Below are 42602 nucleotides of genomic sequence, written 5' to 3'. Positions count from 1 at the left end.
GCGGGATCGTTCGGGCTCTCGTTCGGGCTGGCGTTCGCCGGCGCCATCATGCTGGCAACGCTGTCCCTCACCTTCACCTCGATGGYGGAGTCGAGCACCGTGCTCCCGCCGGCAGAGCAGCAACAGGTCGCGCAGGTGCTCGAGGACGACGCCGAAGTCATGAGCAACACCCAGCTCGAACAACTGCTCGTCGACCAGCCCCCGGAGATTCAGGACGAGATCGTCCGCATCAACACCGACGCACGACCCCTCGCCCTTCAAATCGCTCTACTCATCCCCATCCTCGCCGGCCTCATCGGGGTGTTCAACTCGTTCCGCATGAGGCGGATCCCGGACCCGACACCACAGAACTCCGGCGAAGGGACAAGCCTGGGCTGAAACCCCAACACCTCGACACCGCACGGGTCGTGGGCACGACTGTCGTTCACAGGTTTTGCGGGTTTACCGCTGCGGGCGCTTCCCAGGCGGCCGGTGTGCGTCCGGCGTACTGTCGTGCCTCGTCCATGAGCGCCCGCGCGGGTGGTGTGAGGTGGGTTCGCCGGCAGACGGCGGCGACGTGCAGGTAGGACTCGGGGACGATGCGGTGCACGGTGGCGCCTGCCTGACGGGCCGACGGTGCCCACGACGACGGCATGACGGCCTGCCCGAATCCGCTGAGCACCATCGGCAGGATCGACGTTCGGTGGGCGACCTCGGCGACGATGGTGGCGGCGACGCCACTGGCGAGGACCTCGTCGACGAGTGTTCGCATCAACGACCCCCGCTGCGAGACGATCAGGCGGAAGCCCGACAGTTCCGATCTCCGAATCTCCGGGCGGGCCGGTGTTTCGGCGCCCGGGCCGGAGAGGAGGATCAGCGGCTGGCTTTCGAGCGCGACGACGTCGAGTTCGGGAGCACGCACCGCGGCGGGTGAACCCAGGATCCCGATCTCGCAGACGCCGGTGCGCACGGCGTGCAGCACCTCTTCGGGAGTGAACGCCGCCTCGGCATTGACGGTGACCGAAGGATAGGTACGGCTGAAGCTGGTGAGGATCGTGGTGAGGGGCTCGATCCCGGGTGACGGCATCGTGATCAGGTCCACGCGCCCGGCGCGCAACCCTTTCAGTGCATCGACGGACGCCTTCGCATCCTCGAGATCGCGCAACACCACGCGGGCCGGGCCGACGAGCGTTTCGCCGGCGTCACTGAGCACCAGCCGGCGTCCGACGCGGTGAAAGAGCGGTACCCCGAGTTCACGCTCCAGCGCGGATATCGACTGGGACAGCGAGGGCTGCGCGATCAGCAGTGTTTCCGCCGCACGGTTGATGCCTCCCTGATCGACCACAGCCAGGAAGTACCTCAACTGACGCGCGTCCATCCGAACCCCTCATTCCCGTCGAGCCGCGCCGAACCCTGGAGTGCGACCGCGGCGTGGACACTCACTCTACCTGCGAAAACACGGCTCGATTAGGTCAAACCTATAAGCCGGATCGACTCTTGGTCATGGACGCTGCGCGATTGTGACGGGTTAATGAATGCATCACACACTGTGACGAGCACAACACGATGGAGGCAACGACATGGCACCGCAGACGTTCAAGATTGCATCGATCCCCGCCGACGGCGTCGGCAAGGAGGTCGTCGCTGCCGGACGGCGCGTGCTCGACGTCCTCGCAGAACAGTCCGGTGGGCGTTTCGCCTTCGAGTGGGAAGAATTTCCCTGGGGATGCGGGTATTACGAGCAGACCGGGAAGATGATGGCCGACGACGGCCTCGACACCCTGAAGGCATTCGACGCCATCTACTTCGGCGCGGTCGGATGGGAGAACGTCCCCGACCACATCAGCCTCTGGGGGCTGCGGCTCAACATCACCCAGAACTTCGACCAGTGGGCCAACGTGCGACCCGTGAAGTTCCTCCCCGGCGTGCAGTCCCCGCTGCGCAAGGCCGACGACACCGAACTCGACTGGGTCGTCGTCCGGGAGAACAGCGAGGGCGAGTACGCGGGCCTCGGCGGACGTAACCTCAGCGGCCGCGGACCGGGCAACGAGGTCGCACTGCAGACCGCGCTGTTCACCGAGAAGGGCTGCGAGCGCATCATGCGGTTCGCGTTCGACCTGGCTCGCACCCGCACCGTGAAGAAGGTGTCCAGCGTCACCAAGTCCAACGCCCAGCAGTACGGCATGGTCCTGTGGGACGAGGTCTTCGACCGCGTCGCCCTCGACTACCCCGACGTCGCGACCGAAAGCGTTCTCGTCGACGCCATGAGCGCCAAGTTCATCCTGCACCCGGAGGACCTGTCGGTGGTGGTGGCGTCGAATCTCAACGCCGACATCCTCTCCGACCTCGGCTCCGCGCTGGCGGGAAGCCTCGGTGTCGCGGCGAGCGCGAACCTCAACCCGGAACGCCGCTTCCCGAGCATGTTCGAACCCGTGCACGGTTCCGCACCCGACATCGCGGGCCAGGGCATCAGCAACCCGATCGGCGCGATCGCCAGCGCCGCCCTGATGCTCGACCACTTCGGACTGCACGACGAGGCACGCCGCGTCGAAGCCGCCATCGAGGCCGCCACCGCGAGCGGAGCACTGACCCGCGACATCGGCGGCTCGTCGGACACCGACGCCGTCACCGAGGCGATCGTGCACGCGCTGCAGACTGCGCTGACCCCGGCCTGACCGCCTTCCATCTGCACAGCCGGCCCGGCTCGGCAGGATCTGCCGAGCCGGGCCCTCACCCCTCGAACGGTCGGTAACTCTCGGCCACCCCGTCTTCACACCCGAACACTCTCACCCGAGGTGAACGTCATGGAAATACCCAGCAGCGCAGCGACTTACCAACCGGCGACTGTGAAGAAACCGTGGTACAGGCAACTGTACTTCTGGGTTCTCATCGCGATCGTGCTCGGCATCCTGGTCGGGTGGCTCTGGCCGGACACCGGCGAGGCGATGGAGCCGATCGGCACCACCTTCATCACCGCGATGAAGATGCTGATCTGTCCGATCGTGTTCCTGACGATCGTCGGCGGCATCGCGAGTGTCGCGGACCTGAAGAAGGTCGGGCTGACCGGAATCAAGGCGCTGACCTACTTCCAGGTCGGAACGATCCTTGCGCTACTCACCGGCCTCGTCGCGATCAACCTCTTCCGCCTCGGGGACGGGGTGAACGCCGACGCCGCCTCGCTGGAAACGACCGACTCGGCCAACAAGCTGATTCAGACCGGTGAAGAGAAACAGTGGTGGGAGTTCATCACCCACCTGGTCCCGGACAGTGTGTTCGGCCCGTTCGTCGAGGGCGACATCCTGCAGGTCATCTTCCTCGCCGTCATCTTCGGTGTCGCCATCAACGCGGTAGGACAGATCGCCGCACCGATCCGGGACGCCGTCGAACGCCTGACCGCGGTGGTGTTCAAGGTCCTGAGCTTCATCATGAAACTCGCACCCCTCGGTGCGTTCGGTGCCATGGCCTTCGCCATCGGCAAGTACGGTGTCTCCACCCTCACCAGCCTCGGCAGCCTAATCCTGCTGTTCTACGTCACGTCCGCGTTCTTCGTCTTCGTGGTCCTCGGATCGGTCATGGCGTACTTGCGGCTCAACATCTTCCGGATGCTCGGCTTCTTCAAGGAAGAACTCCTGCTCATTCTCGGAACCTCCACCGCCGAGCCCGCGCTGCCCGGCCTGATGCGGAAGCTGGAGTACGCCGGCGTCAAGAAGCCCACGGTGGGACTCGTGGTGCCCACCGGCTACAGTTTCAACCTCGACGGGGCAGCCATCTACCTCTCTCTCGCGGCGCTGTACATCGCGCAGGCCACCAACACCGACCTGTCGATTCCGCAGCAGCTCGGCCTCCTCGGCGTCATGTTGTTGACGTCCAAGGGCGCCGCAGGTGTCGCCGGAGGCGGATTCATCGCGCTGACAGCAACATTGAGCACACTCGGCACCATCCCCGCAGCCGGCATCATGCTCATCTTCGGTATCGACAAGTTCATGTCCGAATGCCGCGCCCTGGTGAACTTCATCGGCAACGCCGTCGCCACCCTGTTCGTCGCCAAATGGAACCACGAACTCGACGTCGACCGCGCCCGCCGCGTCTTCTCCGGCGAAGTACTTCCCCCGCCCGACGGTGACGTCGAGAACGACTTCGACATGGAGATCCTGGAACAGGAACCACAGGACAAGCACCACCACATGATCAAGGAACCGGACGCGGTCCGCGTCGACCACGAAAGGCTCGACCCCGCGACGGCGCCCGCGCACTCCGCACAGCGATGACCGCACTCCGCACTGCACGCGAGAAAGGAAGGCCGATGAGGGTTCTGGTTGCCCCGGACAAGTTCAAGGGCTCGCTCTCCGCAGCCGATGTCGCCGAACACCTCTCTGCCGGACTCGCCTCGGCGGGAATCGAGAGCACACAGCTTCCCCTCGCCGACGGCGGCGACGGCAGCGTCGACGCGGCGGTGGCCGTCGGGTTCACTCCACACCCGGTCACCGTCGCAGGCGCCACCGGAACACCCCAGCGCGGTCGTATCGCAGTCAACGGCACCACAGCGGTGATCGAAGTCGCCAACACCTGCGGTCTGGCCACCCTCCCAGGCGGCCGCCGCGCTCCGCTCGACGCCTCCAGCCTCGGTATGGGACAAGCGATCTCGAAGGCGTTGCGGTTTCGACCCCGCCGGTTGGTCCTCGCCCTGGGCGGGTCCGCCGGCACCGACGGCGGAATGGGCATGCTCGCCGCGTTGGGATTCACGTTCGCCGACGCCGACGGCCGGCAACTGCGGGCCTGCGGCCGGACCCTGCACCAGGTCCACACGGTCGATTCCTCCCGCGCAGTGAATCTCTCCGGAATCGAGATCGTGATCGCCGGCGACGTCACCAACCCACTGACCGGACCGAACGGCGCCGCCGCCGTGTACGGCCCCCAGAAGGGCGCCGACCCCGCAACCRTGCGCGAACTCGACGCCGGCCTCGACAACCTCGTCGACGCGTTCACCCGCAGCGGCCACCCGCAGGCGCGTACGGTCGCGAACTCCCCCGGCGCCGGCAGCGCCGGCGGCATCGGATTCGCCGCCATGATGCTCGGAGCACGCATGGTCTCGGGTGCCGAGTACTTCCTCGACCTGCTCGATTTCGACGGCTACCTCGCAGGAATGGACCTGGTGATCACCGGCGAGGGCAGCATCGACGAGCAGACCGAACACGGCAAACTCCTCGCCGTCCTCGCCCGCCGCGCCCACCCGGTCCCGGTGATCGCCGTCGCCGGCCGCAACACGCTCTCCCGGAACCGTTGGGCACCCACCGGTTTCGAATACATCCATGCCCTCGGCGACTACACCGACCGGAACACGGCCACCGACCCGGAGCTGACCGGCGAACTCCTCACCCGTATCGGGTGCGACATCGGCCGCAGCTCACTTCTCCACAACGAAGGACCACGATGACTCTCACTGACATCCCCTCGCCACTCGCCGCCGATGTCGGCGCGGCGTCGCTGCTGTCGCCGCGGAGGGCGAAGATCGTCTGCACGCTCGGGCCGGCCACCGCCACGGACGAGCGCACCCGCAGTCTCGTCGAAACCGGGATGGACATCGCCCGACTGAATTTCAGTCACGGCGACCACACCGACCACGAAGCCAACTACCGGCGCGTCCGCGCCGCAGCCGACAACACCGGCCGAGCCGTCGGAATCCTCGCGGACCTACAGGGACCGAAGATCCGCCTCGGCCGCTTCGCCGACGGCGGGGCGGTATGGGCGACCGGCGAACAGGTCCGGATCACCGTCGAGGACTGCGCGGGCACCCACCACCGGGTCTCGACCACCTACACCCACCTCACCCAGGACGCGCGGCCCGGTGACCGACTGCTGGTCGACGACGGCAAGATCGCGCTGACCGTCCTCGACGTCGACGGCAACGACGTCGTGTGCCGGGTGACCGAGGGCGGCCCGATCAGCAACAACAAGGGAGTATCCCTCCCCGGAATGGACGTGTCCGTCCCGGCGCTGTCGGACAAGGACATCGACGACCTCGAATTCGCCCTGCGGCTCGGAGTCGACCTGATCGCCCTGTCGTTCGTCCGCGCCCCCACCGACATCGACCGGGTCCACGACGTGATGGACCGGATCGGCCGTCGGGTGCCGGTCATCGCGAAGATCGAGAAACCCGAGGCCGTCGACGACATCGAGGCGATCGTGCGCGCCTTCGACGCCGTCATGGTCGCGCGCGGTGACCTCGGGGTGGAGGTTCCCCTCGAGCAGGTGCCGTTGGTGCAGAAACGGATCGTGCAGATCGCCCGGGAGAACGCCCGACCGGTGATCGTCGCCACCCAGATGCTCGAGTCGATGATCGACAACTCCCGCCCCACCCGGGCCGAGGCGTCGGATGTCGCCAACGCGGTCCTCGACGGCGCCGACGCGGTGATGCTGTCCGGTGAAACCTCCGTCGGCGCCTACCCGACCGAGACGGTCGCGACGATGGCGCGGATCCTCTCCGCCGTCGAACACCAGTCCACCACCGTCCCCGCCCTCACCCACACTCCCCGCACCCACGGCGGGGTGATCTCGTTCGCCGCCCGCGACATCGGCGAACGCCTGGACGCCGCAGCGCTGGTGGCGTTCACCCAGTCCGGGGACACCGTGCGACGACTCGCCCGGCTCCACACCCCGCTGCCGCTGCTGGCATTCACCCCGGTACCCCAGGTGCGCAACGAACTCGCCCTCACCTGGGGCACCGAAACCTTCCTCGTCGACCCGGTCGAATYGACCGACGAGATGATCCGCCAGGTCGACACCGCCCTCCTCCGACTGGGCCGCTACCGGCGCGGCGACCTCGTCGTCATCGTCGCCGGCTCACCCCCACACACCGTCGGATCCACCAACCTCATCCACGTCCACCGGGTCGGCGAGGACGACTTCACGAAGTAGACGCTGCCGCCCTCTGGAGAAGGTGCGGACGCGTGGCCCCGACGGGGTTGAGCTGCTCGTAGGCCCGTGCCACGTCGAGCAGGAACAGGTCGTTGCCCGGGGCGGCGACGATCTGCACGCCGACGGGCAGACCGTCGGCGCTGAAGCCGGCGGGAACCGAGATCGCGGGGCAACCCAGCACCGTCACGGTCAACGCGGACGTCATCCAGTCGAGGTAGTCGTCGCAGCGACGGCCGTCGACCGCCGCCGGGTACTCGAGCTCGGCGTCGAACGGGAGCACCTGCGACACGGGCATCACCAGGATGTCGTGGTGGGTGAAGAACTCGACGGCGCGCTGCTGGATCTCCGCCTGCGCCACCATGGCTTTCGCGACATCGTCGGCGGAGAGCCGGTCTGCCTGCCGGATGTTGTCGAGCAGCGACGGCTTCAGCAGTTCGGGGGTGGCGTCGGCGCGGTCACCGAGGTCGATCTTGAACCGCCATGCCCGCAGTGTGCGGAACACCCACTCGGCGTCGGGAATCGACGGCGCGTCCTCGGCCACCACGGCACCCGCGGCGGCGAAGATCGACGACTGCCGGTCGTGAATCTCGCGGACCGGCGCGTCCACGGGGAAGATGCCGTTCAGATCCGCGGACACCGCGACGCGCAGACCCTGCAGGCCGGCGACACCGAGACGCGGCGCGACGGCGTCGGCGCTGAGAGAACTGCGGATCCGCGCGTCGGGTCCGGAGATCACCGACAGCAACAGTTCCAGGTCGTCGACGTTCCGGGCCATCGGCCCCTGCGTCACGAGTGAGTCCCAGGGCGCGCTGTTGGGCCAGCACGGAACACGGCCGGGGGTGGGGCGCAATCCGACGACGTTGCAGAACGACGCCGGGTTTCGCAGCGAACCGCCCATGTCGCTGCCGTCGGCCAGCGGGACGAGTCCCGCACCGAGCGCCGCCGCGGCGCCGCCGCTCGAGCCACCCGCGCTCTTGGTGGGGTCGTACGGGTTGGTGGTGGTCCCGAAGACGGGGTTGAACGTGTGCGAGCCTGCGGCGAATTCGGGGACGTTGGTCTTGCCGATCGTGACGGCCCCGGCCGCGATGACGCGTTCGGCGATCAGCTCACTGGTCTCTGGCACGTTGTCGACGAGGAGCGATGAGCCCGCCACCGTCGGGAATCCGGCGACGTCGTGAGTGTCCTTGAACGCGAACGGCAGTCCGTGCAGCGGCCCCACCGGGGTCCCGGCCGCAGTCTGCGCGTCCGCGGCGGCGGCGGTGGCGTGCGCGCGGTCGAGGTCGAGACTGACGAGCGCGTTGACCGTCGGATTCACCTGCGTGATCCGGTCCGTGTGCAGGTGGAGCAGCTCGCGGGCCGAGATGTCCTTGCTACGCAGTGCGGCGAGCATCTCTCGCGCGGTCGAGTAGTGATCGATGGTCATTACGTGGTCTCCAGGATCGGGGTGGCGGCCGGAAGGTCTTCCGACGACGCGGAGGTCGGGGTGCGGGGACGGGTGGCGCGGACGACGGCCTCCACGACGGCGATTACCGCGAGGTTGAGGACCAGGCCGCAGATGCCGGCGTCGATGTTGGCGAGGTTCAGTTCGAAGACGGTCATCACGATGACGGTGAGCATGCCCACGACGAGTCCGGCGAACACGGATTGCTTGGCGAGCAATGGCTTCTCGGGCAGAGCCAGCGCCAGACCGGGAGCGAGCTGGCTGAGACCGCCGAACGTGAGCAGCAACAGGTTGGCCAGCAGATCGGGGCGCGTCAGGCCGAGTACGAGAGCCGTGGTGGCAGCCGCGATCACGACCAGGTGGTTGAACCGGAGCTTCGTGCGCTCGCTTTCGATCTTCACCAGGTTGTGCGACGCCAGCGTCGAGATGCCGATGCAGATGGCGCCGGCAGGCAGCATCGCGGCGGAGGCCGCGGCGATCGCGATCAGTCCGAGCGCCCAGTTCGGCAGGGCTCCCCCGGCCAGCGTGAGCAGGACGGCGTTGCTGCTGGTGTTGGGATTCAGCGCGAGGATCCCGACGAAGCCCAGCATGATCGGGAGAATCATGACCACCTGGTACATCGGCAGAAAAGTGTTGTTGGAGCGGATCACTCGACCGTTCTTCGCGGCCAGCAGTGGCGGCCAGAGGTGCGGGGTGGTGAGGAACCCGCAGCCGATCGCGGAGATCAGCAGGCTCGTGGTCCACCAGACCTTGTCGTAGTCGCCGGGGTTCACGGTCAGCATCTCGCTGTGGGTCTGGGCGATCTGGCCGAACACGTCGCCGATGCCACCGGCGAAGTGCAACGGGATCACGATGGACAGCACCACGACGGCGAGCAGGATCAGGACGTCCTTGACGTAGGCGGTGCGCGCGAGGCCGTGAATGCCGGCCCACAGCACGAATCCGACGACGAGGACGGTCGCGACGATCATGCTCAGCGTGCCCGAACTCGCGCTGCCCGTGACGAGACGGACGATCAGACCGAGGCCGGTGATCTGCAGCTGCAGGTACGGCAGCAGGAAGATGATGCCGCACAGGGCGACGAGCCGGCCGAGGAGCGGGCTGCGGTACCGGTCCGCGAAGAAGTCGGCCTGGGTGATGTATCCGCGGTCCTTGCTGAGTTTCCAGATTCGCGGTCCGATGAAATACAGGGCCACGTAGCCGAGTGGGATGTACGGGATGGCGTAGGTGGCGCCGATGCCCGCGGTGAACGCGATACCGGCGACACCGAGGAACGTGAACGTGGTGAACGATTCACCGGCCTGCAGGAAGAAACTGGTGACCACACCGAAGTTCCGTTTGCCGACCGTCCACTCGCTCAGGTTCTGAGCGCGTTTCCGGCGTCCACCGACCGCGATCACGGCCAATCCGATCATGCCGGCCAGGGTGATCCACAGAGCTGAGTTCGTCATAGCGTCGCCTCCTCGAGCTGGCGGTCGTCGCGCCGCTCCTCGTGCGGCCGGACGAGGCCGAACTCCACCGCTGCCAGGGCGGGCAGCAGCAGGAGCACCCAGGCCGAGCACCAGACGAGCAGCCGGGGCATCCCCAGCCACAGGTCGGCGGTGTTCACAAACGGCAGCCACACGGCGGTGACGAGTGCGAGCACCGGGGCGACCGGGACGAGCAGCAGCCAGCGGCGCTGCGGCGAATCCTCGATCGCCCCGAGAATGGCGTCTCGTTGCATGCTGTTCCTTCTTCCATCCGGGGAGTAGAGGAAGCATGCGTGGTGCGGATCACAGCACTCAACAGCTGGACGAGGTTCGGCGAAATCGGCCACCAGCCTGTCGGAGATCGCAATCAGGTGTGCCGGAGGGGCCGCCAGATGTCGAAATCCGTCACATTGCCCGCCCGCTGCGTTTGACCGCCTGCACCACCATGTTGGTTTCCAGGGCCGCCGCGTCCGCCACCCACGGCGCGGTGGTGATGTAGTCGTAAAGCACCGACTCGTCGGGCGCGGCGATGTTGGCGACCACCTGGTACTCGCCCGCCGTGCCGGCGGCGTACCGCACGTACGGCATCTCGAGCATCCCCCGCACAAGCGGTTCGATCCGGTTGCGCTGGGTCTTGATGAACAGCATCGCCTCGGCACGCAGCCCGAACAGGGCCGGATCCACCACCACCCGGAGGCTGATCGCACCCTCGGCGAGCAGCGACTGGACGCGTCGCCGGGCCGTCGCCTCGGACACGCCCGCGGTCCGGGCGAGCGCCGTGGTGCCCACCCGCCCGTTCTGCATCAACTCGCGGATGATCGTCCGGTCGACGGGATCCCGGGTGCCGCGTTCCAGGTCCGTGAGGAAGGTCGCCGGAGGCGACACCCCGCCGATCGCTTCCTTCTCGGCGGGGGTCAGCACCCCGGCCTCCCACTCGCGGACCGTGCGGAAGTATCGCAGCACGGGGTCGGTCCAGCTTCGGACCACGCCCATCGTCGCGGGCAGTTCGTCCATGACGAGCTTCGGGAGGCGGTCCCGGGACACGTGGATCTCGGCCACACAGTCGGCGGTGCCGGTGAGGATGTACACGAAGATGCAGTCGCTGCGCTGGGCGAGGGCGCTCGCCGCCACCCGAACCGTTCCCGGGGAGCACTGGAGGCGGACGATCGCGGTGCCGCCGCTGTTCGCGACGGCGGTGACGGCCACCCGGCCGGACTCGAGGAGCGCGATGCCGTGCCGGGTGACGTTCCGTTCGGGTTCGCCGAGCGCCTGGGCGATGCGGCTCCAGGAGCACCGCCCGTCGACCTGGAGGGCGGCGACGATCCGCTGATCGAGCGAGAACCTGCGTTCGGTCATTGCAGCCGCCTGCCCTCCATGCAACGTGTGCATGCGATGTTAGGCCAGTCGGGGGTGGCGAGAATCCAGATGCTGTTTGCGGCTGATATCGCGCCCCACGTCGTGACTCGAAATCGCTGGTCTGCAACGGAATACGTGTCGAAACGGGACCGCAGACGGACAAGCTGAACCACCAAAGGTTAGGCTAACCGTATATGGTCGTGACGTGACGGTGCGCATCGCCACGCGCACCGCAGTTGTCCGCTACGAAAGGTGATCGCATATGCAGTCGACGGCCGTTGCCGAGTCCGCAGAGACTTCGGCGGACCTCCCGCCGGGCGCGCCGTTCATTCTCTCCCGACCGCACGGCACCGTGATCGCCGACGGCATCCGCACCGGTTACGACTCCGCCCACGACGCCGCGGCGGCCCTGCGGAGCGGCACCGCGACGTCGGTGGTCGGCGCGCTCGCCTTCGACCCGTCACATCCCGCCGCGCTGATCGCACCACAGACGCTGCGTCATCACCCGGGAAGCTGGTCCCCTCGACTGCAGGCCCTTCCGCGCGTGCGCGCCGGTGCGTCGATTCCCGCGGAGGACGAGCACATTTCCCGGGTCGCCGCCGCCATTCACGTGCTGCGGGAACCCGAGGCCGCACTGCACAAGGTGGTGCTCGCCCGATCGGTCGTCCTGCACGCCGACGAACCGCTGCATCCGCACGCACTGCTCGCGCAACTTGTGGCGAACGACCTCGGCGGCAACGGCTTCAGCGTCGATCTGAGCGCCGCAGGCACAGGCTGGTCGGGACGGCACCTCGTCGGCTCGAGTCCCGAGGTGCTCATCCGTCGCCACGGCGACACCGTGACCTGCCATCCTCTCGCCGGATCCGCTCCCCGGCACACCGATCCCGAGATCGACCGGCTGACCGCGGAAAACCTCGCGTCGTCGGAGAAGAATCTGCGCGAACACGCCCTCGTCGTCGAGGCGCTGCGTGCGAGCCTCGAACCGTTCTGCACCGAGCTCGACATCCCCGACCGGCCCACCCTCACCAGCACACCGCAACTGTGGCATCTCGGCACGCCCGTGTCGGGACGGCTGCGGGACCGCTCGGTGACCGCACTGGACCTCGCCGTCGCCGTGCACCCGACCCCGGCCGTGTGCGGAACCCCCACCGACGCCGCGCGTGCGCTGATCGGCGAACTCGAGGGCGACCGCGGCTTCTACGCCGGCGCCGTGGGCTGGGCCGACGCCGACGGTGACGGCGAATGGATGGTCACCATCCGGTGCGCGCAGATCGACGCCGACCGCACCACCGTCACGGCGTACGCCGGCGGCGGCATCGTCGCCGCCTCCGAACCGGACGACGAACTCGCCGAGACCACAACCAAACTGGGCACAGTCCTCGCCGCACTGGGACTTCCCCGATGAGCGGCACGACACTGGTCGTCGGGGCGGCACAGGGCATCGGGCGGGCCACGGCCGTCACACTGTCGCGGTCCGGCCACCGCCTGGTACTGCTCGATCGTGATGCCGACGGCCTCGCCGCCACCGCGGCACTGCTCGACACCCCGCCGCTCGGCACCGCCGTCACCGACATCCGCGACACCGCCGCCGTCACCGACACCGTCCGCCGGATCGAGGACGAGCACGGACCCATCACCGCACTCGCGCACGTGGCGGGTGTGCTCGAGACCGGATCGGTGCTCGATACCGACCCCGAGAGCTGGCAGCGGGTGTTCGACGTCAACGTCACCGGCCTCGTCAACGTGCTGCGGGCGGTCGGCACCGGAATGCGCGAGCGTGCAGCCGGTTCCATCGTCGTGGTCGGCTCCAACGCCGCGGGCGTCCCCCGCACCGGCATGGGCGCGTACGGCGCGTCCAAGGCCGCCGTCTCGATGATCGTCCGGGTACTCGGTCTCGAGCTGGCCGAATACGGGATCCGCGCCAACATCGTCGCCCCCGGCTCGACGGACACCGCGATGCAGCGATCGCTGTGGTCGGACCCCGCCGACGACACCGGAGCGCGCGGGGCGATCGACGGCGACCTGGGCACGTTCAAGGTCGGTATCCCGCTGGGCCGCATCGCCGACGCCGCCGACATCGCGGACTCCGTCGAGTTCCTGCTGTCGGAGCGGGCACGTCACATCACCATGCAGGCGCTCTACGTCGACGGCGGCGCTACCCTCCGAGCCTGACGACCCCGAACAGCCATGCCCGTGAAAGGACTTTCGATGACCACGAGCGTTCGCGCTCCCCTGGAGACCACCGTCGGCTACCCCGCCGACCTCGCCGCGCGCTACCGTGACGCCGGGTACTGGACGGACGAGACGTTCCAGCAGTTCCTGGGCGCCCGCGCCGAGCAATTCGGGGACGCGATCGCCGTGACCGGGCCGGACGCGTCCGGGGTCGACCGTTCCCTCACCTACCGGCAACTGTCCGACCGCGCCGACCGGCTCGCCGCCGGGCTGCAGTCGTCGGGGGTGCAGCCCGGCGACCGGGTGGTGGTGCAGTTGCCGAATGTCGTCGAGTACGTCGAGGTGATCTTCGCGGTCTTCCGGCTCGGCGCACTGCCGGTGTTCGCGCTTCCCGCGCACCGCGCCCAGGAGATCTCCTACTTCTGCAGCTTCACCGACGCCGCGGCCTACGTCGTCACCGATACGCACGCCGGATTCGACTACCGCACCCTCGCCCGCGACGTGGTGGCCTCGGCCGAGAATCCGCCCCGAATCATCGTGGCCGGGGACGCGGAGGAGTTCACGTCACTCGACGAACTGCGGGCGGCGGAACCGATCTCGGACGGGCCGGCGGTGGGTCCGGAATCCGTGGCATTCCTGCAGCTCTCGGGCGGAACCACCGGGGTGTCGAAGCTGATCCCGCGCACCCACACCGACTACCTGTATTCGGTGCGCGAGTCGGACCGCATCTGCGGTGTCGACGAGAGCACCCGCATGCTCGTCGTTCTGCCTGCGGCGCACAATTTTCCGATGAGCTCACCGGGCATCCTCGGTGTGCTGCACGCCGGTGGTCGCGTGGTGCTCGCGCCGGATCCGAGTCCCGACACCGCGTTCGCGCTCATCGAGAAGGAGGGCGTCACGATCGCGTCGCTGGTGCCGCCGCTCGCGTTGGCGTGGCTCGCCGCCAGTGGTCGCACGGAACGCGACCTCTCGAGCCTCGAGGTGCTGCAGGTGGGCGGTGCCAAATTCAGCGCCGAGGCCGCGAAGCGGGTCCGTCCCGAACTCGGGTGCACGCTGCAGCAGGTCTTCGGGATGGCGGAGGGCCTGGTCAACTACACCCGGCTCGACGACCCGGAAGACACGATCGTCACCACCCAGGGCAGACCGATCAGCCCCGACGACGAGGTCCGGGTCGTCGACGACCGGGGCGAGCCCGTCCCGAACGGCACGTCCGGTCATCTGCTCACCCGCGGCCCGTACACCATCCGCGGGTATTACCGGGCTCCCGAACACAATTCGACGGCGTTCACCGAGGACGGCTTCTACCGCACCGGCGACATCGTCCGGCTCACGGACGACGGCTACCTCGTCGTCGAGGGCCGCGCGAAGGACCAGATCAACCGCGGCGGCGAGAAGGTGGCCGCGGAAGAGGTCGAGAACCATCTCCTCGCACACCCCGCCGTCGCCGACGTCGCGGTGGTGTCGATGCCCGACCCGTATCTCGGTGAACGGAGTTGCGCGTTCGTCGTGGTCCAGGGCGAGCAGCCGAAGGCCGTCGAACTCAAGAAGTTCGTCCGCGGCCGCGGACTCGCCGAATACAAGGTGCCGGACAAGGTCGTGTTCGTCGACGAGTTCCCGGTCACCGGCGTCGGCAAGATCAGCAAGTCCGACCTGCGCCGGGCACTGGAGAAGACGTTCGTGACTTCGTGACCCCACCCGGCTATCGGGACAGTCGCCCCAGCAGCGCGGACGCGACGGCGATCCCGAGCACCGCGGCCGCCACGAGCACCCCGAAGTCCAGCCAGTAGTTCGTCGGCTGGCCGATCAGCAGCCCCCTGAGTGCGGACACCTCGTAACTCAGGGGGTTGGCGCGGCTGATCGCCTGGACCCACCCCGGCATCAATTCCACCGGGTACAGCGCGTTCGACGCGAAGAACAGCGGCATCGTGATCGCCTGCCCGATCCCCATCAGCCGGTCGCGTTTGAGCACCACCCCGGCGATGGCCACCGACAGGCACGAGAAGAACGCCGCTCCCAGCACCACGACCGCGACGACACCCAGAAGTCGCACCGGATACCACGTCATTCCGACGCCGAGCAGCGCCGCCACGACCACGACGACCACGGCCTGGGCCACCGCGCGAACACCGGCCGCGAACGCCTTACCCGTGACGAGAGCCGCACGCGGAGTGGGTGTCACGAGCAGTTTGGTCAGGACCCCGGCGTCGCGTTCCCAGATGATCTGGATGCCGTAGAAGATCGCCACGAAGAGCGCCGACTGGGCGATGATGCCCGGCGCCAGATAGTCCAGGTAGGGGACGCCGCCGGTCGGGATCGCGCGGATGCGGCTGAACGTCTCCCCGAAGATGACGAGCCACAGGATCGGCTGGATCGCGCGGGTCACCAACTCCGTGCGGTCGTGGCGGAGCTTCTGCAATTCGACCAGACAGAACGTGACGATCCGCGACAACAACCGGAGCGCATCCCGGGTCGGCGGTTCAGCCCAGACGGCGGGCAGTGCGGCGGGCGCTACGGACATCCCGGAGCCCTCCCTTCTCGTCGGCGGTGAGGCTGTCACCGGTGAAGTGGCGGAAGACGTCGTCGAGCGTCGCGTCCGGCCCCAGTTCGGCGACGAGTCCCGATGGGGAACCGACCGCCCGCAGTTCGCCGCGGTGCATCAACGCGACCCGATCACACAGCGCCTCGGCCTCTTCCATGTAGTGGGTGGTGAGCAGGACCGTCATCCCGTACTGCTTCTGCATCTCGGTGACGCGGGTCCACACCGAATCCCGCGCCACCGGATCGAGCCCGACCGTCGGTTCGTCGAGCACCAGCACCGACGGCCGGTTGACCAACGCCTGCGCGAGTTCGAGGCGCCGGACCATGCCGCCCGAGAAACTCGACGCGACCCGGTCGGCGACGTCGGCGAGATCCACCGTCTCCAGCACCTCGTCCACCCGGCGCCTGCGTTCGGACCGGGGTACGTCGTACAGGCGGGCGAACCAGGACACGTTCTCACGGGCGGTGAGCGCGCCTTCGATCGACAACTGTTGCGGCACATACCCGAGCAGCCGTCGAACGGCCATCGCCTGGGTGCGCACGTCGAACCCGAAGATGCTCACGTCGCCGCCCTGCAGTGGGAGAAGGGTGTTGAGCAGTCGGATCGTGGTGGTCTTCCCCGCCCCGTTGGGGCCGAGAAGGCCGAAGCACTCCCCCGCCTCGATCACGAGGCTCAGGTCCTTCACCGCGGTGTAGTCCCCAAACGAGTAGGTCACGTGCGACAGTTCCAGCGCGTCGCCTGCCGACCGCTGTCGTGCGGCGGTCTGCGCCCTGCGAAACATCATCTGACGACCTCCCGATCGGTCGGCCCGGCCTGATCCGGGTGGAGCGCTCCGGCGAGGCGGGTGATGGCGGGGATGGCGGATTCGATGGCCTTCCTGTCCTCGGCACTCAGACCGTCGAATGCGGCGGCGACCTCGATGTTGCGGCGGTCGCGCCAACGCTCGACCTGTGCCCGAGCGTCGTCGGTGAGCGCCAGGCGGGCGACGCGGCGGTCGGACTCGTCCCGCACCCGTTCGACCAGCCCGGCGTCGGTCAGTTGCCGCACGAGGGTGGAAACGGTGTTCGCCGCGAGGCCCAGGGCCGCCGCGGCCTCCGCTACGGACGTGCCGGGCCTGCGACGGAGCAGACGCACCAACTCCACCTGTGACCCCGTCAACGGGGTCTCCGGCCACGGCCGCCCGACTCGACGGCGCGTGTGCCGGCGCAGCAATCCGATTGCGGCGAAGAGCTGTTCGGCAGGCGACTCGTTCTGTGCCATGAAATCAATATAGCTCTGTTTCAGAGGTATTACGAGGGCGGCTACGCTCGGGCATGCACACCGAGTTCGGATGATCGAGGGTGACAAGGAGACGTCTGCATGTGCCTGGTCCTGTTCGCCTGGCATACCCGCCCCGATCTCCCCCTCGTCGTCGCGGCCAACCGCGACGAGTTCTACGCCCGCCCCACCGAACCGCTGAGCAGGTGGGACGACGGGTTCCTCGCGGGCCGCGATCTGCTCGCCGGCGGCACCTGGATGGGAATTGCCGACTCCCGGCGATTCGCGGCCGTCACCAACGTCCGCAACGGCGCCCCCTCGACCGGGGCGCGGTCCCGCGGCGCCCTGCCCGTCGACTATCTCTGCGGCGGGCTGTCACCCGCCGACTACGCCGAACAGGTGGCCGCGACCGGCGCCGAGTACGGCAGTTTCAACCTGCTCGTCGGCGACCCCACGGAACTGTGGTGGGCCACCAACCGGCCCCACGGCAGGCGGCAGCGGGTGGAACCCGGCGTCCACGGCCTGTCCAACGCCGAACTCGACACGCCGTGGCCGAAGGTGACCGGCGGCAAGCAGACATTCGCGGCCGCCCTCGCAGCCGACGACGGCAGCCCCGAGGCCGACCCGGGGGCATACTTCGACGTGCTCGCCGGCAGCGACCCCGCACCGTGGGACTCACTGCCCGACACGGGCATCGAACCCGAACTCGAGCGCGCCCTGTCGTCCCGGTTCATTCACTACGGCGACTACGGGACGCGGGCGTCGACACTGCTGCGGGTCCGGCCGGACGGCACCTTCGACATCACCGAACGACGGTTCGACGAGAACGGCCCCACCGGCGAGGTCCGCTTCCCCGCACGTGAGTGACAAAGTGTGCTCCCGCACGCTTTGCCACTCACGTCAGGTGAGGGAGGAACGGATGACGCCCGCCGTCTGATCGAGCGCGACCCGGCTCGGCGACTTCGGCATTCCGCGCAGCCCGAACCCGTCACCGGCCGTCCGGGGAACGACGTGCAGGTGGACGTGGAAGACCTCCTGGCCGGCGGCGATCCCGTCGGCCAGGAACAAGTTGACGCCCTGGGCCCGCATCGGCCCGTGGCGCAGCGCGGTCGCGATGCGCTGTCCCACCGCGAACACCGCCGCGCCGTCGCCCGGGTCGAGGTCGGCGAGCCCGCTCGCGTGCCGCTTCGGGACCACCAGCAGGTGTCCGGAGGTCCACGGCCGGATGTCCATGAACGCCATCACGTCGTCGTCCTCGTGCACGACGCTGGCGTCGGATCGGCCCGACACGATCTCGCAGAAAATGCAGTTCACGGGTAGGCACCTCCGGTGCTTGTGCGCCTTTTCGGTAGTCCCCGCTACCAAAAAGGCGCACGGGCGCTACGCGCCTACAGGATCGGGGACGGCTGGTAGGCGGCTGCCTCAGGGTTGGCGTCGACGAGCTTCTGCACCTGCGCGACGACCGTGGCGACCTGCGACTCGGCGGCACCGATGAACGCCTTCTTGTCGGCGAGGGCCTCGTCGAGGGCGGCCCGGTCGAGGGGCAGGCGGTCGTCGGCGGCCAGACGGTCGAGGAGGTCGGGTTCCCTGCCCTCCTCGCGCATCGCCAGCGCGACGGCGACGGCGTGTTCCTTGATGACCTCGTGCGCCGTCTCCCGACCCACTCCGGCCCGCACCAGGGCCATCAGGACCTTGGTGGTGGCGAGGAACGGCAGGTACCGGGTGAGTTCCTTCTCGATGACGGCGGGGTAGGCGCCGAATTCGGCGAGCACGGTCAGGAACGTCTCGATCAGTCCGTCGATCGCGAAGAACGCGTCCGGCAGCGCGACGCGGCGCACCACCGAGCAGAACACGTCGCCCTCGTTCCACTGCGCGCCCGCGAGCTCGGCGGCCATGGACGCGTACCCGCGCAGCACGACCTGCAGTCCGTTGACGCGCTCGCAGGAGCGGGTGTTCATCTTGTGCGGCATCGCGGACGACCCGACCTGGCCGGGCTGGAAGCCCTCGGTGACCAGTTCGTGGCCGGCCATCAGGCGGATGGTGTGCGCGAACGACGACGGCCCGGCCGCCACCTGCACCAGCGCCGACAGCACGTCGTGGTCCAGCGACCGCGGGTACACCTGGCCGACGCTCGTGAACACGTGGGAGAAGCCGAGGTGCTCGGCGACCTTCTGCTCCAGCGCCTCCAGCTTGGACGCGTCGCCGTCGAGGAGGTCGAGCATGTCCTGCGCGGTGCCCATGGGCCCCTTGATGCCGCGCAGCGGGTAGCGGTCGATCAACTCGCGCAGTCGGGTGAGCGCGACGAGCAGTTCGTCGGCGGCGGACGCGAACCGCTTGCCCAGTGTGGTGGCCTGCGCCGCGACGTTGTGCGACCGGCCTGCCATGACGAGGCTGCCGTACTGGGCGGCCCGCTCGGCCAGCCGGGCGGCGACCGCGACACCGTGCGCGTGGACGTGCTCGAGCGACCGCAGGATCTGCAGCTGCTCGACGTTCTCGGTGAGGTCGCGGCTGGTCAGCCCCTTGTGAACCTGCTCGTGCCCGGCGAGTGCGTTGAATTCCTCGATGCGGGCCTTCACGTCGTGGCGCGTGACGCGCTCGCGGTCGGCGATGGAGTCGAGGTCCACCTGTTCGAGCACCCGCTCGTAGTCGGCGAGCGCCTCGGCCGGCACGTCGATCCCGAGTTCCGCCTGGGCACGCAGCACGGCGAGCCACAGCTGACGCTCGAGGACGATCTTGTGCTCGGGCGACCATAACTCGACGAGTTCGGGGCTGGCGTAACGGTTGGCAAGGACGTTCGGGATGCGGCTCACGAGTCCTCAGTTTACGGCGGTGCTACAGCTCGACGTGGTCCGGCCGGTCGAGGGCCGGCGCGACGACGTCGACGACGTCGAGCAGCATGGCCCGGGCGAGGGCACGCAGGTCGGGGTCGTGTTCGCCGAGCGCGGTCACCAGGGCTCCGTCGACGACGGCGACGAGCCGCCGGAGCTGCTCCTGCCGGACGTCGCGGTCGGAGCGTCGCAGGGCCTCGGTGAGTATGTCGTCGAGTTGCGCGCGCAACCGCAACTGCACCTCGCGCAGTTCGGGGCGACGCGCGCAGGCCGTGAACCGCTCGTACCGGGAGATCAGCCTCTCGCGGCAGTCCTCACTGATCAGTGCCGGTCCGACGAGTAGCTCGAGGAGGAGGTCGACGGTGGATTCGCGGCCGCGGCGCCGGTGCGTGACGTCGTCGACGCGGCTGCGCATGACCGCGAGATCGCGGTTGCCGTTGCATTCGACGGCCTTCGCGATCAGGTCGTCCAGCGACTCGAAATAGTAGGTGGTCGACGCGAGCGGAAGGTCGGCCCGGGTGGCCACCGAGCGGTGCCGGACAGCGTCGAATCCGCCCTCGAGCAGCAGATCGGCGGCAGCCTCGACCAGCGCCTGTCGGCGCCGTTCGCCCTTCGGAGTTGCCGCAGATGACACCAATTCATCCTGCCAGCCGCGGGTGCCGCACCAGGGCAAATTGGACGACAGACCGCGAAGTATGTGGGCGGTGGAGCCCGCCCGCGTAGCGTCGGGACCATGCGGGTGTCGGTGCGGATCGCAGGCGCGGACCGCGGCCGAAACCCTGCCTCGGTCCGAGGTCCTCGAGTTCCCCGGTCTGGGCCACGACGTGCTGCAGTCCTCGGATTGCGCCCCGGCCGTCACGGTCGGCTTTCTCGAGAAACCGGTCGGCAGCTACGACACGAGTTGCCTCGCGCGAGCACAGATGCCGGCCTTCACGACCGGATGAGATCCAGGGGCCGGCAGTTGAGGCGACGGAGCCGCAGGGCGATCGTCACCAGCGCCGGGAATGTCACGGCGAGAAGCGTGAACCGCTGGAGAAGTCCGGCGACGTCGTGCAGCGGGGCACCCTCCGGCATCGCGAACCGGCCCAGCATCACGAAGCATCCCAGTCCGAGGACCCCGGCGACCGCGGTGTACCACGCCAGGCCGCGCCACCGCGGATCGGCGGCGAACCGGCGCGACAGCACCAGCAGCGACAGCGCGCTGCAGGAGAAGAATGTGATCCCCGCGATCACATGGTGGCCGGGGTCGTAGGCGTTCCCGGTCGCGTCCTCACGCAACGGGAACACGGCGGCAAGAACCAGCCCCACCGCCGCAGCGCCGAGCAGGGCCGGTCCCGCCCAGCCGAAGCGTGTCGCCGCGATGCCGCGGTGCAGTCCGGCCGCGAAGATCAGCAGTAGCACGGCGAACGCCAGGAAGTTCAGCTGCTGGATCCACCCACTCGGGTCCGCCTCGAGAGCGCTGATCGGGTCGGCGATCGGGCTGTAGTCGTCCCGGAGGAATACCTCCTGGGCGACGAACCCCGCGGTGAACAGCAGCGGTCCCGCTGCGCCCGCGCGGGCGGCCCACCGCTGGAAGTCGGAGCGCGACACGAGAACTGACGTGTTGACCATGCCTTCGACGCTAGAGCGACGTCACCACCCGGGCATCGGGAAATTCACCCATCCCGCCCCGGCGGAACATGGGTCGTTCTACCCACTGCGGTCAGTTGTCGGGAAGGACGGCTCCGGTCGCCGCGTCGACGTTCACGTCGTAATCCCAGCCCTTGGCGTCGCGGATGTGAATGTGCCACACCGCCGTACCATCCCGCTGCTGCTGCTCGGCGTTCGCGACCGTGCCACCCGGGACCGTCGCGACCGCGATCTGCTCCGCCTGCTGCTGGGTGACCACCCCGCCGGCGGGGGGCGCGGGTGCGGGCGTCGCGGTGGTCTCCCTGTTCTGACTGTCGGGCACCACCGCGCCGGTCGCCGCATCGACATTCACGTCGTAGTCGTAGCCCCGCGTGTCGCGGATGTGGACGTGCCACACCGTCTTACCGTCCCGCTGTTGTTCCTCGGAGTTAACGACCGTGCCACCCGGGACCGTCGCGACGGCGATCTGCTCCGCCTGCTGCTTGGTGACCGCGGATGCCACCGCCGTGCCCGTCGTTGTGGGCGCCGTCGTCGTGGCCGTGGCCGACGCCGTGGCACTGGCAGAGGTCGACGAGGTGTCACTGCTGTCGGAACCGCACCCACCCAGCAGCAGCGCGGAGGCCGCAACAACCGGGATCAGGCTCGCACATCGCACAATTCTGGTGGTCATCGTGGCTCCTCGATCGCTCGACGGCGTGGACCTGCCTGTCAGAGTACGGGAGCGACAACCGACCTCGCGGTAGTTTTCCGCAGTTCTCGCCGGTCCGGGTCAGCCCGTCACCACGCCCGGCACGACCGCCTGCCGAAGCCGCGCCGGGCCAGCACGAGCCAGACGATGGGCAGGAAGACGAGCGGGGGGACGCGGACCAGGGCGACCCACAGGATCGCGGCGAGCACGGCCACCACGAACACGAGTGTCCGCAGCGCCGCGGCCTCCCGTCCCGGATCACGGCGCACGCGATCGGGTTCGGGCACGAAGCGCTGTTTGTCCGGGAGGTCCGCGAAGAGCGGCGTGAGGTCGGCGGCGGTCTTGGCGAGGTACGCCTGACGGACCCTCGCGTCGAACTCGTCGGTCTCGAGCCGTCCGGCTGCGAAATGTTCGGCGAGTGCCGCCGCGGCTTGCTCCCGTTCCACGGTCCCGATGCGGACTCCGCCGGGAACGGGTGGCTGTGGATGACTGATGTCGCTCATGTCGTCGCCTCAGGGCCGGTGTGTAACACTGTAATCCTAGCCACAGTGTAGGCCTTCTAGTCCTGGTCGCGCCCGTGGAAACCTTCCCGGCGCTGCTCCTCCGCCCGTTCCCGGCACCGCCGCACGAACTCGGCTTCCTCCGGGTCGGTGGGCAGCTGACCTCCCTGGTCCTTCTGCGGCCGTCCGACGAGGAGCCACAACACCGAGCCGACGAGCGGAAGCAGCAGCACGATCACCAGCCAGCCCTCCTTCGAGAGGTTCCGGAACTGGTCGTCGTCGGTGGTGATGGCGTCGGCGAAGCACAGGACCCACAACACGAATGCGAACAACGCGATGTACAGCATCGCCGTTCTCCTTGCCTGGCACGCCCGAACACGCAGTGCGCCCAAGTCCATCGAACAACTGCAGCGGCGGCGCCGCAAGAGGCGTGGCCGGGAAACTCCGGCTACAGCCAGCGACCCAGTCGCACCAGCGATTCCCGGACCTCGGCTGTGGATCCGGCGAACGACAGCCGGACCGTCCGGTCGCCGTGGACGGTGTCGAAATCGATGCCCGGGGCCAGCGCCAGACCGGTGTCCTGCAGCAGTCGCGAGCACCATTCCGTCGACGTCGCGCCGTGGGATCCGCCGAGCAGGTGCCCGATGTCGGCGTACACGTAGAACGCGCCGTCGGCGGGCGCCAGGTCGGTGATACCCAGTTCCGGGAGTCCGGTGAGCAGCAGCTCCCGGTTGACGGCGTAGCGCTGGACGTGGCCGTCGAGCTCGGCCCTCGATTCCTCGGTGAACGCGGCGATCGCCGCGTACTGGGAGATGGCGGGCGGGCATACCGTCATGTTCGACGCGAGCCGCTGCAACGGGCGACGCAGCCCCTCGGGCACCAGCATCCAGCCCAGCCGCCAGCCCGTCATCGAGAAGTACTTGGACACCGATCCGACGACGACGGATTCGCGCGACGTCTCCCACGAGCTGGTCATCGCCTGCTCGCCGTATCCGATGCCGTGATAGATCTCGTCGGAGATCAGCAGCGTCCCGTGCTCGTCGCACCAGCGGGCGAGGGCGGCCAATTCGCCGGGGTCGATGACGGTGCCCGTGGGGTTGGCGGGGCTGGCGACGATCAGTCCGGCAGGCGGCTCGGGCAGGGCGTCGAGCATCGCGACCGTCGGCTGGAACCGGGTGTCTGCTCCGCAGTCGATCTCGATGACGGTGCAGCCGAGCGCGGCGAGCGTGTTCCGGTAGGCCGGGTAGCCGGGGCGGGCCACCACGACGGTGTCGCCGACGTCGAACGCGGCGAGGAACAGCAGCGTGAACGCACCCGAGGATCCGGTGGTCACGACGACGTCCTCGGCGTCGACGTCGATACCGGACTTGGCGGAGTGGTATCCGGCGATCGCCTCCCGCAACGGCAGAATGCCGAATGTCTCCGTGTAGCCGAGCAGGTGTCCGTCGAGCACTTCCCGCGTCGCGCGGAGCACCGGCTGCGGCGCGGGAGTGGACGGCTGTCCCGCCGCGAGCGTCAGCACGTCACCGTGGGTGCGCTGACGTTCGGTGGCGGCCTTCCACACGTCCATCACGTGGAAGGTCTGGATGTTGGACCGCTGGGATTCTGGACGCACCCCTTGACGCTAGCGTGACGCGCTCACTGCCCCGCCAACGCGTCCCGCTGCGACTCCACCGTCTCCCGGATCGCCCCCACCACCGCCGCGACCTCCGGTCGGCGCAACGACTCGGGTCGCGCCACGAGCCAGTACGCCAGCGTGGCCTCGACCTGCCCGGGCAGCACCCGCACGAGGTCGGCGTGGCGGTCGGCCATGAAGCACGGCAGCAATCCGATGCCCGCCGACGCCCGGGTGGCCTCGACGTGCACGAACACGTTGGTCGACGTCACCGATTCGCGCATCGAGACGGTGAGGCGGCGCGCGAGGTCGAGTTCGTCGACCTGCAGCATCGAGTCGATGAAGTAGACGAGTGAGTGATCGGCCAGATCTCCCACCTGCCTCGGGGTGCCGTGTTCGGACAGGTACGCCTTCGCGCCGTACAGGCCGAGGGTGTAGTCGGCCAGCCACAGCGCCTCCGCCCGGTGCACCTGCGGCTTGCCCACGACTATCTCGATGTCGAGCCCCGAGCGATGCTGTGAGGCCCGGCGGGTGATCGCGACGATCTCCACGGACACCTCGGGGTGCCTGCTGCGGATCAGTGCGCCGGCGGGTGCCGCGATGTAGGCGCTGAACCCGTCGGTCGCCGATACCCGGACCACGCCCTTCAGGTGGTCGGCGCGGCCGGGTTCGGCGACGAGTCCGTGGACGGCGGCCTCCACGCGTTCGGCCGCGGTCAGCGCCTGCCGCCCGAGGTCGGTGAGTTCCCACCCGCCCGCGGCCTTCACGAGTACCCGGCCGCCGAGGCTTTTCTCCAGACTCGCGATCCGCCGCGAGATGGTCGTGTGGTTGACGCCCAGGTCGTCGRCGGCGGTGTTGAAGCGGCCGGTCCGCCCCACTGCCAGCAGTACGAGCAGGTCATCGGCGCTGGGCAGGGCTGTTCCAGAGGTCACTTGTGCATATTTGCACATGCCGACTGCAGGTTGCGTCATTGTGTGCGCACAAATATGCATCAATACTCGGCAGGACCAATGAACTGTGTCCCCAGTCACAACGGGGTGCGGAGTGTAACGAGGAGCGACAGATGAGCGTCGACGAAACAGCGCACGCGAAGGAAGCCCCGCCGTCCGGGCTGAAGAAGGTGGTCGGCGCGTCCATGGCCGGCACCGTCGTCGAGTGGTACGAGTTCTTCCTCTACGGGACCGCGGCGACGCTCGTGTTCAGCAAGGTCTTCTTCGCGGCCGGCGGCAACGAACTCGACGCGATCATCGCGGCGTTCGTCACGTACGCCGTCGGCTTCGTCGCCCGGCCTCTCGGCGGCATCGTCTTCGGTCACTTCGGCGACAAGTTCGGCCGCAAGCAACTGCTCCAGTTCAGCCTCCTCCTCGTCGGCGCGGCCACGTTCCTGATGGGCTGCCTGCCCACGTACGGCCAGATCGGGTACTGGGCCCCGGCCCTGCTCGTCACTCTCCGCTTCATCCAGGGATTCGCCGTCGGCGGCGAGTGGGGTGGCGCGGTGCTGCTGGTGGCCGAGCACAGCCCGAACAAGTCCCGCGGCTTCTGGTCGTCGTGGCCGCAGGCCGGCGTGCCTGCGGGCAACCTCGTCGCGACCGTCGTCCTGCTGATCCTGACGACGACGCTGTCCGATGCGGCGTTCCTCAGCTGGGGCTGGCGCGTGGCGTTCTGGCTGTCGGCCGTGATCGTCCTCGTCGGCTACTACATCCGCACGAAGGTCACGGACGCCCCGATCTTCATCCAGGCGCAGAAGGAAGCGGAGCACATCAAGGAGACGTCGTTCAGCGTCTTCGAGGTGCTCAGGCGCTACCCCCGCGGCGTGCTGACGGCGATGGGCCTGCGTTTCGGTGAGAACGTCATGTACTACCTGGTGGTCACGTTCTCGATCACCTACCTCAAGGTGGTCGTCCACACGGACACCGCGCAGATCCTCTGGTGGATGCTGATCGCGCATGCGGTGCACTTCGCGGTGATCCCGCTCGTCGGGCGGCTCTCCGACACCATCGGCCGGCGCCCCGTCTACATGATCGGCGCGGTGACCGCGGGCACGTGGGGCTTCTTCGCCTTCCCGATGATGAACAGTGGGCACAACGCCGTCATCCTCGGAGCGATCATCATCGGCCTGGTGTTCCACGCCTTCATGTACGCCGGTCAGCCGGCGATCATGGCCGAGATGTTCCCGACGCGCATGCGGTATTCGGGTGTCTCCCTCGGCTACCAGGTGACGTCGATCGTGGCCGGTTCGCTGGCGCCGATCATCGCGGCCAGCCTGCTCAGCAAATACGACTCGTCCGTTCCGATTGCGATCTACCTGGCGATCGCGTGCCTCGTCACCGTCGTCGCCGTGATCGTCGCCCGGGAGACCAAGGGCATCTCGCTCGAATCGATCGACGAGGCGGACGCCCAGATCCTGGCGGACGAGAAGGCTGCCGGCGCGAAGAACGGGGTCCCCGCATGACCGAGCAGAACCTGACCGGACGCACCGCCCTCGTCACCGGCGGCGCCAGCGGAATCGGCGCAGCCTGCGCCCGGACGCTCGCCGCACGCGGAGCCCACGTCACGGTCGCCGACCTCGACGACGTGGCCGCCAAGAGCCTCGCCGACGAGATCGACGGAACCGCGTGGCACGTCGACCTCCTCGACGCCGATCCGCTCACCGAGCTGCGACTCGAGACCGACATCCTCGTCAACAACGCCGGGATCCAAACCATCAGCCCCATCGAGGAATTCCGCCCCGAGGACTTCCGGCGCATCCAGACGCTGATGGTCGAGGCGCCGTTCCTGCTGATCCGTGCCGCCCTGCCGCACATGTATTCCACGGGATTCGGGCGCATTATCAACGTGTCGTCCGTGCACGGGCTCCGCGCATCGGCGTTCAAGGCCGCATACGTCACCGCCAAGCACGGACTCGAGGGACTGTCGAAGGTGACGGCGCTCGAGGGCGGCCCGCACGGCGTCACCAGCAACTGCGTCAACCCCGGTTACGTGCTGACACCGTTGGTGCAGAAGCAGATCGCGGATCAGGCACAGGTGCATGGCATCAGCGAGTCCGACGTGATCGAGAAGGTGATGCTCACCGAGAGCGCGATCAAGCGACTGGTCGAACCGGCGGAGGTGGCGTCCCTCGTCGCGTGGCTCGCGTCCGCCGACGCAGGCATGGTCACCGGCGCCTCCTACACGATCGACGGAGGATGGACCGCCCGGTGACGTGACGAAAAAGGCGTGCACCCCCGGTTGTTCCGGGGGTGCACGCCTCTCAGCCGTGGGAGGCCTCGACCTCAGGGAATGGCGATGCGTCCCTCGACAGCGGCCAGTCCGATGTCCTTGCGGAAGTGGCTTCCCGGCAGCTTGATCGCGGAGATCTTGGAGTACGCATCCGCGCGCGCCGCGTCGAGGTCCGCTCCGACTCCGACCACGCTGAGCACGCGTCCGCCGGCGGAGATCACCTGATCGTCGACGAGCTTCGTGCCTGCGTGCAGGACGCCGTCACCGTCGGCGCCGGTGATCACGTCGCCGGTGCGCGGGGTGGCCGGGTAGTGCTCGGCCGCGACCACCACGGTCACCGCCGACCCGTCCTGCCATTCGAGTGGCGCGACCTGATCGAGCGTTCCGGTGGCCGCCGCGTTCAGCAGTTCGCCGAGCGGACTCTTCAGCAGCGCGAGGACCGCCTGCGTCTCGGGGTCGCCGAAGCGGCAGTTGAACTCGACCACGGCGGGGCCGTCCTTGCCGATCGCCAGCCCGGCATACAGTAGGCCGCTGAAGGCGCTGCCCCGGGCGACGAGCTCGGCCGCGACCGGCTTCACGACGTCGTCGACGATCTGCGTCACGGTCTGCTCGGGCAGCCACGGCAGCGGCGTGTAGGCGCCCATGCCGCCGGTGTTGGGTCCGGTGTCGCCGTCGCCGACGCGCTTGTGGTCCTGGGCAGGCAGCAGCGGCACGACGGTCTCGCCGTCGACGACGCAGAACAGTGACACCTCGGGACCGTCGAGGAAGGATTCGAGGAGAACGGGGTGACCGTTCTCGAGCAGTTCGGCCGCGTGATCGCGGGCGGCGTCCCGATCGGTGGTGACCACGACACCCTTGCCTGCCGCGAGGCCGTCGTCCTTGACCACCCAGTTGGGCCCGAAGCGGTCGAGTGCCTCGTCCAGCTTGGCGGGCGAGTCGACGATCTCGCTGTGCGCGGTCTTCACACCGGCGGCGGACATGACGTCCTTGGCGAACGCCTTGGAACCCTCGATGCGCGCGGCGTCGGCCGACGGGCCGAAGCAGGCGATGCCTGCCGCGCGGACGGTATCCGCGACACCCAGCACCAGCGGGACCTCGGGACCCACCACGACGAGGTCGGCGTCGAGCTTCTTCGCGAGGGCGGCCACCGCCTCCCCGGACGCGATGTCGACGGGGTGCTGCTCGGCGATCTTGCCGATCCCGGCGTTGCCGGGCGCGCACATCAGGGCAGTGACACCCGGATCGCGAGCGAGGGCGAGAAGGAGGGCATGTTCACGGGCTCCGGAGCCGATAACGAGTACGCGCACGGGTGTCAGCCTACGGGCCGCACCGAACGGGATGTTCGGAGCGTGCGGTCTCGACAGTCCTACCGGTTCGCGTTACCGTACTTCTAGAATTCCGTAATTCCGAATTATCGAATTTCCACAGGTGAAGGGATCTTCTCGATGACGAGGAAGCTGGGCACGCTCACAGCAGCTGTCGTCGGCTCCCACCCCGACGACGTCGCCTTCGTCGTCGACGACGGTCGCGGCCGAACGGTCGAGCACCGCGCCGGCGACACCGTTCCGCTGGCGTCCGCGATCAAGGTGGTGGTGCCACCTGGCCGCCTACGCCCGGGCCGTCGCGTCGGGTGAACTCGACCCGGCCGAGCCGGTACCGCTGTCCGAGTGGAAAACGCTGGTACCTCCCGAACACCGACGGCGGCGCCCACCCGAAGGCTCTGCAGCGGCTCGGTGTCACCGAACCCGACGACACCGTCACGCTCGAGCAGATGGTGACCGCGATGATCCAGGAGAGCGACAACGCCGTCCCCGACTATCTACGCGACCGACTCGGCGACGCCGCCGCGCAGGCCGGCTGGGACGACCTCGAGGTCCCCACCCTGAATGGCAGCCCGCCCCGCCCGGGCTGGACGGGCTGGGTTTCAAGGGCGGCAACCTTCCCGGTGTGGTCACCGAGGCGATGACCGATCCCGACATGATGTCGCAGCTAAGTTGTGCCGTGTGAACGACGAGTACGACGCCCGGCTCGCCGACGTCGAGGCGCGCGTCCACGCCCTCGAATCGGCCCGGCCCGCCGAATCCCCGACACCCGACGTCGGCGAGAGCATCGGGCAGATCGGATATCAGGGCACCGTCGACCTGGGCGGCGAGATCCAGTGGACGATCCGCTACGACGCCGGCGCCACCCTCGACCTGTCCCCCACCGCCGTGTCGAACGTGCTCGCCGCCCTGGGACATCCGACCCGCCTCGAGATCGTCCGCACCCTGCTGCGCGGTCCCGCCGGCGCGGCCGAGTTGCAGACCGCGGTCGGGCTGTCCTCGCCCGGTCAGCTCTACCACCACCTGCGCGTCCTCGGCGGGGCACGCATCGTCGAGCAGGAGTCGAGGAACCACTACCGCATCGCGGCGGCGAAGGTGGTGCCGTTGCTGGTCATCACCCTCGCCGCCGCGGATGTCGGGGAACACCCCCTGTGAGTACTTGTTAACCGCCCGCGGTTAATAAGTACTCACGGGCGACAGCACGGGCTTCGGAAATGGCGTGCGCGACTTTGCGCGGTACGAGCGCGTCGCCGATGATGTGCACGCGTGCGCTTTCCGGTGCGAGTTGCGACCAGTCGCGCGGGCGCCGCTCACCGGCCACGACCACCCGGTCGACGTCGAGGCGCGTCCTCTCCCCCGACAGCGTGTTCTCGAACTCGACCGAGCCGTCGGAGACCGCGACGAGCGACGACAGCACGCGCACGTCGACCGGTTCCCCCGACAGCCGACGCAGGTACTGCACCCGGCCCTCCGCGGGAAGACCCGACGCGAAGGCCGCGGCGGGCGTCAGGACCGTGACGTGGTCGGCACCCGCGGCGAGCGCCGCTTCGACCGTGCTCGCTGCGGGCCAGAGCCCGAATCCGTCGTCGACCACCACGACGTGGCCGGCGCCGCGAAGAGCTCCTCCCCCATCGAGCAACGCCTGAGAGGTGAGCATGGACGACGTTCCCGCCAATTCCTGGGGAAGTTCTTCCACGGCACCGACGGCCAGGACTACGTCATCGAAGTCCGCCAGGTCGTCGGCATTGACGTGGTGCGCCAGACGGATTGCCACCTTCGGCATGTTGTCGGAGTAGTAGTCGAGGAGGCGACGCCAGCCGCTGCGATGCGGCGCGTCTGCCGCTGTCGCAAGCTGGCCTCCGATTCGCTCTCGTTGTTCGAAGAGTGTGACGTCGTGGTCGGGTCCGAGCCGCATCGCGCACTCGAGCCCGGCGGGGCCTGCACCGACGACGGCGATCCGTCTCCGCACTCTCGACCCGCGCGTGGGCCCCAGCGTCAGCGGGTACGCGGGACGTGCGGAATGACCCGGCGGCGCGAGGTCGGGATTGACCGAGCACAGTAGGACGGGGTCGAACGCTCGGCAGTCCTCGTTGCAGGACACGCACGGGCGGATCGACGCCTCGCGGCCGGTCAGTATCTTCCGCGGGAAGTTCGGGTCGGCGATCAGCGGTCGTGCCACACCGACGAGGTCGGCTCCCGATTGCAATGCAGTGTCGATGGACGCACCGATCCGGAACGACTGCGACACGAGCAGCGGGGTCACTGCGGCGGCGCGTAATTGTCCGACCGAATCGAGCAGCGGCGGGTCGGTTACGGCCATGTCCCGGACGTAGGTGGTGCGTACGCCGACCGTGACGTTGACGTAGTCGAAATCGGAGAGGTGCGGTAGTAGGTCGCAGAGACCGTCCATGCTCAGACCTGCCTCGTCGCCGCCGTCGGAAGAGACGCGGACTCCGAGTACGACACCGGGGCAGGCGTCGCGGACCGCGGAGGCGATGCGGTCGAGGATCCGCACACGCTGAGCACCCGTCGCAGCGTCTCGGCCGAGGTTAGTGTTCGGCGAGAGGAATTGCGCAAGTAGATATCCGTGGGCTGCATGCAGTTCGACGACCGGGAAGCCGGCCGACCACGCGTGGACCGCGGATGTGCGGAATGCGTCGACGACCGCGTCGACGTCGGCGCCCGAGAGGGCGCGCGGTCGCGTCGGTTCGCGGGGCGAGCGGACAGCGGACGGCCCGACGGGGTGACTCCACATCTCGGCGCCAAGAGTTTCGCGTCCGAGGTGCACCAGCTGGCAGGCCGCTATGGACCCTTCCTCGGTGATCGCCCGCGCCCGAGCCTCCAGGCCCGCGAGGACTTCGGGACGCCACGCCTCGGTGATGTTGCCGTTGCGATTGGTCGAACCGGGCGACACCACCGTGCCGCCGACGATGAGCATCGCGGCACCGCCGGCCGCGCAGCGTCGCCAGTAGTCGTCGTCGCCGCGTGACGGGAGGCCGCCGGCGACGGCACCCGACGCGTGTGGCGTACCGACGAGCCGGTTTGCCAACCGAAGTGAACCGAGCTGCAGCGGCCTCGCTGCACGTGGAGTCGTCACACGGACCTCCTAAGTGAACTGGATTCACTTCACATTATCAGGTGATTGACATCACACGGCGATTTCCTTAGATTCAAACTGATATCAGTTCAATTTAGCGAGGAGCAACATGTCGTTCGTTCTCGTCCATGGCGCAGGAATGGGTGCCTCCTGCTGGGCGCCTCTCCTCCCCTTGCTCGAAGGTGACACTCTCGCAGTCGATCTCCCAGGACGGGGACGACGGCGCTCCGTCGACCCGCGGTCCGTCACCCTCGACGACTGCGCCGCCGCCGTCATCGGCGACGTGGAGGCGGCGAACCTCGAGGACGTCGTCCTCGTCGCACACTCTTTCGCGGGAGTGACGGCCCCTCGGGTCATGCAGGCACTCGCACACCGACTACGGCACGTCATCTTCCTGTCCGCCGTCGTCCCGCCCGACGGGACGCGAGTGATCGACCAGATCGACCCGGACGTCCGCGCCGCGGTGGAAGCCTCGATAGAAGATGGTGTGTACCGCCAGGATCCGATGGGCGCCGCCGCGATGCTCTGCAACGACATGGACGCGGAACAGACCGACTGGATGATCGCCCAGTTGGTCGACGATTGCGGCGCGCTACTCACGGAGTCCGTCGACCTGTCCGGTCTCCGCGCCGATATACCCCGTACATACGTACGTTTGACCAAGGACACCTGCTATCCACCCGAACTCCAGGAAAGATCTGCTGCCCTCGTCGGCGGCGACACCGCATTCCTCGAATCCGGCCACATGGCCATGGTCACGATTCCCGATCGCGTTGCCGCGCTGCTCAACGGTCTCGCGCCGTAGGCCTCATCCGACTCCTCCATCCGTCACCGAATACACGGGTTCGCATTCGGCGAACCGATACCGGAAGGGCTTTCATGCCATGAGAAGTATGCCGATAAAGCTGATGGCCGTCGCAGTGGTCGCCGCTTTCGCCTCCGCCGCTTGTGGATCCGGCGGTTCCGGTTCCACCGGTCCCGTGTCCGGCACGTGGGACGACGTCGTCGCCGCAGCCAAGGGCGAAGGCAGTGTCCTGCTGTACTCGAGCCAGAACCCCGCCAATCTCGAAGCTCTCAAAGTGGCGTTCGAGCAGGAGTATCCCGAGATCTCCCTCGAATACGTCCGGGGCACCGACGCCGACATCAACCCGAAGGTCGAGGTCGAGAATCAGACGAAACGGGGAACGGCTGATGTGCACATGATGACCGACGCCGCCTGGATCGAGACTGCCGCCGAGTCGGGCACCTACTCGACCGATCTCGTCGGCCCGGCATTCGATGCGCCGGAGTACGAACCGCAGAAGAGCATCATTTCCGACAAGTTCTTCCTGACCAGCGCGGCGGTGTTCGCTCTCGGCTGGAACACGACAGCACTTCCGGGAGGTCTGCAGAAGCCGGCAGACCTCCTCGACCCGGCGTTGAAGGGCAAGATCGGAATCGTCAACCCGTCCGGTATCGCCTCGTACGTCGACTTCTACCGATTCTTCGAGAAGAACTTCGGCGCCGACTATCTCCAGAAGCTCGCGGAGCTGAAGCCGCGGATCTACCCGAGTTCACTGGGGGTCGCGCAGGCCTTGACCTCGGGCGAGATCGTCGCAACCCCGGTAGTGCAACCGCTTGTGCGAGAGAAGGAATCGGGAGCACCGGTGGACTGGGCACTGCCCTCGCCCCCGTGGGGAACCCCGTGGTTCACGCACGCACTGTCCGCGGCGCCGCACCCGAATGCCGCACAGGTGCTGGCGAACTTCATGGTCACCCCCGCCGGCCAGAAGGCGTTGTCACTCGGTTACGCGAGCGCACTCCCCGGCATCGAAGGAAGCGTCGCACAGGCGCAGGACATCGCGCTGCCCAACCCGTCCGACCTGACACCCGAATCGCTCACCGAGTACCAGTCCGATTGGGAAAAGAGATTCATCCAGTGACGACCGACGACGCGCGACTGCGCGACACCTGCGCTCTCGTCACCGGTGCTGCACGAGGGATAGGTGCCGCGACCGCAGAACTCTTCCACGCCCACGGCGCCACGGTCTACCTGGGCGACGTCGACGACGAGGTGGGTGAACGTGTCGCGGCGAAAATCGGTGCGCGAGCGCACTACCGGCACCTCGACGTCACCGACGAATCTCAGTGGACGCGCGTCACCACCGAGATGGCGGATCGCGGGCATCCGATGCGTGTTCTCGTCAACTCCGCGGGCGCCGCATCCAAAGCGTCCATCATGCAGACGTCGCTCGCCGACCTACGACGCATGATCGACCTCAACCTTGTGGGGACTTTCCTCGGCCTGCAGGCCGCAGGCGCCGCCATGACCACGGGCGGATCCGTCGTCAACCTGTCCTCGCTGCGTGGCGTCCTCGCGACGGCCGAGCTCGGTGCATACGGCGCGTCGAAGTTCGGCGTTCGCGCCCTGACCCGAGTCGCGGCGTTGGAGTTCGCGGAATCGAATATCCGGGTCAACGCCGTGTGCCCGGGCAGCATTGAAACGGCAATTACCGCCGGCGCCGACTTCGCCGACGACGACATGGACGCGTATGTGAAAAGCATTCCGCTGCAACGCCGAGGTCTACCGCTCGAGGTGGCGAAGGCCACCCTGTTCCTCGCGTGCGAGGACAGCAGTTACATCACGGGCTCCGATCTCATGATCGACGGCGGAACCTCCGCGGGCGCCAGGACTCCGAAGCGCCCGACGCAGTCATGAGATGAACTGACTTCACTTTATTTTTCCTCGACAAACCACTCGCAACCAAGCAGGTGCCAAGGTGACATCACAATTCAGGGTTTCCAACCTGACCAAGACCTTCGGGTCCAACACCATCGTCGATCAACTCGACCTCGACATTCAGGACGGTGAATTTCTCGTCCTACTCGGCCCCAGCGGTTGCGGGAAGACGACGACCCTACGATGCATCGCCGGTCTCGAGACACCCGAGGGCGGGTCGATCACGTTCAAGGACCACACCGTCTTCGATGCGCCGACCCGCATCAACGTTCCGGCCTACAAGCGCAACATCGGCATGGTCTTCCAGTCCTACGCGCTGTGGCCCAACATGACAGTGCGAGAAAACATCCGGTACCCCTTGAAGGTTCGACGGATGAAGAGCGCCATCGCCGCCGGACAGGTCGAGACCGCCGCAGACATGGTCGATTGCGGAGCCCTGCTCGACCGGTATCCGTCCCAGCTCAGCGGTGGACAGCAACAGCGAGTCGCCGTGGCCCGCGGCCTGGTCGCCCAACCCGACCTGGTGCTGTTCGACGAGCCCCTGAGCAATCTCGACGCACGGCTGCGCGATCAGGTGCGGTCCCAGATTCATCAACTACACCAACGACTGGGCTTCACTGCCGTATTCKTCACCCACGATCAGGCCGAGGCATTTGCGCTCGGTGACCGACTCGCCATCATGAAGGCGGGCAAGATCGAACAGTACGACACCCCGGAGCGGGTCTACCAGACCCCGTCCTCCGACTATGTCGCCGCGTTCATCGGGATGGCGAACCGGCTCGAACTCGTCCGCCGGCACGAGGGGTGGACCACGCGAGCGGGGGCTCCCGTCGATCTCGACGCGGCGGGCGTCCAGGGCGACTACATCAGCGGCGATACGGCTGTGGGACGACTCCGGCCCGAAGACCTCGCACTTCATCATTCACTCGACGAGGTCCGTGCGGGTGACGTCGGCTTCGTCGGCGAACTCGTCACCTCCGAGTACGGAGGCCGCTATTTCGACGTGACGGTCGATGCCGGAGGCGAGCAGTTGTTCGTCCGCGCGGACGCGGAACGACACGGACGCTGGTTGCGTGCTGCCACCATCGGATCTCCTCTGGTGGTGAGCTTCTCGCCCACCAAGCTGCGAGTGTTTCCGCACCCGGACGGTCACGTGGATCTCCAGGTTCCCGTGCTCGCCCAGGCCGCCCGATCGGAGGCGTGATGGCTACGGTTGCGGTGAGTCGCGGCGCACGTCCGTTCGTCGTCAGTACGGTGTGGCGTACCCGACTCGGGTACGGCGCACTGCTGGCGGTTCTGGCGTATCTCGTCGTGCTCCCGCTCTTCCGCTTGCAGTCGCTGGCGTTCGAGGACGGCGGTCGCGGATATCAAGCCCAGTACGGCCGATACGACATCGGTCAGACCATCCGGACCACGATCGCCCTCGCTGTCTCGTCGCTCGCCATCGCCATGGTCCTCGGAACGATCCTTGCGTTCGCGGCGACCAGGCTGCCACGCCGGCTGAGCTTCCTCAGGATCGTCCCCATCCTCCCCATCGTGATGCCCGCGGTGGCCAACGTGGTCGGGTGGGCGTTCCTCCTCTCCCCCGGCCCCGGGTACCTGAACGCGCTCCTGCGGAAACTCCCCTGGTGGAACCACGTCGACTCCGGACCCATCGATGTCTACAGCACACCGTGGATCATCATTCTCACGGGCTTCGGACTCACGTCCTTCGTCTACCTCTTCGTCAGCGCGGGAATGCAGAACATCAGTTCCGAGCACCTCGAGGCAGCACAGATCAGCGGTTCGTCGACGCTCGGCGTGTTCTTTCGTGTAGTGCTCCCGCTGCTTCGCCCCTCCCTGGTTTACGGCGGTGGCATCGCGCTGCTTCTCGGATTGGGCCAGTTCACCGGACCACTCCTGTTGGGACAGAACACCGGCGTGAAGGTTCTCACCACCGAAATGTATCGGCGGGTGTCCGAGTCACCGGCGGACTTCGCCGCTGCAGCCGCGGCGGGCTCGCCGCTCGTCATCTTCGGCGTCGTCGTCGTGCTGGCGCAGAAGATGCTTCTCGGCAATCAGTCACGCTTCGTCACGCACGGCGGAAAGGCATTCGCACCGAACACCGGACGCTCGGCGTGGGCCGCCGTGTGCATCTCCGCGTATGCGATGCTCGCACTCGTCGTTCCGCTGATCGGACTCGCCATCGTGGCCGTGTCTCCCTATTGGTCGGAGACACTGTCCTGGAATCTCTTCACACTCGACAACTTCCGGGCGCTGTTCCGGACGGCGAGCATCGTCGACTCGGTGTACACGAGTCTCCTCACCTCCGTGGTGGCGGTCGCCGTCTGCGTGCCGATCGGTTACCTCACCGCCACGCTGCTCGTACGAGGCCGCACACACAGAGTCCTGGGAACCATCGGTGACATCATCACCGCTCTCCCCCTGGGTATTCCAGCGGTGATCTTCGGCGTCGGGTTCCTGCTCACGTACACCCAGCCTCCGCTGATCCTCTACGGGACCAAAGCGGTCATCATCCTCGTCTACATCGTGCTGATGGTGCCCTTCTCCACCCGGATGCAAATGACGGCGATGCTGTCGCTCGGAGAGACCTACGCCGAGGCGTCGGCAACGAGCGGCGCGAGCCCGTTCGTCACCAATGTGCGGGTGATTCTGCCGCTGATGAGACCGACCGTGCTCAGTTCCGTCGCCTTGATGTTCATCCTGCTAACCCACGAGTTCGCCGCCTCACTGCTCGTCCGTGCCGCCACGACACAGGTGATGGGGACGCTGCTGTTCGACCTGTGGGAGAACGGCTCCTACCCGCTGGTGGCCGCGATGGCTCTTCTCATGACCGCGGTAACCAGCATCGGTGTCGTGGTCGCGATGCTCGTCGGTGGCCGAAACGTGTTGAGCAACCTCTGATATCGACCTTCCCTGCCCGAGCCGAACAAGTGACAAGGAGTCCAGATGACTGTCGGCCCTGACCGACTTCGCGACAAGGTCGTCCTACTGACGGGTGCGACCGGTGGTATCGGCGCGGAGATCGTCCGAAGGCTCGCCGAAGAGGGCGCTCACGTCGTCCTGACCGATCTCGGGAAATCGGTCTGCCAGGACTTGCTCGATACCCTCACCCAGCCCGAGCGACATGCGGCGCTCGCCCTCGACGTCTCCTCCGAGGAACAGTGGGAAGACGTCGTGGCAGCAACCGAGAGCACGTTCGGCGCGCTGCACGCCTTGGTCAACAACGCTGCCATCGGCAGCGTCGCCACAGTCGACGAGGAAACCCGATCACAATGGGACCGGGTGATCGGGGTCGGCCAGACCGGCACGTGGCTGGGTATGAAACACGCCGGGCCGCTGATCGAGCGGAGCGGCGGCGGTTCCATCGTGAACATGTGCTCGATACTGGGAACGGTGGGCGGCCTGGGCAACAGCGTTGCCTACGCAGCCGCCAAAGGCGCAGTCCGCACGATGACCAAGAACGCTGCCCTGCACTGGGCGAAAGCGGGGGTGCGCGTCAACTCTCTGCACCCGGGATTCATCGGTACGCCCCCACTACTCGAGCGCTGGGAGGGCAGCGAGCGTCACCGCGAGATGCTGGCCGGCACCCCGATGGGTCGTCTCGGGCGGGGTGAGGAGATTGCGGCCGTCGTCGCCTTCCTGGCCGGTGACGACTCCACCTTCGTCACCGGCTCGGAGATCTACGCCGACGGTGGGTGGACGGCGGCCTGAGCTGCGCAGACGAACATGGCCTCCGCGTGATGCGGAGGCCATGTTCGTCGGTGTAGCCGTCGGAGCATCAGCGTAGGCGGCACAGCGTCTTTCCCACGGTGCGGCCGTGCAGCATCGCGACGATGGCGTCCGGCGCCGACCCGAGGCCGTCGAACACGGTCTCCTCGACTACGAGGCGACCGTCGCGGAGGTAGCTCCCGACCTCGGCCCGCATGTCGCCGAGCAGATGGTCGTACGCTCCAGCCCGGAAACCCTGCACCGTCAGGTTCTTCGCGACGATCTGAAAGAGATTGCCCGGACTCGGTGCCGCCGTGTCCGCGTCATAGGAGGCGACGGCGCCCGCCATGGCCACCCGGCCGCCTGGCCGGAGGTGATACAGGGCGGCCTCGAGGTGCGCTCCTCCCACGTTGTCGAAATACAGGTCGATGCCGTCGGGTGCCGCGCTTGCGAGCGCTCCGGCCAGGTCCGGGCTGTGGTAGTCGAATGCGGCATCGAGTTTCAGTTCGTCCAGCAGGAACCTGACCTTCTCGCCGGAACCGGTACTGCCGACCACGTAGTGACCTCTGAGTTTTGCAATCTGCGCGGCGAGGCTGCCGACCGCACCCGCGGCCGACGAAATCCACACGGCGTCTCCGCTCGTGAGTCCACCGATGCACTGCAATCCCACGTACGCCGTGAGCCCGGAACTGCCCAGCGCTCCGAGATAGGATTGCGGCGGGTGCACGCTCGTGTCGAGGCGTGTCACGCCGCCTGCCCCGGCCAAGGTTTCGCTGCCCTGCCGGACCACCGCGAACTCGCGAAAACCCTTGATGTGCAGAACCGTGTCGCCCTTCTCGAAGCCGGGGTCACGGGACTCGAGTACCTCGCCGACAGCCAACCCGGTCAGTGTCTCCCCGATGCGGAACGGTGGGAGGTAGCCCGCGGGGCCGGTGGGGCCGAGACGCATCCTGACAGACGGGTCGATCGACGACCACGAGTTGCGCACGAGAATGTCACCGGGCGCCAGTTCTTCCGGAACCGTCACCACGTCGAGGTGGAAATCCGACGGCCGGACCTTCCCCCGGGGATGGTGCGCCAGTTTCAGCTCATGACTCTGCATGGGAATCCTTCCGCACTCAGACGACGGAGAAGACGTCGCGGTCGTCTCGTCTTCGGACTGTGAGCCGGCCGCGATCGACCAACGTGTCGAGGTGGGCGAGGGTCTCACAGGTCGCGATCATTTGATTGAACGGGTCGAGGGTGGAGAACGGCCTCTCGCGACGGGTCCACGTGACCGCGCCTGCGACGGCAATCGCGGTCGCGGGCCCGAGCGAGACCAGCGCATCGCGCATGGCTATGAAGCGCCGGTCGTGATGCGCGAGAAGTTCCTCGACGCGCAGGTGCACGCTCGGTGTCGGATCTCCGTGCGCCGGGAGCAGTTGCGAGTCGGGGCGTTCGAGCATACGGGTCAGCGACTCGAGGTAGCGCCCCAACGGCAGATCCCAGTCGCCGAGTTCGAAGCCGATCGACGGTGTGATCGTGGGCAGGACGTGGTCGCCACTGAAGAGCGCCCCTTGCTCTTCGTCGTGAAAGACCATGTGCCCCTTTGTGTGGCCGGGCGTGTGCACCACGTCGAGTGTGCGCCGTCCGATCCGGACCGGACCTGCGGTGAGCCAGTGGTCGGGCTGTTCCCAGTCCGAGGGGTGGAACGGCTCCGCGGCGGTCAGAACCTCGACCGTGTCCGCAAGGAGGGTGGCACCGGCGCGGCGGAGTTCGTGCAGCGAATCCGTCGGCACGTTACTGCCGAGTGCACTGACGGCTGCCAATCCGTCAGCCTCGGCGATCCCGAGGTGGACGCGGGAGCCGTGACGGCGGCGGAGTTCGATCGCGAACGTGTAGTGATCGCGGTGCACGTGGGTGACATAGATGTCGTGAATCTGCTCGGTGCTGTGCCCGATCCGAAGCAGTGCGCGCTCCATCTCGTCGAAGGTCGTGTCGACTCGCCAGCCACCGTCGATGAGGGCCAGTCCCTCCTCGGTCTCGAGGGCGTAGACGTTCACTGCTCCGAGGCCGTCGCCAGGCATCTGGAGGGGCACTCGGTGCACACCGGGCGCCACCTCGAAGCAGCCCGGTTCCATCCAGTGCGCCCTCATGATTCACCGCTGCCCACTTCGACCATCGTTTTCTCCTCCCCCATGACGAGGATGCGCTTTCCACGCATCTGGCCGACGTTGTCCACTGCGGCTTGCCATTCCGGGCTGGCGAGTGCGGCATCGAGGTCCTCGCGGGAGTCGAAGCTCAGAATCGAGACGCCGTCCCATTCCCGGGACCGGTCGTCCATGGCGTCGAGCACCTCGGTGTGCTGCCAGCGCCGCAGGCCCGGCAGCGGGTAGGTCACGTCGGCATGTTCACCGCGCCACCACTCGATGAACTGCTCATGGCTCCAGTCGTGCGGACGAGCGGCCAAGACGATCAAGTTGTACATCATCACTCCATAACTGACCTGAATTTAGTTCAAATATCGAGAGTAAGAAAAACCACCCCTCCGCACACGCCCGCGTCACGCGCGGACGATGCGCAGGGTGGCGTCGCGAACGTGCTGGTTGAGCTGGTCGAGGGTCATGTCCCCGCCCGGTCGATACCACCGCCACACACTGACGACGAGACCGAGAATCAGCCGGGCCATCAATCGTGGATCACTGTCGGCGAATACGCCCGCACCCATCCCCCGCGCAATGAGAAGAGACCACTCTTCTTCGATCGAGTTCACCAGCGCGCGCGAGGTCTGACGCTCGGCCTCTTCCTTCTCCGATTGGCGGGGAGTGGCGAGCAGATCCATGTGGCTTTGGAGGATGCGCCGCTGAAGGGCGTCCCGCGGGGTCGCTTCCAGAGCGCTGGTGACGGCGGCACTCAACGCCTCGACCGGGTCGTCGATGCCCTCGATCGCGGCGGTGAATCGCTCGAGCGACTGCGCCAGTTCGAGACGCATGATGGTCAGCAGGCAGTGACCCTTCGACTCGAAATAGTGATAGAGCGCCGTCTGGCCGATGCCCACCTCGTCGGCAATCGACGCCCACTTCGTGTGCTCGAAGCCGACCTCCCCGAAGCGTTCGATCGCGGCCGTCAGAATGAGCCCGCGCTTCGAACGCGGACCATCGCGGAGCGTCATGGCTTCTACGGACACGGGTCCCCCATCCATCTGTTTGTTCGGGTCGGTACCTCAGAGACTACCTGAACTGAGGTGAAGTCGGGTCAATATGAGTGGCTGTCGGTACCCGCGAGCAGGCGTGTTGCAAGATCTACCGCATCCGGTCGAGACAGCTTCCCCACCCGATTCTGCGGCAGATCGTCGATCGTGAAGACGAACTCCGGCCACTTGAACTTCGGGAACTCGATGTCTCCGAGATATGCGACGACCTCGTCGAGGGTGATCGGATCGCCGGTACTCACGACCAGGGCCGCGGCACGTTCACCGAGTAGCTCGTCCGGAACGGGGACCACACACACCTGGGACACGGTCGGGATGCGTGCGATCGCGGCCTCGACCTCGTTGATGTCGATGTTGCGGCCCCCGCGAATGATGATCTGCTTCTGGCGCCCCATGACCCGGATGCTGCCGTCTTCGGCGACTTCGACGAGGTCGCCGGTGGGCAGGAATCCGTCCGCGGTGAGTTCCGGGGGTGCGGGAACCCCTGCCCGTGCATAGCCGACGAAGAGGGAAGGCCCCTTGACCTGGGCATCGCCCACGCGGCCCGGTGGCAGAGTAGCGCCGTGTGCGTCGACCGCCCGGACGACGGTCCCGGGGAAGGGACGACCGTCCCGCCCCAGGCGAACGTCCGGTTCGTCCGCGGGCAGCGGGGTCGTGTGCCCGAGACACTCGGACATACCGAACACACGCAGGAATGTGGTGCCGAGGGTCTGCTCGGCGCGGCCGAGCGCGCCGGCATCCATGGGACCGCCGCCGACGGTCATTGCGCGCAGCGACGTCAGCGCTCCCGCAGCGTCCGGCGCGACGGCCAGCTGAAGCGCCATGGTCGGGACGAGCATCGTCCACGCGACCCGGTGTTCCCGGACGATCTGGAGGGCGGTCGCAGGCTTCCAGCCGTCCATGCAGACCATCGGCGCGGCCAGCACGGCGGGGAGATAGAGCCCGAAGCAGAATGC

43 protein-coding genes and 1 pseudogene are annotated in these 42602 nt (G+C 67.6%); 20 read left to right on the top strand and 24 right to left on the bottom strand.

Going from position 1 to position 42602, the window contains the following annotated elements:
* Positions 1 to 378, top strand: a pseudogene (locus tag AC1D1G_RS16515) (MFS transporter); the annotation flags it as partial.
* Between the two features lie 46 nt (positions 379 to 424).
* Here AC1D1G_RS16515 and AC1D1G_RS16510 read toward each other — a convergent pair.
* Positions 425 to 1357 carry a LysR family transcriptional regulator gene (locus AC1D1G_RS16510; protein ID WP_477952927.1) on the bottom strand — a complete coding sequence of 311 codons (933 nt, stop codon included), beginning with the start codon at positions 1355 to 1357 and terminating at the stop codon, positions 425 to 427.
* A gap of 202 nt (positions 1358 to 1559) precedes the next feature.
* Between AC1D1G_RS16510 and AC1D1G_RS16505 the strand changes: the two genes are divergently transcribed.
* The 4 genes from AC1D1G_RS16505 (at position 1560) to pyk (ending at position 6894) form a co-directional block, all read left to right on the top strand.
* On the top strand, positions 1560 to 2654 hold the full coding sequence (locus AC1D1G_RS16505; RefSeq protein WP_477952926.1) for a tartrate dehydrogenase: 1095 nt from the start codon (positions 1560 to 1562) through the stop codon (positions 2652 to 2654).
* Positions 2655 to 2783: 129 nt separating this feature from the next.
* Positions 2784 to 4247 carry a C4-dicarboxylate transporter DctA gene (dctA, locus tag AC1D1G_RS16500; protein WP_477952925.1) on the top strand — a complete coding sequence of 488 codons (1464 nt, stop codon included), beginning with the start codon at positions 2784 to 2786 and terminating at the stop codon, positions 4245 to 4247.
* A gap of 35 nt (positions 4248 to 4282) precedes the next feature.
* Complete coding sequence (locus AC1D1G_RS16495; protein WP_477952923.1) at positions 4283 to 5413, top strand: glycerate kinase; 1131 nt, start codon at positions 4283 to 4285, stop codon at positions 5411 to 5413.
* Complete coding sequence (pyk, locus tag AC1D1G_RS16490; protein WP_477952922.1) at positions 5410 to 6894, top strand: pyruvate kinase; 1485 nt, start codon at positions 5410 to 5412, stop codon at positions 6892 to 6894. The genes AC1D1G_RS16495 and pyk overlap by 4 nt, the downstream gene beginning before the upstream one ends.
* On the opposite strand, the gene AC1D1G_RS16485 is transcribed toward pyk, so the two are convergent.
* The 4 genes from AC1D1G_RS16485 to AC1D1G_RS16470 all read right to left on the bottom strand — a co-directional run bounded on the left by AC1D1G_RS16485 (position 6884) and on the right by AC1D1G_RS16470 (position 11160).
* On the bottom strand, positions 6884 to 8317 hold the full coding sequence (locus AC1D1G_RS16485; RefSeq protein WP_317569888.1) for an amidase family protein: 1434 nt from the start codon (positions 8315 to 8317) through the stop codon (positions 6884 to 6886). The genes pyk and AC1D1G_RS16485 overlap by 11 nt on opposite strands.
* The gene (locus AC1D1G_RS16480) at positions 8317 to 9786 is read right to left on the bottom strand and encodes a sodium:solute symporter family protein (protein ID WP_280778762.1); all 1470 of its coding nucleotides are present in this window, start codon (positions 9784 to 9786) and stop codon (positions 8317 to 8319) included. The genes AC1D1G_RS16485 and AC1D1G_RS16480 overlap by 1 nt, the downstream gene beginning before the upstream one ends.
* On the bottom strand, positions 9783 to 10058 hold the full coding sequence (locus AC1D1G_RS16475) for a hypothetical protein (protein ID WP_283330606.1): 276 nt from the start codon (positions 10056 to 10058) through the stop codon (positions 9783 to 9785). Before AC1D1G_RS16475 ends, AC1D1G_RS16480 begins: the two co-directional genes overlap by 4 nt.
* 151 nt (positions 10059 to 10209) lie before the next feature.
* A complete protein-coding gene (locus tag AC1D1G_RS16470) occupies positions 10210 to 11160 on the bottom strand; it encodes an Lrp/AsnC family transcriptional regulator (protein WP_280778764.1) in 951 nt (316 codons plus the stop codon).
* A gap of 262 nt (positions 11161 to 11422) precedes the next feature.
* Here AC1D1G_RS16470 and AC1D1G_RS16465 point away from each other — a divergent pair, with 262 nt between their 5' ends.
* From AC1D1G_RS16465 to AC1D1G_RS16455, 3 genes are read left to right on the top strand one after another with little or no spacing between them, the layout of a single operon-like run.
* The gene (locus AC1D1G_RS16465) at positions 11423 to 12565 is read left to right on the top strand and encodes an isochorismate synthase (protein ID WP_477952921.1); all 1143 of its coding nucleotides are present in this window, start codon (positions 11423 to 11425) and stop codon (positions 12563 to 12565) included.
* Positions 12562 to 13332: an SDR family oxidoreductase gene (locus tag AC1D1G_RS16460; RefSeq protein WP_280778767.1), complete on the top strand. Its 771-nt coding sequence runs from the start codon at positions 12562 to 12564 to the stop codon at positions 13330 to 13332. The genes AC1D1G_RS16465 and AC1D1G_RS16460 overlap by 4 nt, the downstream gene beginning before the upstream one ends.
* A 36-nt stretch (positions 13333 to 13368) precedes the next feature.
* On the top strand, positions 13369 to 15021 hold the full coding sequence (locus tag AC1D1G_RS16455; protein ID WP_317569884.1) for a (2,3-dihydroxybenzoyl)adenylate synthase: 1653 nt from the start codon (positions 13369 to 13371) through the stop codon (positions 15019 to 15021).
* 10 nt (positions 15022 to 15031) lie between these two features.
* Here AC1D1G_RS16455 and AC1D1G_RS16450 read toward each other — a convergent pair whose 3' ends face one another.
* The 3 genes from AC1D1G_RS16450 to AC1D1G_RS16440 are packed head-to-tail and all read right to left on the bottom strand — an operon-like array spanning position 15032 to position 17131.
* Positions 15032 to 15850, bottom strand: coding sequence for an ABC transporter permease (locus AC1D1G_RS16450; RefSeq protein ID WP_477952919.1), 819 nt, complete (start codon positions 15848 to 15850; stop codon positions 15032 to 15034).
* Positions 15810 to 16655 (bottom strand): ABC transporter ATP-binding protein, encoded by an 846-nt coding sequence (locus AC1D1G_RS16445; protein ID WP_477952917.1) that lies wholly within the window; start codon positions 16653 to 16655, stop codon positions 15810 to 15812. The genes AC1D1G_RS16450 and AC1D1G_RS16445 overlap by 41 nt, the downstream gene beginning before the upstream one ends.
* A complete protein-coding gene (locus AC1D1G_RS16440; protein WP_280778773.1) occupies positions 16652 to 17131 on the bottom strand; it encodes a MarR family winged helix-turn-helix transcriptional regulator in 480 nt (159 codons plus the stop codon). The genes AC1D1G_RS16445 and AC1D1G_RS16440 overlap by 4 nt, the downstream gene beginning before the upstream one ends.
* Before the next feature lie 99 nt (positions 17132 to 17230).
* On the opposite strand from AC1D1G_RS16440, the gene AC1D1G_RS16435 reads away from it, so the two are divergent.
* Positions 17231 to 17995 (top strand): NRDE family protein, encoded by a 765-nt coding sequence (locus AC1D1G_RS16435; RefSeq protein WP_477952915.1) that lies wholly within the window; start codon positions 17231 to 17233, stop codon positions 17993 to 17995.
* A gap of 33 nt (positions 17996 to 18028) precedes the next feature.
* Here the strand turns inward: AC1D1G_RS16435 and AC1D1G_RS16430 are convergent, their stop codons facing one another.
* From AC1D1G_RS16430 to AC1D1G_RS16390, 9 genes are all read right to left on the bottom strand, one after another.
* Positions 18029 to 18442 carry an HIT family protein gene (locus AC1D1G_RS16430; RefSeq protein WP_283330599.1) on the bottom strand — a complete coding sequence of 138 codons (414 nt, stop codon included), beginning with the start codon at positions 18440 to 18442 and terminating at the stop codon, positions 18029 to 18031.
* A 74-nt stretch (positions 18443 to 18516) separates the two neighbouring features.
* Positions 18517 to 19938, bottom strand: a complete 1422-nt coding sequence (gene purB / locus AC1D1G_RS16425; protein ID WP_477952913.1) for an adenylosuccinate lyase — start codon at positions 19936 to 19938, stop codon at positions 18517 to 18519.
* 22 nt (positions 19939 to 19960) lie between these two features.
* Positions 19961 to 20590 carry a TetR/AcrR family transcriptional regulator gene (locus AC1D1G_RS16420; RefSeq protein ID WP_283330597.1) on the bottom strand — a complete coding sequence of 210 codons (630 nt, stop codon included), beginning with the start codon at positions 20588 to 20590 and terminating at the stop codon, positions 19961 to 19963.
* Positions 20591 to 20886: 296 nt separating this feature from the next.
* Positions 20887 to 21567, bottom strand: a complete 681-nt coding sequence (locus AC1D1G_RS16415; RefSeq protein WP_477952912.1) for a DUF998 domain-containing protein — start codon at positions 21565 to 21567, stop codon at positions 20887 to 20889.
* A 91-nt stretch (positions 21568 to 21658) separates the two neighbouring features.
* Positions 21659 to 22255 carry a PepSY domain-containing protein gene (locus AC1D1G_RS16410; RefSeq protein ID WP_280778780.1) on the bottom strand — a complete coding sequence of 199 codons (597 nt, stop codon included), beginning with the start codon at positions 22253 to 22255 and terminating at the stop codon, positions 21659 to 21661.
* Between the two features lie 107 nt (positions 22256 to 22362).
* Positions 22363 to 22776, bottom strand: coding sequence for a DUF1707 SHOCT-like domain-containing protein (locus AC1D1G_RS16405; protein WP_280778781.1), 414 nt, complete (start codon positions 22774 to 22776; stop codon positions 22363 to 22365).
* A gap of 56 nt (positions 22777 to 22832) precedes the next feature.
* Positions 22833 to 23120, bottom strand: coding sequence for a PLDc N-terminal domain-containing protein (locus AC1D1G_RS16400; protein WP_477952910.1), 288 nt, complete (start codon positions 23118 to 23120; stop codon positions 22833 to 22835).
* Positions 23121 to 23221: 101 nt separating this feature from the next.
* A complete protein-coding gene (locus AC1D1G_RS16395; RefSeq protein ID WP_283330593.1) occupies positions 23222 to 24388 on the bottom strand; it encodes a pyridoxal phosphate-dependent aminotransferase in 1167 nt (388 codons plus the stop codon).
* A gap of 23 nt (positions 24389 to 24411) precedes the next feature.
* Positions 24412 to 25338: a LysR family transcriptional regulator gene (locus AC1D1G_RS16390; protein WP_477952908.1), complete on the bottom strand. Its 927-nt coding sequence runs from the start codon at positions 25336 to 25338 to the stop codon at positions 24412 to 24414.
* 113 nt (positions 25339 to 25451) lie between these two features.
* On the opposite strand from AC1D1G_RS16390, the gene AC1D1G_RS16385 reads away from it, so the two are divergent.
* Together AC1D1G_RS16385 and AC1D1G_RS16380 are read left to right on the top strand one after the other, a co-directional pair.
* Complete coding sequence (locus AC1D1G_RS16385; RefSeq protein ID WP_477952907.1) at positions 25452 to 26840, top strand: MFS transporter; 1389 nt, start codon at positions 25452 to 25454, stop codon at positions 26838 to 26840.
* Positions 26837 to 27589, top strand: coding sequence for a 3-hydroxybutyrate dehydrogenase (locus AC1D1G_RS16380; RefSeq protein ID WP_283353352.1), 753 nt, complete (start codon positions 26837 to 26839; stop codon positions 27587 to 27589). Before AC1D1G_RS16385 ends, AC1D1G_RS16380 begins: the two co-directional genes overlap by 4 nt.
* 71 nt (positions 27590 to 27660) lie before the next feature.
* On the opposite strand, the gene purD is transcribed toward AC1D1G_RS16380, so the two are convergent.
* The gene (gene purD / locus AC1D1G_RS16375) at positions 27661 to 28914 is read right to left on the bottom strand and encodes a phosphoribosylamine--glycine ligase (protein WP_477952905.1); all 1254 of its coding nucleotides are present in this window, start codon (positions 28912 to 28914) and stop codon (positions 27661 to 27663) included.
* A 138-nt stretch (positions 28915 to 29052) separates the two neighbouring features.
* Between purD and AC1D1G_RS16370 the strand changes: the two genes are divergently transcribed.
* The 3 genes from AC1D1G_RS16370 to AC1D1G_RS16360 are packed head-to-tail and all read left to right on the top strand — an operon-like array spanning position 29053 to position 30084.
* Complete coding sequence (locus tag AC1D1G_RS16370; protein ID WP_283353350.1) at positions 29053 to 29241, top strand: hypothetical protein; 189 nt, start codon at positions 29053 to 29055, stop codon at positions 29239 to 29241.
* Entirely contained in the window at positions 29238 to 29573 is a 336-nt protein-coding gene (locus tag AC1D1G_RS16365; RefSeq protein WP_283353349.1) for a serine hydrolase, read from the top strand. Before AC1D1G_RS16370 ends, AC1D1G_RS16365 begins: the two co-directional genes overlap by 4 nt.
* A gap of 37 nt (positions 29574 to 29610) precedes the next feature.
* Complete coding sequence (locus AC1D1G_RS16360; RefSeq protein ID WP_283353348.1) at positions 29611 to 30084, top strand: ArsR/SmtB family transcription factor; 474 nt, start codon at positions 29611 to 29613, stop codon at positions 30082 to 30084.
* A 7-nt stretch (positions 30085 to 30091) separates the two neighbouring features.
* Here AC1D1G_RS16360 and AC1D1G_RS16355 read toward each other — a convergent pair whose 3' ends face one another.
* Complete coding sequence (locus AC1D1G_RS16355) at positions 30092 to 32026, bottom strand: oxidoreductase (RefSeq protein ID WP_477952903.1); 1935 nt, start codon at positions 32024 to 32026, stop codon at positions 30092 to 30094.
* Positions 32027 to 32135: 109 nt separating this feature from the next.
* On the opposite strand from AC1D1G_RS16355, the gene AC1D1G_RS16350 reads away from it, so the two are divergent.
* The 6 genes from AC1D1G_RS16350 to AC1D1G_RS16325 all read left to right on the top strand — a co-directional run bounded on the left by AC1D1G_RS16350 (position 32136) and on the right by AC1D1G_RS16325 (position 38459).
* Positions 32136 to 32831, top strand: coding sequence for an alpha/beta fold hydrolase (locus AC1D1G_RS16350; protein WP_477952901.1), 696 nt, complete (start codon positions 32136 to 32138; stop codon positions 32829 to 32831).
* Between the two features lie 79 nt (positions 32832 to 32910).
* Positions 32911 to 33948: an ABC transporter substrate-binding protein gene (locus tag AC1D1G_RS16345; RefSeq protein WP_280778796.1), complete on the top strand. Its 1038-nt coding sequence runs from the start codon at positions 32911 to 32913 to the stop codon at positions 33946 to 33948.
* The gene (locus AC1D1G_RS16340; protein ID WP_477952900.1) at positions 33945 to 34724 is read left to right on the top strand and encodes an SDR family NAD(P)-dependent oxidoreductase; all 780 of its coding nucleotides are present in this window, start codon (positions 33945 to 33947) and stop codon (positions 34722 to 34724) included. Before AC1D1G_RS16345 ends, AC1D1G_RS16340 begins: the two co-directional genes overlap by 4 nt.
* 61 nt (positions 34725 to 34785) lie before the next feature.
* Positions 34786 to 35949: an ABC transporter ATP-binding protein gene (locus AC1D1G_RS16335; RefSeq protein ID WP_477952899.1), complete on the top strand. Its 1164-nt coding sequence runs from the start codon at positions 34786 to 34788 to the stop codon at positions 35947 to 35949.
* Positions 35949 to 37649, top strand: a complete 1701-nt coding sequence (locus tag AC1D1G_RS16330) for an ABC transporter permease (protein WP_477952898.1) — start codon at positions 35949 to 35951, stop codon at positions 37647 to 37649. Before AC1D1G_RS16335 ends, AC1D1G_RS16330 begins: the two co-directional genes overlap by 1 nt.
* A gap of 45 nt (positions 37650 to 37694) precedes the next feature.
* Positions 37695 to 38459 (top strand): SDR family NAD(P)-dependent oxidoreductase, encoded by a 765-nt coding sequence (locus tag AC1D1G_RS16325; protein ID WP_280778801.1) that lies wholly within the window; start codon positions 37695 to 37697, stop codon positions 38457 to 38459.
* Between the two features lie 67 nt (positions 38460 to 38526).
* Here the strand turns inward: AC1D1G_RS16325 and AC1D1G_RS16320 are convergent, their stop codons facing one another.
* The 5 genes from AC1D1G_RS16320 to AC1D1G_RS16300 all read right to left on the bottom strand — a co-directional run.
* Entirely contained in the window at positions 38527 to 39558 is a 1032-nt protein-coding gene (locus tag AC1D1G_RS16320) for an NADP-dependent oxidoreductase (RefSeq protein ID WP_283330584.1), read from the bottom strand.
* A 16-nt stretch (positions 39559 to 39574) separates the two neighbouring features.
* Positions 39575 to 40576 carry an MBL fold metallo-hydrolase gene (locus AC1D1G_RS16315; RefSeq protein ID WP_477952928.1) on the bottom strand — a complete coding sequence of 334 codons (1002 nt, stop codon included), beginning with the start codon at positions 40574 to 40576 and terminating at the stop codon, positions 39575 to 39577.
* An 11-nt stretch (positions 40577 to 40587) separates the two neighbouring features.
* The gene (locus tag AC1D1G_RS16310) at positions 40588 to 40923 is read right to left on the bottom strand and encodes an EthD family reductase (RefSeq protein WP_280778804.1); all 336 of its coding nucleotides are present in this window, start codon (positions 40921 to 40923) and stop codon (positions 40588 to 40590) included.
* A gap of 75 nt (positions 40924 to 40998) precedes the next feature.
* On the bottom strand, positions 40999 to 41607 hold the full coding sequence (locus AC1D1G_RS16305; RefSeq protein ID WP_280779172.1) for a TetR/AcrR family transcriptional regulator: 609 nt from the start codon (positions 41605 to 41607) through the stop codon (positions 40999 to 41001).
* Positions 41608 to 41690: 83 nt separating this feature from the next.
* Positions 41691 to 42602: class I adenylate-forming enzyme family protein (locus AC1D1G_RS16300; protein ID WP_477952897.1), on the bottom strand; the 912-nt coding region annotated here is incomplete at its 5' end.

This window comes from Rhodococcus sp. P3_B8 (genome assembly GCF_056402775.1).
This window is presented reverse-complemented; position numbering and strand designations above follow the sequence as displayed.

What these genes read in the sequence shown, in the direction of transcription:
- AC1D1G_RS16330 (WP_477952898.1), top strand. Translation starts at nt 35,949, where the DNA reads ATGGCTACGGTTGCGGTGAGTCGCGGCGCACGTCCGTTCGTCGTCAGT.
- AC1D1G_RS16380 (WP_283353352.1), top strand. Translation starts at nt 26,837, where the DNA reads ATGACCGAGCAGAACCTGACCGGACGCACCGCCCTCGTCACCGGCGGC.
- AC1D1G_RS16485 (WP_317569888.1), bottom strand. Translation starts at nt 8,317, where the DNA reads ATGACCATCGATCACTACTCGACCGCGCGAGAGATGCTCGCCGCACTG.
- AC1D1G_RS16465 (WP_477952921.1), top strand. Translation starts at nt 11,423, where the DNA reads ATGCAGTCGACGGCCGTTGCCGAGTCCGCAGAGACTTCGGCGGACCTC.
- AC1D1G_RS16370 (WP_283353350.1), top strand. Translation starts at nt 29,053, where the DNA reads ATGACGAGGAAGCTGGGCACGCTCACAGCAGCTGTCGTCGGCTCCCAC.
- AC1D1G_RS16405 (WP_280778781.1), bottom strand. Translation starts at nt 22,776, where the DNA reads ATGAGCGACATCAGTCATCCACAGCCACCCGTTCCCGGCGGAGTCCGC.
- AC1D1G_RS16385 (WP_477952907.1), top strand. Translation starts at nt 25,452, where the DNA reads ATGAGCGTCGACGAAACAGCGCACGCGAAGGAAGCCCCGCCGTCCGGG.
- AC1D1G_RS16310 (WP_280778804.1), bottom strand. Translation starts at nt 40,923, where the DNA reads ATGTACAACTTGATCGTCTTGGCCGCTCGTCCGCACGACTGGAGCCAT.
- AC1D1G_RS16450 (WP_477952919.1), bottom strand. Translation starts at nt 15,850, where the DNA reads ATGTCCGTAGCGCCCGCCGCACTGCCCGCCGTCTGGGCTGAACCGCCG.
- AC1D1G_RS16400 (WP_477952910.1), bottom strand. Translation starts at nt 23,120, where the DNA reads ATGCTGTACATCGCGTTGTTCGCATTCGTGTTGTGGGTCCTGTGCTTC.
- AC1D1G_RS16325 (WP_280778801.1), top strand. Translation starts at nt 37,695, where the DNA reads ATGACTGTCGGCCCTGACCGACTTCGCGACAAGGTCGTCCTACTGACG.
- AC1D1G_RS16460 (WP_280778767.1), top strand. Translation starts at nt 12,562, where the DNA reads ATGAGCGGCACGACACTGGTCGTCGGGGCGGCACAGGGCATCGGGCGG.
- dctA (WP_477952925.1), top strand. Translation starts at nt 2,784, where the DNA reads ATGGAAATACCCAGCAGCGCAGCGACTTACCAACCGGCGACTGTGAAG.
- AC1D1G_RS16305 (WP_280779172.1), bottom strand. Translation starts at nt 41,607, where the DNA reads ATGACGCTCCGCGATGGTCCGCGTTCGAAGCGCGGGCTCATTCTGACG.
- AC1D1G_RS16410 (WP_280778780.1), bottom strand. Translation starts at nt 22,255, where the DNA reads ATGACCACCAGAATTGTGCGATGTGCGAGCCTGATCCCGGTTGTTGCG.
- AC1D1G_RS16440 (WP_280778773.1), bottom strand. Translation starts at nt 17,131, where the DNA reads ATGGCACAGAACGAGTCGCCTGCCGAACAGCTCTTCGCCGCAATCGGA.
- AC1D1G_RS16480 (WP_280778762.1), bottom strand. Translation starts at nt 9,786, where the DNA reads ATGACGAACTCAGCTCTGTGGATCACCCTGGCCGGCATGATCGGATTG.
- AC1D1G_RS16435 (WP_477952915.1), top strand. Translation starts at nt 17,231, where the DNA reads ATGTGCCTGGTCCTGTTCGCCTGGCATACCCGCCCCGATCTCCCCCTC.
- AC1D1G_RS16415 (WP_477952912.1), bottom strand. Translation starts at nt 21,567, where the DNA reads ATGGTCAACACGTCAGTTCTCGTGTCGCGCTCCGACTTCCAGCGGTGG.
- AC1D1G_RS16470 (WP_280778764.1), bottom strand. Translation starts at nt 11,160, where the DNA reads ATGACCGAACGCAGGTTCTCGCTCGATCAGCGGATCGTCGCCGCCCTC.
- AC1D1G_RS16345 (WP_280778796.1), top strand. Translation starts at nt 32,911, where the DNA reads ATGAGAAGTATGCCGATAAAGCTGATGGCCGTCGCAGTGGTCGCCGCT.
- AC1D1G_RS16475 (WP_283330606.1), bottom strand. Translation starts at nt 10,058, where the DNA reads ATGCAACGAGACGCCATTCTCGGGGCGATCGAGGATTCGCCGCAGCGC.
- AC1D1G_RS16350 (WP_477952901.1), top strand. Translation starts at nt 32,136, where the DNA reads ATGTCGTTCGTTCTCGTCCATGGCGCAGGAATGGGTGCCTCCTGCTGG.
- AC1D1G_RS16315 (WP_477952928.1), bottom strand. Translation starts at nt 40,576, where the DNA reads ATGGAACCGGGCTGCTTCGAGGTGGCGCCCGGTGTGCACCGAGTGCCC.
- AC1D1G_RS16445 (WP_477952917.1), bottom strand. Translation starts at nt 16,655, where the DNA reads ATGATGTTTCGCAGGGCGCAGACCGCCGCACGACAGCGGTCGGCAGGC.
- AC1D1G_RS16510 (WP_477952927.1), bottom strand. Translation starts at nt 1,357, where the DNA reads ATGGACGCGCGTCAGTTGAGGTACTTCCTGGCTGTGGTCGATCAGGGA.
- AC1D1G_RS16455 (WP_317569884.1), top strand. Translation starts at nt 13,369, where the DNA reads ATGACCACGAGCGTTCGCGCTCCCCTGGAGACCACCGTCGGCTACCCC.
- AC1D1G_RS16505 (WP_477952926.1), top strand. Translation starts at nt 1,560, where the DNA reads ATGGCACCGCAGACGTTCAAGATTGCATCGATCCCCGCCGACGGCGTC.
- AC1D1G_RS16320 (WP_283330584.1), bottom strand. Translation starts at nt 39,558, where the DNA reads ATGCAGAGTCATGAGCTGAAACTGGCGCACCATCCCCGGGGGAAGGTC.